The organism is Belliella alkalica, from assembly GCF_022549785.1.
GTDB classification, from domain to species: Bacteria; Bacteroidota; Bacteroidia; order Cytophagales; family Cyclobacteriaceae; genus Belliella; species Belliella alkalica.
Genome location: NZ_JAKZGO010000016.1, coordinates 1 through 57,671, shown reverse-complemented (window position 1 = coordinate 57,671; position 57,671 = coordinate 1). Strand labels below are relative to the sequence as shown.

51 protein-coding genes (1 of these 51 running past the window's edge) are annotated in these 57,671 nt (G+C 35.7%); 25 read left to right on the top strand and 26 right to left on the bottom strand.

Translation table 11 applies throughout. The features are described 5' to 3' along the window. Both MM213_RS16305 and MM213_RS16300 read left to right on the top strand, forming a co-directional pair. Positions 1-1,544, top strand: the 3' portion of a protein-coding gene (locus MM213_RS16305) for a RagB/SusD family nutrient uptake outer membrane protein (protein WP_241413957.1). It extends 31 nt beyond the left edge of the window; only the last 1,544 of its 1,575 coding nucleotides appear in the window; its start codon lies beyond the left edge, outside the window; the stop codon is at positions 1,542-1,544. Then, the gene (locus tag MM213_RS16300) at positions 1,534-2,496 is read left to right on the top strand and encodes a purple acid phosphatase family protein (protein WP_241413955.1); all 963 of its coding nucleotides are present in this window, start codon (positions 1,534-1,536) and stop codon (positions 2,494-2,496) included. Before MM213_RS16305 ends, MM213_RS16300 begins: the two co-directional genes overlap by 11 nt. Before the next feature lie 786 nt (positions 2,497-3,282). On the opposite strand, the gene MM213_RS16295 is transcribed toward MM213_RS16300, so the two are convergent. Then, positions 3,283-3,882 (bottom strand): TetR/AcrR family transcriptional regulator, encoded by a 600-nt coding sequence (locus MM213_RS16295; RefSeq protein WP_241413953.1) that lies wholly within the window; start codon positions 3,880-3,882, stop codon positions 3,283-3,285. A gap of 293 nt (positions 3,883-4,175) precedes the next feature. Between MM213_RS16295 and MM213_RS16290 the strand changes: the two genes are divergently transcribed. The 3 genes from MM213_RS16290 (at position 4,176) to MM213_RS16280 (ending at position 5,807) form a co-directional block, all read left to right on the top strand. Continuing rightward, positions 4,176-4,565, top strand: coding sequence for a hypothetical protein (locus MM213_RS16290; RefSeq protein WP_241413951.1), 390 nt, complete (start codon positions 4,176-4,178; stop codon positions 4,563-4,565). Positions 4,566-4,989: 424 nt separating this feature from the next. Then, complete coding sequence (locus MM213_RS16285) at positions 4,990-5,448, top strand: GyrI-like domain-containing protein (RefSeq protein WP_241413949.1); 459 nt, start codon at positions 4,990-4,992, stop codon at positions 5,446-5,448. Between the two features lie 5 nt (positions 5,449-5,453). Continuing rightward, entirely contained in the window at positions 5,454-5,807 is a 354-nt protein-coding gene (locus tag MM213_RS16280; RefSeq protein ID WP_241413947.1) for a DUF1801 domain-containing protein, read from the top strand. Positions 5,808-5,809: 2 nt separating this feature from the next. On the opposite strand, the gene MM213_RS16275 is transcribed toward MM213_RS16280, so the two are convergent. Continuing rightward, on the bottom strand, positions 5,810-6,682 hold the full coding sequence (locus MM213_RS16275; protein ID WP_241413945.1) for a helix-turn-helix transcriptional regulator: 873 nt from the start codon (positions 6,680-6,682) through the stop codon (positions 5,810-5,812). 109 nt (positions 6,683-6,791) lie between these two features. On the opposite strand from MM213_RS16275, the gene MM213_RS16270 reads away from it, so the two are divergent. Next, a complete protein-coding gene (locus tag MM213_RS16270) occupies positions 6,792-7,208 on the top strand; it encodes a DUF983 domain-containing protein (RefSeq protein ID WP_241413943.1) in 417 nt (138 codons plus the stop codon). A 59-nt stretch (positions 7,209-7,267) separates the two neighbouring features. Here MM213_RS16270 and MM213_RS16265 read toward each other — a convergent pair whose 3' ends face one another. Continuing rightward, positions 7,268-7,636: a winged helix-turn-helix transcriptional regulator gene (locus tag MM213_RS16265; protein WP_241413941.1), complete on the bottom strand. Its 369-nt coding sequence runs from the start codon at positions 7,634-7,636 to the stop codon at positions 7,268-7,270. A gap of 123 nt (positions 7,637-7,759) precedes the next feature. On the opposite strand from MM213_RS16265, the gene MM213_RS16260 reads away from it, so the two are divergent. Continuing rightward, positions 7,760-8,623 carry an SDR family oxidoreductase gene (locus MM213_RS16260; protein WP_241413939.1) on the top strand — a complete coding sequence of 288 codons (864 nt, stop codon included), beginning with the start codon at positions 7,760-7,762 and terminating at the stop codon, positions 8,621-8,623. 291 nt (positions 8,624-8,914) lie between these two features. Here the strand turns inward: MM213_RS16260 and MM213_RS16255 are convergent, their stop codons facing one another. The 3 genes from MM213_RS16255 to MM213_RS16245 all read right to left on the bottom strand — a co-directional run bounded on the left by MM213_RS16255 (position 8,915) and on the right by MM213_RS16245 (position 11,025). Then, complete coding sequence (locus MM213_RS16255) at positions 8,915-9,475, bottom strand: helix-turn-helix domain-containing protein (RefSeq protein ID WP_241413937.1); 561 nt, start codon at positions 9,473-9,475, stop codon at positions 8,915-8,917. A gap of 294 nt (positions 9,476-9,769) precedes the next feature. Continuing rightward, a complete protein-coding gene (locus MM213_RS16250) occupies positions 9,770-10,387 on the bottom strand; it encodes a DUF4142 domain-containing protein (RefSeq protein WP_241413935.1) in 618 nt (205 codons plus the stop codon). A 74-nt stretch (positions 10,388-10,461) separates the two neighbouring features. Continuing rightward, positions 10,462-11,025, bottom strand: coding sequence for a hypothetical protein (locus tag MM213_RS16245; RefSeq protein ID WP_241413933.1), 564 nt, complete (start codon positions 11,023-11,025; stop codon positions 10,462-10,464). A 495-nt stretch (positions 11,026-11,520) separates the two neighbouring features. On the opposite strand from MM213_RS16245, the gene MM213_RS16240 reads away from it, so the two are divergent. The 3 genes from MM213_RS16240 (at position 11,521) to MM213_RS16230 (ending at position 14,804) form a co-directional block, all read left to right on the top strand. Then, entirely contained in the window at positions 11,521-12,069 is a 549-nt protein-coding gene (locus tag MM213_RS16240; protein WP_241413932.1) for a DUF2975 domain-containing protein, read from the top strand. 3 nt (positions 12,070-12,072) lie between these two features. Next, positions 12,073-12,279: a helix-turn-helix domain-containing protein gene (locus MM213_RS16235; protein WP_241275888.1), complete on the top strand. Its 207-nt coding sequence runs from the start codon at positions 12,073-12,075 to the stop codon at positions 12,277-12,279. Between the two features lie 194 nt (positions 12,280-12,473). Next, positions 12,474-14,804 carry a TonB-dependent receptor gene (locus tag MM213_RS16230; RefSeq protein ID WP_241413930.1) on the top strand — a complete coding sequence of 777 codons (2,331 nt, stop codon included), beginning with the start codon at positions 12,474-12,476 and terminating at the stop codon, positions 14,802-14,804. 44 nt (positions 14,805-14,848) lie between these two features. On the opposite strand, the gene MM213_RS16225 is transcribed toward MM213_RS16230, so the two are convergent. Then, complete coding sequence (locus tag MM213_RS16225; RefSeq protein ID WP_241413929.1) at positions 14,849-15,514, bottom strand: FAD-binding oxidoreductase; 666 nt, start codon at positions 15,512-15,514, stop codon at positions 14,849-14,851. 154 nt (positions 15,515-15,668) lie between these two features. Between MM213_RS16225 and MM213_RS16220 the strand changes: the two genes are divergently transcribed. Further along, positions 15,669-16,274: a DUF2911 domain-containing protein gene (locus tag MM213_RS16220; protein WP_241413928.1), complete on the top strand. Its 606-nt coding sequence runs from the start codon at positions 15,669-15,671 to the stop codon at positions 16,272-16,274. A gap of 192 nt (positions 16,275-16,466) precedes the next feature. Here the strand turns inward: MM213_RS16220 and MM213_RS16215 are convergent, their stop codons facing one another. Continuing rightward, positions 16,467-17,519: a M42 family metallopeptidase gene (locus tag MM213_RS16215; protein WP_241413927.1), complete on the bottom strand. Its 1,053-nt coding sequence runs from the start codon at positions 17,517-17,519 to the stop codon at positions 16,467-16,469. A gap of 206 nt (positions 17,520-17,725) precedes the next feature. Between MM213_RS16215 and MM213_RS16210 the strand changes: the two genes are divergently transcribed. From MM213_RS16210 to MM213_RS16200, 3 genes are read left to right on the top strand one after another with little or no spacing between them, the layout of a single operon-like run. Beyond that, complete coding sequence (locus MM213_RS16210; RefSeq protein ID WP_241413926.1) at positions 17,726-18,481, top strand: sulfite exporter TauE/SafE family protein; 756 nt, start codon at positions 17,726-17,728, stop codon at positions 18,479-18,481. 27 nt (positions 18,482-18,508) lie between these two features. Next, positions 18,509-19,921, top strand: coding sequence for an ATP-grasp domain-containing protein (locus tag MM213_RS16205; protein WP_241413924.1), 1,413 nt, complete (start codon positions 18,509-18,511; stop codon positions 19,919-19,921). Next, the gene (locus MM213_RS16200; RefSeq protein WP_241413922.1) at positions 19,918-20,274 is read left to right on the top strand and encodes a response regulator; all 357 of its coding nucleotides are present in this window, start codon (positions 19,918-19,920) and stop codon (positions 20,272-20,274) included. The genes MM213_RS16205 and MM213_RS16200 overlap by 4 nt, the downstream gene beginning before the upstream one ends. A 77-nt stretch (positions 20,275-20,351) precedes the next feature. On the opposite strand, the gene MM213_RS16195 is transcribed toward MM213_RS16200, so the two are convergent. Continuing rightward, complete coding sequence (locus MM213_RS16195; RefSeq protein ID WP_241413920.1) at positions 20,352-22,235, bottom strand: amidophosphoribosyltransferase; 1,884 nt, start codon at positions 22,233-22,235, stop codon at positions 20,352-20,354. Positions 22,236-22,702: 467 nt separating this feature from the next. Here MM213_RS16195 and MM213_RS16190 point away from each other — a divergent pair, with 467 nt between their 5' ends. After that, positions 22,703-23,038, top strand: coding sequence for a hypothetical protein (locus MM213_RS16190; RefSeq protein ID WP_241413918.1), 336 nt, complete (start codon positions 22,703-22,705; stop codon positions 23,036-23,038). Between the two features lie 96 nt (positions 23,039-23,134). Next, positions 23,135-24,481, top strand: a complete 1,347-nt coding sequence (locus MM213_RS16185; protein ID WP_241413916.1) for a sigma-54-dependent transcriptional regulator — start codon at positions 23,135-23,137, stop codon at positions 24,479-24,481. 1 nt (position 24,482) lies between these two features. Here MM213_RS16185 and MM213_RS16180 read toward each other — a convergent pair whose 3' ends face one another. The 4 genes from MM213_RS16180 to tsaD all read right to left on the bottom strand — a co-directional run bounded on the left by MM213_RS16180 (position 24,483) and on the right by tsaD (position 29,543). Then, on the bottom strand, positions 24,483-26,975 hold the full coding sequence (locus MM213_RS16180; protein WP_241413915.1) for an ATP-binding protein: 2,493 nt from the start codon (positions 26,973-26,975) through the stop codon (positions 24,483-24,485). Positions 26,976-27,027: 52 nt separating this feature from the next. Further along, on the bottom strand, positions 27,028-27,534 hold the full coding sequence (locus MM213_RS16175) for an HNH endonuclease (protein WP_241413914.1): 507 nt from the start codon (positions 27,532-27,534) through the stop codon (positions 27,028-27,030). Positions 27,535-27,587: 53 nt separating this feature from the next. Beyond that, positions 27,588-28,052: an SsrA-binding protein gene (gene smpB / locus MM213_RS16170; protein WP_241275875.1), complete on the bottom strand. Its 465-nt coding sequence runs from the start codon at positions 28,050-28,052 to the stop codon at positions 27,588-27,590. Between the two features lie 486 nt (positions 28,053-28,538). Beyond that, the gene (tsaD, locus tag MM213_RS16165) at positions 28,539-29,543 is read right to left on the bottom strand and encodes a tRNA (adenosine(37)-N6)-threonylcarbamoyltransferase complex transferase subunit TsaD (protein ID WP_241413913.1); all 1,005 of its coding nucleotides are present in this window, start codon (positions 29,541-29,543) and stop codon (positions 28,539-28,541) included. Between the two features lie 60 nt (positions 29,544-29,603). Between tsaD and MM213_RS16160 the strand changes: the two genes are divergently transcribed. The 4 genes from MM213_RS16160 to MM213_RS16145 all read left to right on the top strand — a co-directional run bounded on the left by MM213_RS16160 (position 29,604) and on the right by MM213_RS16145 (position 37,483). Next, on the top strand, positions 29,604-34,142 hold the full coding sequence (locus MM213_RS16160; protein WP_241413911.1) for a translocation/assembly module TamB domain-containing protein: 4,539 nt from the start codon (positions 29,604-29,606) through the stop codon (positions 34,140-34,142). Between the two features lie 251 nt (positions 34,143-34,393). After that, complete coding sequence (locus tag MM213_RS16155) at positions 34,394-35,695, top strand: cryptochrome/photolyase family protein (RefSeq protein WP_241413909.1); 1,302 nt, start codon at positions 34,394-34,396, stop codon at positions 35,693-35,695. Next, entirely contained in the window at positions 35,692-36,645 is a 954-nt protein-coding gene (locus MM213_RS16150) for a Smr/MutS family protein (protein ID WP_241413908.1), read from the top strand. Before MM213_RS16155 ends, MM213_RS16150 begins: the two co-directional genes overlap by 4 nt. 4 nt (positions 36,646-36,649) lie before the next feature. After that, positions 36,650-37,483, top strand: coding sequence for a hypothetical protein (locus MM213_RS16145; protein ID WP_241413907.1), 834 nt, complete (start codon positions 36,650-36,652; stop codon positions 37,481-37,483). Positions 37,484-37,694: 211 nt separating this feature from the next. Here the strand turns inward: MM213_RS16145 and MM213_RS16140 are convergent, their stop codons facing one another. Then, positions 37,695-38,840, bottom strand: coding sequence for a cystathionine gamma-synthase (locus MM213_RS16140; RefSeq protein ID WP_241413906.1), 1,146 nt, complete (start codon positions 38,838-38,840; stop codon positions 37,695-37,697). A 142-nt stretch (positions 38,841-38,982) separates the two neighbouring features. On the opposite strand from MM213_RS16140, the gene MM213_RS16135 reads away from it, so the two are divergent. Continuing rightward, positions 38,983-39,705: a TVP38/TMEM64 family protein gene (locus MM213_RS16135; RefSeq protein ID WP_241413905.1), complete on the top strand. Its 723-nt coding sequence runs from the start codon at positions 38,983-38,985 to the stop codon at positions 39,703-39,705. 17 nt (positions 39,706-39,722) lie between these two features. Here MM213_RS16135 and MM213_RS16130 read toward each other — a convergent pair whose 3' ends face one another. The 3 genes from MM213_RS16130 to MM213_RS16120 form a co-directional block, all read right to left on the bottom strand. Then, complete coding sequence (locus MM213_RS16130; protein WP_241413904.1) at positions 39,723-40,037, bottom strand: helix-turn-helix domain-containing protein; 315 nt, start codon at positions 40,035-40,037, stop codon at positions 39,723-39,725. A gap of 79 nt (positions 40,038-40,116) precedes the next feature. Further along, positions 40,117-45,144 (bottom strand): putative type IX secretion system sortase PorU2, encoded by a 5,028-nt coding sequence (gene porU2, locus MM213_RS16125; protein ID WP_241413903.1) that lies wholly within the window; start codon positions 45,142-45,144, stop codon positions 40,117-40,119. A gap of 2 nt (positions 45,145-45,146) precedes the next feature. Continuing rightward, positions 45,147-46,241, bottom strand: a complete 1,095-nt coding sequence (locus tag MM213_RS16120) for a putative type IX sorting system protein PorV2 (RefSeq protein ID WP_241413901.1) — start codon at positions 46,239-46,241, stop codon at positions 45,147-45,149. Positions 46,242-46,664: 423 nt separating this feature from the next. On the opposite strand from MM213_RS16120, the gene MM213_RS16115 reads away from it, so the two are divergent. Both MM213_RS16115 and MM213_RS16110 read left to right on the top strand, forming a co-directional pair. Continuing rightward, positions 46,665-46,994 carry a PadR family transcriptional regulator gene (locus MM213_RS16115; RefSeq protein WP_241413899.1) on the top strand — a complete coding sequence of 110 codons (330 nt, stop codon included), beginning with the start codon at positions 46,665-46,667 and terminating at the stop codon, positions 46,992-46,994. A 3-nt stretch (positions 46,995-46,997) separates the two neighbouring features. Beyond that, positions 46,998-48,899 (top strand): PspC domain-containing protein, encoded by a 1,902-nt coding sequence (locus tag MM213_RS16110; RefSeq protein ID WP_241413897.1) that lies wholly within the window; start codon positions 46,998-47,000, stop codon positions 48,897-48,899. 77 nt (positions 48,900-48,976) lie between these two features. Here MM213_RS16110 and MM213_RS16105 read toward each other — a convergent pair whose 3' ends face one another. Genes MM213_RS16105 through MM213_RS16095 form a run of 3 tightly spaced genes read right to left on the bottom strand, consistent with a single transcriptional unit; the run spans position 48,977 to position 50,858 of the window. Further along, positions 48,977-49,387 (bottom strand): hypothetical protein, encoded by a 411-nt coding sequence (locus MM213_RS16105; protein WP_241413895.1) that lies wholly within the window; start codon positions 49,385-49,387, stop codon positions 48,977-48,979. Continuing rightward, complete coding sequence (locus MM213_RS16100) at positions 49,365-50,555, bottom strand: DUF4221 domain-containing protein (RefSeq protein ID WP_241413894.1); 1,191 nt, start codon at positions 50,553-50,555, stop codon at positions 49,365-49,367. Before MM213_RS16100 ends, MM213_RS16105 begins: the two co-directional genes overlap by 23 nt. A 60-nt stretch (positions 50,556-50,615) precedes the next feature. Continuing rightward, positions 50,616-50,858 carry a hypothetical protein gene (locus MM213_RS16095; protein WP_241413892.1) on the bottom strand — a complete coding sequence of 81 codons (243 nt, stop codon included), beginning with the start codon at positions 50,856-50,858 and terminating at the stop codon, positions 50,616-50,618. Between the two features lie 309 nt (positions 50,859-51,167). Between MM213_RS16095 and MM213_RS16090 the strand changes: the two genes are divergently transcribed. Then, positions 51,168-52,568 carry an MBL fold metallo-hydrolase RNA specificity domain-containing protein gene (locus MM213_RS16090; RefSeq protein WP_241413890.1) on the top strand — a complete coding sequence of 467 codons (1,401 nt, stop codon included), beginning with the start codon at positions 51,168-51,170 and terminating at the stop codon, positions 52,566-52,568. A 34-nt stretch (positions 52,569-52,602) separates the two neighbouring features. Then, positions 52,603-52,854, top strand: coding sequence for a VF530 family protein (locus MM213_RS16085; RefSeq protein WP_241413888.1), 252 nt, complete (start codon positions 52,603-52,605; stop codon positions 52,852-52,854). Positions 52,855-52,857: 3 nt separating this feature from the next. Here the strand turns inward: MM213_RS16085 and MM213_RS16080 are convergent, their stop codons facing one another. From MM213_RS16080 to MM213_RS16055, 6 genes are all read right to left on the bottom strand, one after another. Next, positions 52,858-53,943: a BamA/TamA family outer membrane protein gene (locus MM213_RS16080; protein ID WP_241413886.1), complete on the bottom strand. Its 1,086-nt coding sequence runs from the start codon at positions 53,941-53,943 to the stop codon at positions 52,858-52,860. Positions 53,944-54,009: 66 nt separating this feature from the next. Continuing rightward, on the bottom strand, positions 54,010-54,360 hold the full coding sequence (locus MM213_RS16075; RefSeq protein ID WP_241413884.1) for a hypothetical protein: 351 nt from the start codon (positions 54,358-54,360) through the stop codon (positions 54,010-54,012). Positions 54,361-54,693: 333 nt separating this feature from the next. Further along, positions 54,694-55,383: an aquaporin Z gene (aqpZ, locus tag MM213_RS16070; protein ID WP_241413883.1), complete on the bottom strand. Its 690-nt coding sequence runs from the start codon at positions 55,381-55,383 to the stop codon at positions 54,694-54,696. A 12-nt stretch (positions 55,384-55,395) separates the two neighbouring features. Beyond that, a complete protein-coding gene (locus MM213_RS16065; RefSeq protein ID WP_241413882.1) occupies positions 55,396-55,809 on the bottom strand; it encodes a helix-turn-helix transcriptional regulator in 414 nt (137 codons plus the stop codon). A gap of 886 nt (positions 55,810-56,695) precedes the next feature. Continuing rightward, positions 56,696-57,418: a helix-turn-helix transcriptional regulator gene (locus MM213_RS16060; RefSeq protein WP_241413880.1), complete on the bottom strand. Its 723-nt coding sequence runs from the start codon at positions 57,416-57,418 to the stop codon at positions 56,696-56,698. Positions 57,419-57,462: 44 nt separating this feature from the next. Next, the coding region (locus MM213_RS16055; RefSeq protein ID WP_241410203.1) for a transposase domain-containing protein at positions 57,463-57,671 on the bottom strand (209 nt) is incomplete at its 5' end.

Below are 57,671 nucleotides of genomic sequence, written 5' to 3'. Positions count from 1 at the left end.
TTCCTTTACTTCTGTTGGCTTTCAGTTGTACTGACCTTGATGTACCTATTGCTTCAAGCTATACTTCAGATGTATTTCCAAGAACAGAATTGGAGTTTGCTTCAGTGACTGGACCAGTTTACGTCCAACTGAGAAACACAATCGCACTTGACTATTTCTACACACAAGAACTTACAACCGATGAAGCTGTGCTCACAGCTCGGGGAGCTGACTACTATGATGGCGGTAGATATTTGGAACTTAATCTTCATACTTGGGATGAAACACATCCATTCTTAGGCAGTATCTGGTGGTGGAGTTTTAGAGGTGTAAGTCTATGCGGAGAGATTTTGGAAGCTTTGTCAAATGCTCCAGAAAGCCCTTTCAAAGACAAAACCATTGCAGAGATCAAAACAATGAGAGCACTATTCTACTTCTTTGCCATGGATAACTTTGGGGATATTCCCATCGCTCCAGAATATGGCGTAGTGGAGTTGCCAAGTCAAAGCCCAAGAGCTGATGTTTTCAGGTATATTGAAAACGAAATCTTGGAAGCAATACCAAATCTTAGCAAAGACAATACACAGAGCACTTATGGAAAACCAACATATTGGATGGCTCAAGCGCTATTGGCGAAGCTCTATATGAACGCCGAAGTATATACAGGCACACCAATGTATAACGAGGCGATTGTAGCGATCAACCAAATATTGAATGCGCAAGCAAATGGAGCTCCTTCAGCCTTTGATCTTGAACAAAACTTCATGAAAATCTTCGATGTGGACAACGGCCCACATATCAAAGAAATCATCTTTGCTGTTCCTTTTGACCAAAATTTCGGAGCAAATGGAATGAGATTGGGAAGGTTCCCACTACACCCTCTTTTGCGGGTGAATTATGGACTTCCTACTTCTATCAGTGTGGGAAATTGCCTAAGCACATGGGCTGACTTCTATTACCTTTATGAGGAGGAAAATGACACGAGGCAAGACACTTGGTTGTCTGGATTACAATATTATCTCGACGGTAGCCCGGTGATGGATGGTACTTACCATGTTAATCTTGATCCAGAAATCGCTTTTGTCAATATTGAAACTTTCGATAGAGGTAGAAGTCCTCAGCAAATCGCCCAGGGAGCACGTAACGTCAAATATACCCCAGATGCAACATGGACTTCCAGCAGGGATTCCAGAAACGATTTTGTCCTCTTCAGATATGCTGATTTTGTTTTGCTCAAAGCAGAAGCAATCCTCAGAGGTGGCACAGACCCAAGTGGTGAAAATGCATTAAGCTTGGTCAATCAGGTAAGAACTATCAGAAATACCGAGCCATTTACATCCATAGATATGGAAACACTATTTGAAGAAAGAAGTAGAGAAATGGCTTATGAAACTTGGAGAAGAAATGATTTGATTCGATTTGGAAAATGGGAGTCAACTTGGGGAAGAGATGCTGCTACTGGATTGCCAGTAAAGACAAACAACGAAGTCTATAGAAGGGTGTTCCCTATTCCTCAAAATGAATTGGCTTCCAACCCTAAATTGGTACAAAACGATGGTTATTGATATTAAAGGAATGAAAGCTCATAGCTGGATATTTTCAGTCTTTTCAATATTAACGCTATTTACTACCAATGCTTTGTGCCAGGAAATCAGTCCTGAATCAAAAGCAGTGAAGTTCATAGCAATCGGCGATTGGGGAAGAAATGGTGATGACCATCAACTAGATGTGGCAGACCAACTTTTGAACCAAATCAAAAAGCACAAACCATCATTCTTGATATCCACAGGTGATAACTTCTACCCAAATGGTGTGAGGAGCATTCACGACCCCCTTTGGAAACATACTTTGGAAGATGTGTACAAAAACTACCATTTCCAGTTGGATTGGTATGCGATTTTGGGAAACCATGATTATTTGGGTGACCCTGATGCCCAGGTTGCTTACTCATCTATTTCCAGAAGGTGGAATATGCCGGCAAGGTATTATTCAAAGAAAGTTCCCATTCGGAATTCCCAAGAACATGCGCTTCTGCTATTTATAGATACCAATAGCTTGATCCCGCAGTTTTATGCTAATCCGACCTATGGTCCCAATGTAGCCAAAACCGACTCTTTGGAACAGAAAAAATGGATGAAAGAACAAGTGAATACTTCTGGAAAAGATGCGAAATGGATCATTGTGGTTGGTCATCATCCGATGTATTCGGGAGGTAGAGTAGAAAATTATGATACTGTAGCCATCAGAAAATCACTGAAAGAATATATTAAAGAGCTAAATGTAGATTTGTTTTTGAGCGGTCATGACCATAGTTTGCAATACTTGGTAGAAGATGGGATCCACCAGGTTATTTCAGGATCAGGATCTGAAGTGACACCAAGTGCAAAGCTGCCATATACGAAATTCACAGCTTCCGAAGCAGGGTTTATGCTCTTTTCAATAGATTCGAATCAGATAAAATTTGATGCCATCAATAAGAATGGAGTTACTATTTTCTCTGGATTGTTGGAGAAATAAATTAGCTTACGACCTAGAGCCAAGCTTGAAACAAATAAAGTAAATTAAAGACCAATGGATGCACTTTTTTTGCATTCATTGGTCTTTTTTTTATTTGGAATTTGTTAAAAATGAGGGAAGTAATTATTCAAAAATTCTTTGATTTTTGCCTTTTTACCAAAAGAAAAATCAGCCTGCAAAAAAATTTCACAGACTGGGAAAAAATGGGTAAAACCATTTTCTATTAAATGAAAAAAGGAACCGCTGTATCTTATGTTTTTAGAGCTTTTGGCAAAGGAAAATTTAATTGTTGCGTTCTTCTAATCTAGAGACTTCTTAAAGCAAAAACTAAATATTTTCATTGAACAACCTAAATTGATTTTTTAAATATAATTATTTTTATTTTAATTTATTTTAATTTATGAAAAAAAATTGATTGAAAATCACACAATCAAATGGACTGTAGGAGTTTACATTTTTTTAAAAATTTCATGATTGAAGCTTTAACGATTTATCTACAGGATAACACCAGTAATTTAAGCAGACAGTTCTCTTTGATTCATTTCGATCCAACAGAGGCGCACAAGTTATTAATTGATAAATATTGATCTAAATTAAACATTAATACAAGAATTAAAATCTACTGGCAAAGTAGTGTATAATCATATAAGATTATATGTGCTTCCACTTTCTTGCATAAAACCAAACTATAGAATGTTGAATGAATGATTTCAAATTCGGAGGACTGTAAACTGTTGACAATCTACACAAATTGCAATATTGCGGATACTCTTATAAGATTATAACCTATTTCAAAAATACACCATTGATATAAGAAATTGCTTTCTTGATTTTGTCTTGATCTTCTTTATCATTCAGATTCAAACCACAAAAAGTACCATTATTAGTTGCGGCATGTAAAGATAGATAATAAACGGCAGCAACATTTATTGCAGAAACAGCCCTAAAATCGATGGGTATCTCTTTCAAAAATTTTCCAGACATTTCAAACAGATCTTCTCCTACTTTTTCCCTTTTTGATATAAATGATTTCATCAGATCATTCTCTTCGGAAATACTCCAAATCATCAGTTTTTGCAATTGTTCATCCGACAAAATAGAATCGAATTGCTTATGCAAATAAAAATCAATAATCTGTTTGAAAGTAAAAGGACTATCAGGAATGATGGCTTGACTCATTTGATCGACTTTGGTGGACCAAAAGTCCTTTTCTTTGAAATACTTCTCAAGTAAGCTCTCAAAAGAACCATATTTTCGATAAATGTAAGACTTATCTAAACCTGATTTTTTTGCTACTCTATTTATTCCAAGTGATACATGTCCATTTGTTAGAAATAGTTCTTCGATTGCCAAAAATAACTTCAATTCCTTTTCTCTATGATCCATAATTATAGCTTCGCTTTTTTTATTAATGAAATTCAAAATCTAATTCCCCATTTAAAACATCAAGTAACTGCCTTTAATTACTTTCTAATTACGATGACACCACATTTACCAACGTTAAGGGCTCCCTTTGTGTTTAGTAGAAAGTTGATTAATCAATATTTATTAAAAAAAACATATAGATTAAAATATATTAATTATATTTTTGCTGTGTGGTGGCAATTTTATTTAAGTAACTAAAAAGCCATTTTAAGGAATACTTATATTAATCTAATTGTCCAAAATATTCGTCAGTCATGGGAGAGGTATCAGAAGAGGAAATAGTAATGTTCCTTAAATCAAAAAGAGAAAGCTTGAAGCAAGAATTGGAAAAAGTTGAAGTAGCCTTAAATGCTATTACAGGTACTGATTTTTCTACAGCTAATTATAGCTTCACTCCAACTATAGATAAGGAAATACCAAATTCTTATTCGAGCAAACTGAAAATGGATAAGAAAATATTGTTTGCATTGAACGAAATCAAATCAGGTGACAAGCAAGATATTCTAAATCATTTGCAAGTGCTTGAACCAAAAATTGAATTGAAAAAAATCGAAAAATCAATTTCGGTTCGTCTTTCTCATTTGAAAAACAATAATGTCATCAAATCAGATAAAAATGGGAGAAGCTTGACTTATTTCTTATAGAGATTTTTTTTTGGCTTAAAGATCATTTGTGAATTTTTAAAAATGATTCTATTGATTCTTGAATATGATTATACGCTTCTTTGCCAGTAGCTTTAATTCCATAGTCGATTGCTTGCTTATGTTCAATATCTATGAGTATCTAATATCAATTTATATCAGATCTAAGCTAAATCAGGCTTGTCTTTAATTAGTGGCAAAGTTCCGTATATCTATATTCTTGAATTTCAACATCTTCGTGTCTGTCAAGCTTATAAATATTCCAAAAAATCCCTAAGGCAAAACAGATACATAGCGCTTCTGGAATTGAAAAACAAATGGAAAAATTTGCGTCATTAGTTTCCTGAAAAGTAAAAGTTTTAGAGACCCTTGACATAGGGCTGTCACAGAAGCTTCTTAGTTTTACCATCGAACAAAAAAAATAGAAATGGATAATATCACTTTAGAGCCTTTTATGGTAATCGGAATCTCTGTAAGAACCTCAAATGAAAATAGTCAAGCAGCTACAGATATGCCTGCGATTTGGGGTAAGTTTTTTGAGGAAAGCATCATGGCAAAAATCCCCAATAGAATCGATGATTCAGTTTATTGTATTTATACTGATTACGAAAAAGATCACACTCGTCCTTACACAGCCATTTTAGGCTGTAAAGTAAATTCCCTGGAAAGTATTCCTGAAGGAATGGTAGGAAAAATTGTTGAAAGTAAAACCTATAAGAAGTTCACTGCAAAAGGTAACTTAAAGGATAATATCGTATATGAGGAATGGTTGAAAATTTGGAATTCAGATTTACCAAGGCTCTATACAACTGACTTTGAAGTCTATGGAGAAAAATCCCAAAACCAAGAAGCAGCCGAAATTGACATATTTATAGCCGTAAAATAATCAAAATGGCTGAAGGAATTCTCAACTGCTATCTTAATAAATCAGAACCAAACAAGAGTTGTTTGCTTGCTTTGCGTAGCATTATCCTTGGACAAAACAAAGACATTTCCGAGACAATCAAGTACGGCATGCCTTGTTTTTATTTCAAGAAAAAAATCTTCTGTTATCTGTGGATCGACAAAAAAATTGATGAGCCATATATCTTGATGGCAGATGGAAATCTAATCAAGCATGAAGCTTTGGAAAAAGGAAGTAGAAAAAGAATGAAAATCTTTAGGGTAAATCCAAATTTGGATTTGCCCGTAAAGACCATCGAAGAAATCCTCAAAGAAGGTTTGAATCTCTACACTTCACTATAATTTCAATACCTCTTGCTAAATTCTGTGGGACTGATACCAAGCCTGTTTTTGAATAGTCGCGAAAAGTAAGATTGATCTTCATAACCAAGAAAACCCGATAATTCTGATACTGTCATCTTTGAAGCGGACAAAAGTCTTTGTGCCTCAAGCATCACCCTTTCTAAGATCAAATCTGTTGTAGTTTTCCCCAAAAGATTTTGAATAATTCTATTGAGATGCCTAGAGCTAATATTCATCCGTTCTGCGTAAAAAGCCGCTGATTTTTCAGACAAATAATATTGATCAATGAGGGATTCCAACTTTCTCAACTGCTCAAGTTGAATCCCTGAATGATGTCCAGAAACACTGATTTTTGACTGATACACTCTGCTCAATGCAATGTAGAGCAAGTCTGTCAGACTACCGATCTTCTGATGTTTGAAAATTTTATCAGAATCATATTCATGTTTTATTGCTCTAAAAATCTGTACGACTTCCTCCATATTTTCCAAGTCAAGATAAATACTTGGATCATTTTGGACGGAATAGAAAAACGGAAAATTATCAATTGATCTTTTGGAGTAATTCAGGTCAAAAAACAGCTTACTGTGCAAAATCACATAGCCAGAAATATCATCAGACAAGTCCCAGAAGTGGGTTTGGCCAGGCTTGAGCAAAAATACAGAACCCGCAGTTACTTTATATGAGTTGAAATCAATTTCATGAAAGCCACTCCCTTCGGTGAAAATGACTGTCAGGTAAAAATCATGCTTATGCGGTTTGCTGATATGATGATGATGCAGATCGATGTGACTTCGAATATCATTTGCATAAAATTCCCCATTTCGCTCCGCTGGAAACTGATCGATATTAAGGATTGGAAATACACTCTTCATATTTTAAAATTAACAGACATGTCTGAATCATCCTAATACTTGCTACTTTTCTTATAAGTATAAAAAAGATAATTATCGAAATTTGCAAGTAAAATAAGATTAAATAAAGATGGAAAGTAGGGATTATCAAAATTCAAATCATTCTGAAACCTTGTCAAAAAGCATTGATAAAGGAAATCTTTGGCAATCCATGGCTGCCTGTAAATGTCCAATTTGTACAAAAGGATATATGTTCAAATCAAAGGCTACAGATCTCTCAAGATTCAATGAACTTAAGGAAGCATGCCCCAATTGTGGATTCAAGTTTATGCCCGAACCAGGGTTTTACCAAATCTCAATGTTTCTCACTTATGCTTTTGGTGTAGCATTGTTTGTGGTTTTTGGTTTCCTCACCTATTTTATTTTCAGCAATCCTCCGCTTTGGGTTTATTACTTGATGATATTCGTTCCTGCAATAGTTACTGTACCATGGAGTTTGCGCTATTCCAAAGTGATCATGCTTTATATTTTTACTTGGAGAAAATGACATCCTCTTTAGGGGTATCATCTCAGTGATATTGAAAAAGATTTTGATTGAATTGTGGATCACTTTTGATTTTCTCCCATAATTGATTTTCTATGACTCAATCCCCAATCAACCATTTTATCCAAAACTTCCACGATATTTTTTCCCGATTCGGAAAGCTCATATTCTACTGATACCGGCGTGGTGTCATATACATTTCTGGTCACAATCCCATTCAATTCCAGTTCCTTCAACTCCTTACTTAGCATCCTAGGTGTGATCTTGGCAATGTTCCGCTGGATTTCGGTAAATCTCTTTTTACCAAACAAGATGGATCCTATGATGGGAAGTTTCCATTTTCCACTGATAACATTCAAAGTATCATTGATTGCCAAAACATACCTTATTGGGCAAGCTTTGATTTCCTGTATGCCTAATATTTCTTCCATTTTTTCAATTCTATTTTCACGAAACAAAATTACACACTATACTTTAGTATATCACTATACTTTAAGAAGTAAATATAAATTACTTTTGTGAGGAATCAATTTATCAATTTAAATAATATACACATGATCTTAATAACAGGTGCTACAGGCCAACTAGGCCAACTTACAATAGAAAACTTGCTTCGCAAAGGTGTTAATCCAAATGAAATAACTGCTCTTGTAAGAGACAAGTCAAAGGCTGAGGACTTAAAATCAAAAGGATTGAAAATAAAAGAAGGAAACTATGGTGATTATGAATCTCTGAAATCCGCATTCCAAGGTGTTGAAAAATTGCTATTGATATCGAGCTCGGACACCGTCAATAGATCAAAGCAGCACGAAAATGCAGTTAGCGCAGCCATTGAATCAGGTGTGAAGCAATTATTGTACACAAGCTTCTTCAGCAACAATCCTACTGATTCGTCTCCAATTAGCTTTGTTTCGGAATCTCACCTCCACACGGTGAAACTTATAAAAGAAAGTGGTACCCCTTACACAATCCTCGAAAACAACCTCTATTTAGAAATGTTACCAATATTTTTTGGAGAAAAAGTCTTGGAAAATGGTATTTACTTACCTGCAGGTGAAGGAAAGGGTGCTTTTGCTTCAAGAGCTGATATGGCAGAAGCTATTGGAAATGTACTGATTGAAGCTGGGCATGAAGGAAAATCATACAATTTCAGTAATGTAGAAAATGTATCAATTTCAGATATTGCAGATATTCTTAGCAAGATCACCAACAAAACTGTGGCCTATATTAACCCAAGCAAATCAGAATATGAAAGCACTTTAGAAAATGCAGGAGTTCCCTCAGAGTACATTGGTATGTTTGCAGGATTTTCCGAAGCGATCAGTAATGGTGAATTCGAAACAAATAAATCTGATTTGGAAAAACTTCTCAAAAGAAAACCACTCAGTGCAGAAGTATATTTGAAAAAGGTATATTAATCAGACATTTACCATTACATTGGGTTTCAACCCAATGTTAGTGTCAATTGCCTCCCGAAATTATCGGGACAGGCTTTTCAGTAGAAGTTTTTAATTTAATTCTTTTGTCATCAGGTCATGACCCGATATTCATATCAAATGCCTCCCGTGCCGATAACTTTCGGCACGGTACAGGCTTTACAGGGCATATTCTCATTTGATTGTCAAGTCAATAGTGTCTCAAATATCTCATCTCATCTCGCTTTTGATTCACTCCATTTGATATAAATAACCAAAAATCTTGCAGTGCAATTAAATATTCTGTATCGAAATCCTTCTTTTTTCTTTTAAGGCTTTGAAATGAGAAGGTGTTAGTCCTGTGACTTTCTTGAACTGTGCTGACAAATGTGCCACGCTGCTGTAATGTAACTTATCAGCAATTTCTGATAATGTGTCTTCGCCAAACATAATAAGCTCTTTAATCCTTTCTACTTTCAAGGCTATGATGTATTGCTCGATTGTGGTTGCTTCTATTTCTGAGAAAAAATTTGCCAAATATGGGTAACTGTTGTTGAGCTCTTCGCTTAGCAAGACAGAGAAATTTACATGTGGCTTATCTTCTGAATTGTACACATAATCAATTATTACTTTCCTGATTTTTTCAATCAAAATCCCCTGCCTTTTTTCGAGCAGTTCCAGTCCTACTTTCTTGATTTTGTCATTTAACTTCTTTTTATCTTCATCGGACACATCTTCTTTGGTATCGATTTCACCCAAGTCCACCTTCTCCACTTCGATATCCAATTCTTCTAAAGCTTCTTTCACTACAAGCTTGCAACTTTCACAAGCCATGTTTTTAACATAGATTTTCATAAGCCTGACAATTTTAAGGTGAGTAATATTTAATAAAACTAAAATCTGGCCAATTTTTAAAAGCAAAGCGGTGTTTGAATTGATTTAAATAAAAATCAGGACAAACAGGTAGCCACAATATCCATTTCAAATACCACAATAAATTGAAAAAAAAATACAGCAAACAAAGTCTGCTGCATTTGTGAAACTAAAAGTCTCAAAACTCATTTGATTCATGATCTCTTGCAGAGTCTACAATCTTTACAAAAACCATTGTTGAATCTATGATATTTCAATTATTCCGAAACCTAAATATTAAGATTTCATTTTTTCACATTTTTCTTTACAAGCTTCAGCGTGAGACAAATGTGCTCTCAAACTTGGCAGTTTCTCAGTTGCCCAAGCTCTGATTTCTGGATCTTCAGAATCTTTGGATGCTTTTTCAAATTTATCTATAGCATCTTCATGATGATCTACCATCATTTTGCTGTAAGACTTCCCAAATTCATTCCCTTTTTCATCAGCTAATTTATCATAAGCTTTTTGGGTATCTTCTGTAGCTGTAGTAGGGATAGAAACTGATTTGGAACGTGCAAGCGCCACCAATTCTGCATGTGCTTTGGAATGATCATTTTCCATCATCTTTCCTAATTCTTTTACATGTTCAGAATCTCCATTCTGCTGAGCGAGTTGTCCCAATTTGATTTCTTCCAATTGCATTTCTGCTGCATCCATCAAAAACTGAGTGTCACTATCATTATCGATAACTACAATTGTTCTGTCATCATTGGTCAACTTTGCCATGTTTTCTTCCTGTGCAATATCCTTTGAATCTGAAGTTTTATTTTCAGTACAAGAATAAGCCAAGAATATCGGTCCTGCCAGACACAAAGTATAGATCAGGATAGATTTTAAATTGGTTTTTCTTTTCATATAATAGTTGGTTTAGTTTTGATAAATATGCGAAAAGCTTGTCTCAAGCTCTTCGCATACTTGGCATTTAGATTCTACCAGTGAATTTCTTCACCTCGGTTTGTTTTCCAATTTTCTTCCAAAAACTTGGCATCCTCTTCATTTTTTGGAGTTACAGAGATGACTACATTGCCATCCTCAATTCCAGATTCATATAACTTTGCTCTTGCTTCTGGGATACCAGAACCAACCAAAGCTCCAATAACACCACCTGCAAGACCACCTGCACCTGCACCTGCCAATCCAGCAGCTATAGGTCCTGCTATCAATATCCCGAGCCCAGGAATTGCTACACTTGTACCGATTGCCGCAACCACTCCAGCGATTGCTCCCAATGTCCCACCTATTGCAGACCCTTTGCCAGCATGTTCTGCTGCTTTGGTACCTATTTCGGTTTCTTTGGATGCATCATCATTAAAGTGCTTTTCCCTAGTATCATTTGACATGATCAAGTTAATTTCCTCTTGTGAATATCCTCTTTCATGAAGTGTATTGTATGCTTTCTCTGTACTTTGTCTATCACTAAACATACCTGTAAGCACTCTTTTTTCAGAAGTCTTGTTAACTAATCCTTCATTGTGGTTCTTTGAATTTTCCATTTTAAAATAATTTTTTGTGAAACAAATGTTTTTTTAACATTGTCAATCAGCAATTTAGCTACACTGACCTAAAAGAAAGTAAATGATTAGAAAGACAACAATTGTCCCTAAACACCCACCACCAAATTTTTTAGCACCATAACCTGCTAATAGTACTTTGAATATTTTATTCATCTTAAATAAATAATTGTAGCTCCGATATGAACAAAGGTGGTGATGAACTACATCATTTTCGTTATGTAATTATCATAAAAAATTACAAAATTATTATATTAATTAAAAACTATAACAATAAGAATCAATTTAATATTGGACTGATAAAATCCAGTTTTATTTATTTACACGATCAAGGATGACTTGAAACTTGATTTGGATTAAGCGAAAAACCCTATCATGTCAATCACACTATCAAATAATTTTTAAATAAATAATAAATATTTATTGTTTATCAATAAATATTTATTAAACTTTGATGCATACAAAAATATCAAAACTATGGAATGGAAGAAAAAATGGGAAACCCAAACTGGACTAATGCTACTAACTATTGTGATTTGGTCTATTTTTATCGGACTTTGTATTAAAGTCGGAGCACTATTGTTTACCTCAATATTGAGTATCTTTAACCCTGTTGTAGCACAGAATCTTTATCAAGGATTAAATCTTTATGAATTGATGCAACAAAATCTATGGTATTACATCAGTGTCCTATCTTTGATCGTAGCAATCACGGCGTTGAAGGCCTATATTTTTTATATAATGATAAGAATTTTCTTGAAAATCGATTTGATGAACCCTTTCAGCAAGGAGATTTACAAATTAATTTCCAAAATCGGTGAAACAAGCATTCAGGTTGCCTTTTTGATCATTTTAACCACTGCCCATTTCAAATGGCTTTCTAAAAAAGGATTTGAGCTGAACGGATTGGGTGAGTTTTCTGGAGGATCTTTCGAATTCCTATTTATGGGGATCATCATATATGCGATTGCAAGGGTTTTCAAAAGAGGACTTGAAATCCAATCTGAAAACGAACTAACTATTTGACCTATGCCAATTATTGTAAACTTGGACGTGATGATGGCCAAAAGAAAAATGTCATTGAATGAACTTTCGGAAAAGGTAGAAATCACACTTTCCAATCTTTCAATTCTCAAAACCGGAAAAGCAAAAGCAATTCGCTTCAACACCTTGGAAGCGATTTGCAAGGCTTTGGAATGTCAGCCTGGAGACATTTTAGAATTTGTAGAGGAATAAATTTATCATGGATTTTCCTCCTTTCTCATTTAGGAGACAAGAAATTTTCGAAAACTAAAAAACAAAATAACCACTTATCACTTTTTCCACATTTTATTAAACTTAATCTGTGGAATTTGGCTTTCCATATTTGGAGTTCCAAAAATAAAATCAAGCTCCATAGCTCTACAATGAAAATCCTCAAATGTATATTTTTGATCAAAGTATTTTTGATTTTTTTTGGATCACAGTGTTCAATTTATGCCCAAAATCAGGCAAAAGAGTATAAAGTAACAGGCACTGTGATTGATTCTGAAACCAAAGAACCAGTTCCATTTGTACAAGTCGCAGTATTTTCGCTTAAAGCAGAAAGCCCGATTGCATATACAGATACAAATTTTGATGGGGCCTTTTCTTTAGATGTACAAGCAGGAACTTACAATCTTAGACTCTACCTGATTGGATACCAACAGTTTGAAAGAGAGAATTTAAATATTGACAGAAATTTAAATCTCGATAAAATTGAATTTGTGAACGAAGGCGAAAACTTGGAAGAAGTAACGGTACAGTCTAGCAAAATCCTAATGCGTACAAATGTAGAAGGCATCACAATCAACCCTGGACAAAATTTATCAAATATTGGAGGGACACTACTAGATATTCTCCGGAATACTCCTTCGGTAAGGGTTGGAGATGATGGTGGTATCTCGCTCAGAGGTAGCACTGGAACCAATGTCTTGATAAATGGAAGAAATTCTTCTTTGACACAAAATCTAGATCAGATTCCTGCAAGTGCTATCGAACAAATAAGGATCATCAACAACCCAAATGCTCGATATGATGCAGAAGCTGAAGGTGGCATCATTGATATTATATTAAAAAAAGGAGATGATTTGGGAACTAATGGTGGTGTAGAATTCACCTATGGTACAAGAGGGAGAATGAATACTGGAGCAAGATTCAATCATAGAACCGTCAATTACAACGTCTATGCCGGCTATAATTTGAGAAGATGGAGAGATGTTGGGACTCGAAGGATCGAAAGGGAGATTTTTGGTGATGGAGAGAGGCTTAATCAAGAAACAGGAAATCGAAATGAAAACACTGGACATACCTTCAATTATGGCGCTGATTATTACTTTGGCAAAAACACCATAAGCTATGAAGGTGTATTCAGCACGAGTCTAGACAAGCAAATAAATACCCTCTATTCAAGGTTGGCGACAATTGATTCAGATGATTTGGTACTTGAATATGTCAGAAGAAACAATGAAAACGAAACTGACGATGGACTTGAAAATTCATTGATCTATGAAAGGTCATTTGATGACAAAGAGAGGTCGTTTAAATTTATTGTGAGTAATTCCTATGTCAATCAATTCAAAACCCAAAACATAGAAATATTCAGAAATGCATCTAGTCCTAATCCAGAAAACCTCAATGGTCAAGAACGTGCATTTACAGATGAAAAAAGGTATAATACCATCATTCAGGCAGATTATATACATCCATTTTCCAACAAACTGAAGTTAGAGATAGGTGCAAAATCCAACTTGAGAAATTTTGACAATGATTATGATTACTCGAGGTTTGAAGAGGGATTTCAGGATTTTGTAAATGATCCAAACATCAGCAATAGGTTCGACTACAAAGACAGAATCCATGCAGGATACTTTGTGCTGAGCAAATCAAGCGACAAAATCGATATTACCGCAGGATTGAGAGGAGAATATACTACAGTTGATACTTACCTATATAATACTGATGAGCGAAATACCCAAGAATACTTCAATTTGTTCCCAAGTCTTCAGACATTGTACAAATTCAATGAAGCCCAACAAATAAAGTTTACTTACAGTAGACGAATCGATAGACCTACTGCTTGGAGACTAAACCCTTTCCCTGATATTACCGATTCCCTCAATGTAAGAAGAGGTAATCCATTTCTGCAGCCAGAAATGATTCATTCCTTGGAATTGGGTCATATTATGGAGTTGAAAAAAGCGAGTTTGACAACCAATTTCTTCTACAGACAGGTCAGTGGTTTATTGGATTTCATTACCGTAATTGAAGATGGAATATCCTTTTCTCAGCCGGAGAATTTGAATACAGGTGAATCTTATGGAGTGGAATTGATCGGTTTGGTCGAAATTGCTCCTTGGTGGAATGTCAGCGGCAGTTTGACTGGCTTCAATATAAGTGTAGATGGCTCAAATTTGGGTGAAGAATTTGTAAATAGTGGTTTTGCTTGGAATACAAAAATCAATTCTGATTTTAAATTACCACTTGATATTAGCTTGCAATTTGTTTTCAATTATGATTCTCCAGAAATAGAAGCACAGGGAAGAGATCTCTCCCAGTATTTCTTAGATGCCAATATTCAAAAAAGCTTTTTTGATAAAAAAGGGAGTCTTGCACTGAGCATTAGGGATATTTTTGATACAAGACGTTTCGCGGGAAATAGTTTGACCAATACTTTTTCGCAATCTTTTTATTCCAAAAGAGAAACCAGAATTGCTTTAATCAGTGCCAGATATAACTTTTAGGAAATGAAAAAAATCGAAGAGTGAGAATCAATCTCACTCTTCGATTACTCTTCAAAGGTAATTCCATCAGGGTCAGCACCGAGTTTTTCTAAAATTTCACTCACTCCTTCTACCATCTTTGGCGGTCCACAAACGTAGAATTTCTGGGAAAAATCATTCAGCTTTTCTTTGAGAAAATCCATGTTTACCCTTCCATACGCATGACCATCAAGCTTTTCTCCGTCCAGAATAGAGATAAAATTCTCTCCAAGTATTTCATGAAAATAGGACTCCATGATCACATCCTTACCGGTTTTATTGGCAAAAATCAATTTATTATCAGCAAGTTCTCCTGAAGCCTTTAGATTTTTAATTATACTGATAAAGGGAGTTATTCCGGCACCTCCTGCTATAAAAACACCTTTCCCTTTATACTCGATCGCACCCCAAGAATCATCTATTATCAATTCATCCCCTTTTACCAAATCCTCGATTTGCTTGGTGACTCCTTCATGATTTCTATAAGACTTGATGACAAATTCAAGATAATCATCATCAGGCAATGATGTAAATGTAAAAGGCCTTTTTTCATCTCTCCAGCCATCCTTGTTGATTGCTACTTCTGTAGCTTGTCCAGGTTTAAATTTGTATTCCTGTGGCTTTTCTGTTTTAAACTTTTTAACGTCATGCGTCAAAGAATATATTTCTGTGATTTTTACTGTATAGCTCATAAAATTAAATTTTTGATTTATGTACAATAATAAAAACCACAAAAACTATTCATTTTTACAAATTTCGGGATGAAACTCATCAAATTGTAAACAAGACTTTAATTTTGAAGTTATATTTTCGTTTTACTTAAAATCAAAAAACAATCAACCTATTATGAAAAAAATTGGACTATTATTTACCACACTTACTTTAGTGTTCTTTTTCGTTGGAAATGAAAAAGCATTTGCACAAATGCAAGCTCCTGCACCTAGCCCAGCAGCATTTGTATCACAAAATGTAGGCTTCACCAAAATCAGCATAGACTACTCCTCTCCTGCCGTGAAGGGAAGAAAGATATTTGGTGAAATCGAAAAATTTGGGACAACTTGGAGGGCTGGTGCAAATGCAACTACAATGATAGAATTCAGTACTGCTGTAAGCGTGGGAGGAAAAAATCTAAGACCTGGTAAATATGCCATTTATATGACTCCTGCTGAATCTGGTGACTGGACTGTTCATATCAACAGCAAAGGAAATTCTGTATTTGCCTACATGAAAGATGGGAAAATTGATGAAGAAACACTCGCTAAAGATGATTTGGTTTCTTTCAAAGCCTCAACTACCAAAGTGGATTCTCCTCAGGAAAGACTGATGTACACCATCTCAGCTGAAAACAACAAAATCGCAAAAATCACCATGTCATGGGAAAACTATCAAGTTTCTTTCATGGTGGACACACAAGTAGATCAGAAAATGGAAGGCTTCAAAGGAGCTTTCTAAAGAATTGGAACATAATAAAAAGCCTGCCCATATTTTGATCTGGGCAGGCTTTTTTGTGATTAGGAAACAGAATTCAGATTCCTATACCTTTTGAATCACTAATTAATATTCAACAAATAATAACCATCTACTAAAACCAATAATTTGATTAAGATTCTGGAAATATTTCAGATAAGAAAAAAAACTAATCAATTAATGCTTCCAGTCATATTGATCAATTGATTCTAGACAAGCATTTAGCAATAGAACACTGTTTGCGATATCTTCTTTATGGGCCATTTCTATCACTTGATGCAAATGTCTTGTTGGAATAGAAATCGCACCTGCAATAGCTCCTTGTTTCCCCATTCTTTGAACACCTGCTGTATCTGTTCCACCAGCAGTCAGAATTTCTGGTTGCCATTTGATCTGATGCTTTTCAGCTGTTTTTTTCATGAAATCAACCATTCTATAATCGCAGATGGTCATTGCATCCATGATTTTGATGGCTGTACCTTTTCCTAATTCTGTAACTTTTTCGTGAGCTTGAGCTCCCGGAACGTCAAATGCAATCGTGGTATCCAATGCAATCCCAAAATCAGGATTAATCCTATGTGCTGCTACATTTGCTCCACGAAGTCCTACTTCCTCTTGCACAGTGAATGTCGCATAAAGATCATAAGCAGGATCTTCTAGTGTTTTTAGCGTTTCGATCAATATATAAACGGCAACACGGTTGTCTATAGATTTACAATTGACACAATCTCCCATTTCGATCAATTCACGGTCTCTGGTGATTGGATCACCTATCGACACAAATTTCTTAACCTCTTCTTTACTCATTCCCAAATCAATGAAGAAATCAGTAGTCTTAGGAAGCTTTGTTTTTTCTTCGGGAGACATTACGTGGATTGGCTTCGAGCCCATTACGCCAACCAAATCTTTGCTGCCATGAATAATCACTCGCTGCGCTGTAAGTGTCTTGGGATCGAATCCTCCAAGTGTATGGAATCTAACAAATCCATTGTCATCAATATGAGTTACTATAAATCCAATCTCATCCATGTGTGCAGCAACCATGATTTTTTTCGAGTCAGGATTTTTTTTAGATTTTTTAACAGCGATAATATTCCCCATATTGTCCAATATCACCTCATCCACTATCGGAGTGACAATTTCAACAATCAAATCCCTCACTCTTTTCTCAAAGCCAGGAGCTCCAGCTATTTCACAGATTTGTTTCAATAAGGACACATCAACATTCATAATCTTTATATTTTAATTTTTACACTTAATTCTACAAAATGGGGTAAAATTCTACAATTAATCAAACAAATTATCTAAATAAAAAGTAAAATTTTACATAAAACTGGTACGAAATTTTCTTTTGTTGTGGCAAATGGTAAAACAGTGAGGTCAATTAGACACTTCAATTGACATTCAACTGTAAAAAGACAACAAAAGATTTATTTATGCAATTGATTCTTGTGCTTATCGGCGCTTTCGTAGTTTTTATTTTGAGTACCCTAACAGGCGGCGGAGCAAGTTTGTTATTAATGCCTTTAGTAGCTGTAGTGGTTGGAGTGAAGGCAGTTGCCCCAGTGATGGCTATTAGTATTGGATTGAGTAGTACTTCTAAGGTAGCACTCTTTTGGAAAGATATAGATTGGAAGCTATTCACTTGGCTTTTCCCATCCACCATAGTCGGTTCAATTCTTGGAGCAATGTTATTTGCAAGCATGTCAAGCGACTACCTTCAGATTTTGATTGGATTGCTTTTGGTTTCTACAGTCTTCCAATTTAAGAAAAAGAAGGAAAGCAAATTCAAAATAAAAGCTTGGCATTTTGCACCTATGGGGCTTGTAGTAGCTTTTCTTTCAGGACTTATTGGCGGTGTGGGACCTTTGATGAACTCTGCTTACCTCAATTATGGGATCAGTAAAGAATCACTTTTGGGAACAAGGGCTGCCAATGCAATCTTACTACACACTACCAAAATCATCAGTTATGCATACTATGGGTATGTAACGGGAGAAGTACTCAAATTCGGAGTACTTATCGGAGTTACCTCAATGGTAGCTGTCTATTTTGGAAAATTGATCTTGGCCAAAATTTCAGAAAATTTCTTCAGACAAATCGTAGTGGCCAGTATGGTACTTAGTGGCATACTGATGCTATGGAAAAACTGGGATATTGTAGAGGGAATATTCCAAAATTATCAATCTTAAGTATTAAAATTCATTAAAATAAATTATATGAAATTATCAATTTCGAAAAACGTCCACTTAGTAGAACCAGGGGATTTTGAACCTACGGATCATTGGTATCCTAGAGTTTTGAATTCAAACATACATCCATTGGTTTCCTACTTTTTGAATCTTACGCACGAGCAGATGGTGGAGCGCTATCACAGACTTCATCCGCAAAGTGATCCTGATACAATCAAAAAAATCATGAGCTATCAGCCTCAATATTTCAGATGGGCAGGAACAGACTTGATGCATGTCACTAACCACGAAGGGAACAGAAAATTAACAGTAATTGAAACTAATAGCTGTCCATCTGGTCAAAAATCCATGCCACTACTTGATCTAAACGTAGAGCAAGGTGGATATAAGCGACTGATAGAAAAGACCTTTAAACCAATGGTAGATGCCTATCCTGAAAAAGGTTCACTTGCGGTAATCTATGATAAAAACCCGATGGAAAATATCGGTTATGCTGCCACTGTAGCAGATGTTTTTGGAGAGGATGTTTTCTTGGCAAAGTTTGACAAAGACGATCAAGATCCACCAGTCAAATTTGACGAAGGGAAAATGTATGTCCGAAATGAAGAGGAAAAATGGGTAGAAATAAGAGCGGCCTTCAGGTATGTAACCCAGGAACCATGGACAAGAATACCTGAAAATCCGAAAACCCTTCTTTTGAATCCAATTGAAGCATGTTTGGCTGGTGGCAGAAACAAGGAAGTCGCGAGTGCCGCCTATGATCGATTCAATGAAGAATTTAATGATAAAGGTATTAGTATATTTACCCCAGATACCTATAGAAAAGTGAAATATTCTGAATTGGATCATCACTTCGACCTTTTGGGGGGGAGTATGGTAATCAAAGTTCCCGATTCCAATGCAGGCCAAGGCGTATATACAATCGTCAGTAAAAAAGAACTGGAACATGCGAAATCTGAAATTGATCCAAATGATGAATATTTAGTGCAGCAATTGATTCATAGTAACTATAGCAAAGGTCTTGATCCAAACAAATCTTGGTATCATGTTGGTACCATTCCAGACAGCAAAGGAAGAAGCTTTGCATTTGACTTACGTCTGATGATGCATGCTACTGAAGAAGGAATGCGACCACTGGCTGTGTATTCAAGAAAGTCGAGATTCCCATTGAATAAGGAGTTACCTGAGGATATGAATTCATGGGAAGTATATGGTACAAACCTTTCTGTCAAGGGAGAAGATGGCTGGTCTTATGCCGATGAGAGACTGATGTTGTTTGATGTCAGGAATTTCGGTCAGCTCGGACTTGGCGTCGATGAACTGATCAAAGGATTTGTGCAAAGTACCATGGCCGTATATGCCATTGATCAAAATGCAATACAAACATTTGGTCAAAGAGAATCTATAAGTAATTTTACAACCTCAATCCAAAAATCATGAGTAATAAAATATTAATAGTCGAAGATGATGTTGTCTTTTGTAAACTCCTCACCAGATTCTTATCCAAAAACAATTTCCAAGTCATGGATGCTCAAAATGGTCGTGACGCATTAGAATTGATGGAATTGAATGATTTTGGATTTGCCATTCTCGATTACAGGCTACCTGATATGAACGGAATAGATATTTTGGAAAAATTAAAATCCATAAACCAAGGATCCAAAGTAGTGTTGATCACCAGGTATGGAGATCAAGATATCGCAACAGAGGCGATAGAAAAAGGAGCTGATGCATTTGTCTCCAAGCCTATCAATCCAGATGACCTCCTTAATGTCATCAATGGACTGAGGTAGAAAGAGATAGCTTAGACAACTTTAATAAACTAAGATAAAAAAAGAGAAGCTGATTTGGCTTCTCTTTTTTTATCTTATCAATAAGCCCTTTCGACTTTTCCTTCTATATAATTCACTAGTGCTCTATTCACTACACGCATTCCTCCAGGTGTAGGAAAATCCCCTGTGAAATACCAATCTCCCAGATGTTCAGGACAAGCTTTGTGCAAATTTTCTACTGTTTGATAGATGACTTTTACTTCTGCTTTGATATTATCAGAGGTAATGATTTCAGCTACTTTATCAGAAATTTGTTGGTCAGTAAATGGTTCGTACAATCCTTTTGCATAATTGACTTCCAAAACATTACCAGATTTTGCATCTTCATAAATTTGATCTATCAAATTTGACATGCCCTTGTCTTTAAGCAATTCCATTGTAGCTCTGAAGGCTATGAATTCTTTCATTTTTGACATGTCAATTCCATAGCAATCAGGAAATCTGATTTGTGGTGCTGATGAAACGATAACAATTCTTTTTGGATTCAATTTATCCAATGTGGTCAAGATACTTTTCTCAAGTGTAGTCCCTCTCACGATACTGTCATCAATGACTACCAAAGTGTCTATTCCCGATCTGACCACTTCATACGTCGTGTCATAAACATTGGCCACCATCGCATCCCTATCAGAGTCGTTGGTGATAAAAGTCCTCAGCTTAACATCCTTGCTAACCAGCTTTTCTACTCTTGGCCTAAAGTGCAAAAGCTCTTCCAAGTCCTCTAAATGCGGTTTGCCTTCCAACAAAACCTCTTTCCTTTTTGCACTCAAATAGTCCTCAATACCTTCAATCATTCCTAAAAAGGCTGTTTCTGCTGTATTTGGAATGTAAGAGAAAACTGTGTTTTTGAGATCAAAATCGATTGCTTTGAGAATCTGAGGTATCAACGCTTTTCCAAGCTGTTTCCTTTCTCTATAAATATCCGGGTCAGTACCTCTAGAAAAATAAATCCTTTCAAATGAACATGATTTTTTCTCCCTTGCAGGCATTATTTCATGTTCTCCAAAGCTACCATCTTTATTGATCACCAAAGCACAGCCGGGCTGAATCTCTTTGATTTCCTTGTAATCAATATCAAATGCTGATTTGATCGCGGGCTTTTCTGAAGCAACTACAACGATTTCATCATCTGCATAGTAATAAGCTGGTCTAATGCCAGTTGGGTCTCTAACTACGAAACTAGAGCCGTTACCTATTAGTCCTGCCATAGCATAGCCCCCATCAAAATCCCTACATGATCTTCTCAATATCCTAGCAACATCCAATTCATCTTCAATCACAGCTGTGATTTGTTCGTTGGTATACTCTTGCTTGTACTTATCAAAAATCCGTTGGTTTTCCTCATCAAGAAAATGACCGATTTTTTCCATCACTGTGACGGTATCAGTCTTCTCTTTAGGGTGCTGACCTAGCTCAACTAATCGACTGAACAACTCCTCCACATTGGTCATATTGAAATTTCCAGCCATGACAAGGTTTCTACTCCTCCAATTATTCTGCTTCAAAAATGGATGGCAAGTTTCAATACTATTCTCACCGTGTGTACCATATCTAAGGTGTCCTAGCCAAACTTCACCTGTGAATGCAACATTGTCTTTGAGCCAATTCGCATCATACAATGCTTGGTCACCACCAAGTTTCCTAGCCTTTTTGTATTTCTTTTGAATTTTATCAAAGATAAAATTCACAGCTTGCGGCTCAATAGATCTATATCTACTGATGTATCTAGTACCTGGTTTGGTGTCTATTTTTATATTGGCAATACCTGCCCCATCTTGTCCCCTATTGATTTGCTTTTGCATCAATACATAGAGACGATTGGTCACATAAGCAGGAGAACCATACTTATCAATATAATACTGAAGGGGTTTTCGGAGCCTGATTAAGGCTATCCCACATTCGTGTTTGATTTGATCACTCATTGGGTAGGGCGAAAGTTATATTTGAGCTCGCAAAGTTAGCTCTTTTTTGGAAGAATAAAGAAGCAAATTCATCTAGTAATCTAATCAATGATTTTTTCTTGCTCAAAGTTCACCGCTCAGGTAAAATAATCATACCCAATTTGTGAAAAATCAAGGACACAAATTGGGGAATTTTTCTACACTTCAGATTTGAATAGTGATATAAAATAACATTTAAAGCCTTTTTTGTCTTTGGCATTGTCTTTTCATATTGTATTATCAAATGAAAAGGATAATAACCATATCAGCTTTGTTCTTTCAATTTCTCTTAATTGCTGTTGCTTGTATCAATAGCTTCCAAAAAAAGAAATTTGATGACATTAGTTATTCGATAGAAACTTTCTATTCAAATGAACTGGAAAGCAGATTTTATAATCCTTGATCATTAATTATTGCTAATGTATAATTTTAACTAAACCAACAAAACAATGAAAACTCAATTTATTATTCCCGCATTATTATTCTTAGGAATGGCATCAGCACCAGTATTTGCTAACACAAATATTGCTGAGAAGGAAGCAATTCAAATCACTGCCCAAGAGCAAGAAAAAGTGAAAGTTGACCCTGAGAATCTGCCTGTTCTTGTAAAAGAGACAATTGCACAAGATACTGAGACAGCCAACCTTACCATCACTGAAGCATGGAAAAACACCAATGAAGAAGGAGCCATCTACTTCAAAGTGAAATTTGACAAAGCCGGTGAGGAGTGGGTAAAAAAATATGACGCCGACGGTAAAGAAATCAAAGAAACCACCAGCAAATAATATCAATTTTTTTAATTGGTATTGAATATAAGGTATTGGATTTTTTCCAATACCTTTATTTTTTTGTTAGCTTGTATGATAATTTAGCGCTTTTAAATGAAAAACATATTACTTGTCGAAGACGACCTGACTTATTCCAGAATTATTCAAAACTTTTTGGAGAAGAATGATTTTAAGGTTTTCTCTTGTACAAAACTGATTGATGTTGATTATAATTTAAGAACCAATGACATCCATCTTGTCATCACTGATTTTAGATTGCCTGACGGAACGGGTCTTCAGGTTCTTAAGAAAGTGAAAGAGCAGGTCAAAGGTTCGGAAGTAATCTTAATCACAAACTATTCTGATATAAGAATCGCTGTGAAAGCCATGAAAATGGGAGCTTTCGAATATATAACCAAACCAATAAATCCAGATGAGTTGCTTGTTACAGTCAGAGAAGCTTTGAGCGGTGAGGAAAAAGAATCACCTAAAGACAAGACAAAAAAGACAATAATCATCGACGATTATATTATTGGGAATAGCCTTGAAGCAAAAAAAATTGAGCAACATATCAATCTGGTAGCACCTACAGAACTGAGTGTGATCGTACTTGGAGAAACGGGCACAGGGAAGGAATATATTTCCAAAAGAATCCATCAAAAATCGAATAGAAGCGAACATCCATTTATTGCCATTGATTGCGGAGCTTTGTCAAAAGAGTTGGCTGGAAGTGAATTGTTTGGACATGTGAAAGGAGCATTTACTGGAGCCTCTGACAGTAGAGTTGGACATTTTGAAACTGCTAAAGGAGGTACTATTTTTTTGGACGAAATCGGAAATTTGGAATATGACATCCAAATCAAATTATTGCGGGCAATCCAAGAGCGGAAAATAAGGAGAATTGGGGGAACTCAAGAGATAGAAATAGATGTACGGATCATTGCTGCTACGAATGAGACATTAATAGAACAGTCAAGTGACGGTAAATTCAGGGAAGACTTATACCACAGATTAAATGAATTTTCTTTGACAGCACTTCCGCTTAGAGATAGAAAAGAAGATTTGATGGTTTTTGCAAATCAATTTTTACATGGAAGCAATCTTAGATTAAACAAAAGTATTCAAGGGTTCTCAGATGAGGTCATCGCTATTTTCAACCAATACTCCTGGCCTGGGAATTTGAGGGAGATGAAGAATATTATCCGAAGGGCTGTTCTTTTGAGCCAAACTGACTCAATTCAATCTGATGTAATTCCCGACGAATTGAAAAACTTTGAGAAAATTGAGAAAGTCGAAGAAGAAATTGAAATTGATAACAAAGGAGATATAGCCTCTCAAGAAAGGGATTTGATAGAAAAGACTTTGATAGAAGTCAAATACAATAAATCTAAAGCTGCTAAGATCCTTGGGATTGACAGAAAAACTCTCTACAACAAGATAAACAAATACGGATTGGAATAAATCAACTTGAAGTTTCCAATGATTCTTCCAGTTTTGCCAAAACCTTTTGAATCTGTGGTATTAGTTCCTCTACCTTCTCAATAACATTTTCCACATTTCCATCTTTGATGGCTACTTCTATGTCCTTTGCACGTCCAGAGGCATCTGCTTTAATCTGACCTAGCCTGCTCGATAGTTGGTGGGTAATTTCCCTGATTTGTGCGTAATCCTCGCTCTGACAGGCTGATTTTAGATTTGTGATATCTTTTGCAGTACTTTCCAAATAATCAGAAATCACCTCTGAGAGCAATTCTTCATCACCCATACAAAATCTCTTCAAATCAGTCAAATCGATTGTCACAGTTGATTCAGTTTTACTATTTTGTTGTGTGTTCTTCTTTAAAACCTTCTTCAATTTCAAAATCTCACCTACTCGATCAATGATTTTATCCTCATCAAATGGCTTGAGCAATATGGCATCAAACCCAGAATTGATTATTTCTTTTTGCTCATTGGCAAAGACATTTGCAGTCATTGCAAGTATTTTGGAGTCATTAATTTTGAATCTATTTTTGATCAAATCCAAGACTTGTACCCCACTTACTTCAGGCATCTGAATATCAATAAATGCCAAATCAAAAGGCCAAGACTTATAATTATCTCTAAATTCAACTCCTCCATTGTACACCAAAACTTCAGCACCATTCCCTTCCAATATCAATTTGATAAGCTTGAGACCGATTTTATCATCATCTACCACCAAGATTTTAATCCCTTCCAGGGAATATTTATGTGTGGATTCTTCCAACATCTCTATTTCAGATGCTTCTTCAAATTGAACAGGCAACAGAATTTCAATTCTTGTACCTTTTTGAAGTTCGCTTTCTACCTTTATTTCCCCTGATTGAAGATCTACTAACTTTTTGACTATGGAAAGACCCAACCCAGTACCTCCAAATCTTCTTGTAATCGAAGAGTCACCTTGATTGAATTCATTGAATACATTTTCTATCTGATCCTCTCCCATTCCTATCCCTGTATCTTCTACCAGAATAGAAAGCTTTTCATCGTGAATACTAAGATTAACATTTACAGATCCTTCGGATGTGAATTTAATGGCGTTTGAAATTAAATTATTCAAAATCTGATTGATCCTAAGCTCATCCCCAACTATCCACTTATCCTTTGGTAAATCTATATTCCAATTGAAATCTATATTTTTTTCCTCAGCCTTGAAACTAAAAAAACTTTTGATCGCCAAAAACAATTTCCTTCCATCAAAGGCTTTGCTCTCAATTTCAATTTTTCCTGCTTCCAATTTGGAGAAGTCCAAAATATCATTGACTACCCCCATAAGTGTCTTGGAAGCAAAGCCAATCATCTTTATAAAATCCTGCTGATCTGTGTTTAAATTAGATTTTTCCAATTCTTTTTGGAAACCTTGGATAGCATGAAGCGGATTTCTTATTTCATGACTCATATTAGCCAAAAAATCCTGTTTGGCCTTGGCTAGATTTTCAGAGTACTTTTTGGCTTCCTCTAATTTCTCGTTGTAGGTTTTTGCTTTTTTTACTTCTTTCAGTATACTAAAAACAAATCCAAGTGAACCTATCACGCCCAAAAACACCAAACCTCCCAAAACTATAGAAACAGTATAGGTTAAACTATAGGCAGATTCATTTTGGGACCTTGATTCTACAAGCAGGTTCATTTGTATATTGCTGATAAGATTCTGGATTTCTGAAAAAACCTCGGCATTTTTTAATTGCAAATTCGCTTCTAAGTTGACAAAATTATCCCTGAGCTGTTGTTCATCTTTATATAGATCGGTCATTAGCTTTTTCATTGCTACTAGAATTGAGTCTGATTCCGATTTTTTTGAGTTTTTATCTCCACTTTTTGATTGAATGGAAGCTTCGATCTCTTCTACTAACTGCGACCATTCTTCACTAGTATCAAAATCTGTGTTGACATCTCTCACCTTCTTTAGACTATCCAAGTTACCAAAAAGATCTCTTCTCTTGATCTTATCCAAAAAGTCCATTTTTGAAGACTGCTCTTGTCTTTGAAGTTTTATTTCTATGCTTTTGAGTGCTTGCTCGCTAAAATTCCTATTGGTAAGTCTATACCTCACTTCCTCCAGCCCGGCATAGGAAACCAGCAATTCTTGAATATTGATGTTGATCTTCTCGAAACTTTCTATCTCAGAATCATGATCAGCGGACTCTTTTAGCGATGCCAATCGCTTGACCAACCTGTCGTAAGCCTCATTGAAAACTGAGTCTTTGTCGGAAGTTCTATTGGCTTTGGACATGTCCAACAAATAGACATCGGCCATGAGACCATTAAGTTGTCTTAACTTCTCATTCGGTTCGGAAAGATTCTCTACTGTTTCCAGTAGATTCTTGATACTGATGTAAGTGACTACACTTACAGTAAGTACCAAAAGTGAAGCCAGAATAAAACCTAGGACTACTTTTGAACTTAATTGAAATATATCTGAATTTTTGAACAAGGCTTTGATTTTTTTCTTGCTTTGAAGTCAATAACCATTCCAAACAGGTCTATCAAAACGCTTTTACTCCTAAAAAAGGAAGCCATTCCTCTGCTTTTCTTTCAGCATACTCTGCCAAGAAAAAAGATAGGCTTGGTTTGAAGGGTTGGGTTCTCAATACTAAGCCGGTTTGTTCGGGAGTTTTGTCTCCTTTGATCACATTACATCTATGGCAGGCTGTGATAAGATTATACCAATTGGTTTTTCCTCCTTTGGATCGAGGCACTACGTGGTCTATGGTTAAGTTCTTCTTCGATCCGCAGTATTGGCATTCTCCCCCATCACGTTTGAAAAGATTATTTCTATTCAACAAGACGCCTTTGAATGGGATATTTTTGTATTCATTGAGTCTAATGACGGCAGGATAGCGAAAAATACGATCTACAGTCCGAATGGAAAAGGAATCATAAAAAGACAAACAACTAACTTTTTCCAAAAAAATAAGGGTCATGGCTTTTTGAGCCGTGACTACCGCTACTGGAGAATGGTCTAAATTCAATACCAACACACGCTTTTCCATAATCAGTCAATTATTCTAAACTGACTAAAAAACATGCTGTCGAATTGAAATGTTTAATAAGCCAGTTTACTAAGTTCTCTTTTAAGATCTTTTTCTTTGATATCTTGCCTTTTGTCATGAAGTTTTTTACCTCTACCCAAAGCAATTTCCATTTTTGCTAAACCCTTGTCGTTGATAAATATACGAACAGGAATTATAGAAAGTCCTTTCTCCGCAAATTTGGTTTCTAATTTATCAAGTTCTTTTTTGCTAAGCAAAAGTTTACGCTCTCTTACTGCGTCATGATTATAGCTAGCAGCCATGATATATGGTGCTATATGCATTTGTCTGATGAAAAGTTCGCCACTTCTAAAAAAACAATAAGCCTCCGTCAGAGACACCTTACCTTCTCTGATTGACTTGATTTCAGTACCTCGTAAGACCAATCCAGCAACAAATTTCTCTACAAACTCAAATTCATGGCTTGCTTTCTTATTTTTGATGTTGATGATTTTATCAAACTTTAATTTTTTGTTCATATTTGGTTTAGTATTTTATTTAGAAGAATTCAAAACAATTAAATTTTGGTCTTTCTTCTGATAATCTCAATGTGCATGAATTAGGCCAAATCCCTTCCTTTAATTGAGCTAGAATTGAAAGTTTTTTTATTAACCTTCCAATTTATTCAATTCTTGCTCTTATTCTTCGGCAAATCCCATTAAAAGCAATCAATTCAGCATTTACTTAAACTGCAGCCTTTAGTTGCGATATTTTAACTTTATTTTTCAAGGTACTTAACTACGATTTATACTCGTTGGTTAATTCCATTTTTTATACATTTTATATGATACAAGCTTCTTTGCTAGCAGCTTCAATCTATGGTTTGATTGCTCGCTTTAGTTCAATAACTAGGAGAATCAAATATCGATTATTATCGGATTTAAGCTAAATCAGGCCTTTCTTTAGTTAGAAGCAAAGTTCCGTATATCTTTGATTTCTTATATAAAACATCCTCAAACAAACCCCTATATCTTCATCCTAGCCTCTGGGCTGACATCAAATCCACAGAATTCACTTTTTTGATATTTGTAATGTGCAGCCATTGCGATCATTGCGGCATTGTCGGTGCAATATTCGAATTTTGGAATATAGACTTGCCATCCATATTGATTGGATAGGTTTTCCAATTCTTTTCTCAAACCTGAATTTGCAGAAACTCCTCCAGCAATAGCGATTTCTTTTATTTTATACTGTTTGGCAGCTTTTTTTAGCTTTTGCATCAGTGTTTTGATCAAAGTATGTTGAATCGAAGCACAAATATCAGCCAAATTTTCTTCCACAAATTTTGGGTTTTCTTTCAAATTATCTCTCAAGAAATAAAGAACAGCTGTTTTTATTCCACTAAAAGAAAAGGTAAGTCCTGGCATGTCTGATATTGGAAATTGAAATGCAGTTGGATTACCTTCTTTGGCATATTTATCCAAAATCGGCCCTCCAGGATAAGGCAAGCCCATCAGTTTGGCAGTTTTGTCAAAAGCCTCTCCTACTGCATCATCCATAGTTTCCCCAACTACTTCCATATCTAGGTGATCACGCACCAGTACAAGTTGTGTATGCCCCCCACTCACAGTCAAGCAAATGAAGGGAAAATTTGGTTTTGGCTCATCAATAAAATGTGCCAAGATATGCGCTTCCATGTGATTGATCGCAATCAAGGGAATACCCAAAGCATATGCAAATGACTTGGCGAAAGACACACCTACCATCAAAGAGCCCATCAAACCTGGCCCTTTTGTAAATGCAATAGCAGATAATTCATTTTTATTGATACCAGAACTCGAAATTGCTTCGTTTACTACAGGAATTAAATGCTGCTGATGTGCTCTGGAGGCCAATTCAGGAACTACTCCACCATATTTTTCGTGAACCGATTGCGTGGCGACAATATTATTAAGTATTTTGCCATTTGATATTATAGAAGCCGATGTTTCATCACATGATGATTCTATGGCTAGAATATTTACATTCATTGTACAACCCCTTTGGAAAAGAAGTCGAAAGTTACGGAAAAAATACTGAAAGCCTTAAAAATGCTCCTCAGGATAGTACTTTTCCTAATTTTGGGATTGTTACTTTTTGTACTTGCTTTACAAATCCCTTCTGTACAAACACGGGTCACAAGATTACTTACCAATTATATTACTGAAAATACTGGGTTTGATACATCAATAGAGCAGGTAAAAATCCGGTGGTGGGATGCTGTCAGCCTCAAAGATGTCACTATCTACGATCAGCAGGATAGTTTAATGATCAATTTAGAGGAAGTCTATATCGACTTCTCAGTAAAAGGACTTTTGGATAGAGAAAACCCAAGTCTTGACCAAATCAAACTAATCAATGGCAACGTTCGAATAATTGGTCATGAAGGAGCTGAAAACCTGAATATTTCAGAGTTCTTCAATCAAGTCAACGGCTTGATTCCCAAATCAGGCTCAGAAACAACTAAAGCAAATGTGAAATTCAGTATTGGCAATATCTTTTTGGAAGAAACCTCACTTGATATCATCAACTATGCTGCAATTCCCGTGACGGGCGGTTTTGATTACAACAAACTTAGATTTAGGGACTTATTGGCAGATGCTGATGACTTTTATACTTTCGAAGGAGAAATCGGCTTTCAGACAAATTTCCTAAAAGGCATAGAAATCACTTCGGGCATTGTAATACAACAGTTGCAAACAAAATTCACCTATGCTCCCACTTTTATGGAGTTTGATGATTTGTTTTTGAGATCAAATGAAACTGAAATCAAAGATTACTTAAAATTCAGCTTTGAGTCAGTAAGAGCCTTGTCAAACTTCAATGAGGAAGTTCAAATCGAAGCAAGACTGAATGAATCTAGATTGAATATTAAAGATTTACAGTATTTCTCTGATCAAATCCCCAATTTTGAAGATAGGATCACGCTGAGTGGTGATATTGTTGGTCAAGTCAATGATTTGGCTTCTGATCAACTTTTGATAAGGTTTGGACAGCGAAGTGCACTTTTTGGGAAGTTTGATATCCAAGGACTTCCTGATGTCAATAACACATTTTTCAAAATGTCTTTGCTTAACTCTATCTTGAGCAGTGAAGATTTGTCCCCCTATATAAGTCAAGAGGCACGAAGCGAGGTCGATAAATTTCGAGATATTCGATTTGACACTGACTTTTCTGGTTACCTAACCAACTTTACTGCAAATGGAAACTTCAGAACTGGAATAGGCCAAATAATCGGAAGGTTGAATTACAAACTTTCTAACAGACAACCTACATACAATGGTAGGGTAGAATTGCGAGATTTGGATTTAGGAATTCTTTTGGAGGACAGGGAAAATTTTCAAAAAGTTAGCCTAACCGGTCAAATTAGAGGGACAGGACTGACGTTGGAAAGTGCACTTTTACAAGTCGATGCAAATATCAAAAGAGTGGGAATTAATAATTACAATTATTCCAATATCATAAGCAATGCAACTTATGGTAAAGATCTTTTTAGCGGAAAATTAAATGTAAATGACCCGAATCTCAAGGCAAAATTTGATGGGGTTTTGGACTTGAGAGACAACAAAGATTCAATTAGACTTAATGTACAAGTTGACACGGCTTACCTTAAAGAATTGAATATACTTGACAAAGAAATATTTGTGAGTGGAAAGGTAAATATGGATACTAAAGGCGTGACTTTGGATGACATCGAGGGAATCGCAAGGTTCAGTGATATCAATCTGAGTTATGAAGGCCGAAATGTGTATGTTGATAATTTCTTTTTCCAATCCCTATTTACAGATGATTCAAGGTTGGTTTCTCTAAATTCTGACTATTTGGTAGCAGGAATTTCAGGAAAATTCAAAGTCAAAGAGTTGATCCAAGATGTAGAAACACTGAGTAAGCAATATTGGGCTATACTTACCAACTCCAAACAACCACAGTTTACAAAACACCAACTTGAATTTGAACCTTACAATATTGATATCAATCTTAACTTTATTGACATCAACCCAATAATAAATTTGGTAGAGCCCAAAGCATCTATTTCAAAAAACACAATCATTGAAGGGGCTTTTTATCAAACACCTACAAATACCATTTTTAATTTTTATTCCAGTATAGACTCCATTTATTATAATGGGAATTTCCTTTTTGACACAAATCTCGATTTCAACACCTCCAAATTAACAAACAGCCAAGAGGTATTGGCTTCATTTTATATTCTATCGAAACAGCAGGTTTTAGGGAATGGGTTGACATTCAACAATCTTGGAATAGAAGCTATTTGGGATAAATCAAAAATCGATTTGACTTACAACCAAGACCAATTGAGCACAGAGAGTTATTTTAATCTAAGTTCAGAAATCAAAATTTTCCCTGATCACACATCTGTAGTCTTAGCGCCTTCGAGGCTTAAGATTTTGGATAAAATATGGAGTTTTGATCCTGAAAATCAAATAAATATTGCCAATAACAAGGTTGAGTTTGACAATATCAAATTGATCAATGAAAACCAATTTATTTCCCTGAATGGAAATATATCACCTGATCCAGAACAGATTTTGGCACTTCAAATCAAAGATGTCAATATGGATTTCTTCAATACATTGAGCATCAAAGAATTTGAAGGAACAGCAAATGGATTGTTTGCTTTCAGCGATCTTTTTGGAGTTTTTGGAGTCAATGGAAATTTGAATATCAATGATTTCGAGATCAATAATTTCCTTGTTGGGGATATAGATGCTGCTACCTACCTCTCAGACAATAAGATCAACCTTGAGCTAAATAATTTCAAAGAAGGAAAAAAAGTCATCAGCCTCAATGGGTTTCTCAATAACCAAAATGAAGAATTGTCTCTCAAAGCCGAAATGCGAGAGACAAACCTATCAATCCTGGAGCCATTTCTCTCTGATTACCTCACCCAGATGGGAGGAACTATAAGCGGTGACCTCGATATAGGCGGCAGTATCACAAAACCTATAGTGATAGGTAGCGGAAGAATCAATGGAGGCACCTTGAAAATCAACTACCTCAACACCTTTTATACTATAGATGGCAACATCGTTTTTGGAGCTAATGAGATTAGTTTCAGAGAACTTCTTCTTAAGGATATCAATAGCAACATTGCCAGAATGCGTGGTGGAATCTCACATGATAATTTCAATGACTTTATCTTGGACATTTCTTCAAACTTGGAAAACTTCCAAGTATTGAATACTTCTGCTAGAGATAATGATCTATTCTATGGTTCTGCTTACGTCACAGGCACACTGAACATTTTTGGGGCTGCCAATAACCTTGACATCAACGCCCGTGCGACATCCCAACCAAATACGCGGATTTTTATCCCCTTTGGCTCTAGCAACATTCAGGCACAAGAAGATTTTATCAATATTATCAATATCAGAGACACTACCAGAACTCAGTCTTTTGAAGAATCCGTAGAAAAGCTAGCGATCAACAATGTGAGAATGAACTTTGTATTGGATGTCACGCCTGATGCTTATACAGAAATCCAGATAGATCCGAGAACAGGTGAGAATATCCAAGGAAGAGGTCGTGGTGTATTGACATTGAATATTGATACGCAGGGAAATTTCTCCATGTCCGGCAATTACGAGATTACAGAAGCTAAATATAATTTTTCTCTATACAATATTATCAAAAGGGAATTTGTAGTGCAGCCAGGTGGAAGGATATCTTGGTTTGGAGATCCTTATGAAGGAGTGATGGATCTGCGTGCAACGTATCAAGAAAGTGTCTCACTTCAAAATCTTCAGACCGGAAACACAACAGGTTCGGAACTTGAGGATCCACAGCTAAGGAGAAGATGGCCTCTGAAAGTAATCATGGATTTGAAAGGAAATATTTTGAGTCCTGATATTGGGTTCGATTTTGATTTCACTGAATTTCCCGAAGGAAATATCCAAACCTATATATCCGCCTTCAAAAACAGAATTGCCAATGACGAACAAGAAAAGAATAGACAAGTCTTTTCAGTAATAATGATGAGGTCATTTTCTCCAGAAGGACAATTTAGCGGGGTAAGTAATATAGCAAGTTCCAACCTTAGCCAATTGCTTTCCTCACAATTAAACAGCTTCATTTCACAAGTGGATCAAAACCTCGAAGTTGACATTGACTTGGCAACGTTGGATCAAAGTGCCCTCGAAACATTCCAATTGAGAGTAGCTTACACCTTTTTGGATGGCAGGTTGAGAGTGACAAGAGATGGAGGTTTTACAGATTTGCAGGGAAATGCAGATATTAATAGCATTGCCGGAGATTGGCAGGCAGAGTATTTGCTCACCCAAGATGGAAGGTATCGCTTGAGGATCTACAATAGGAATAATTTCAACACATTTACTTCCCTATCCTTGTCAAGAAATGTGGCAACCTACGGCATTTCTGTATCACAGAATTTAGCTTTCAATACCTTTACGGAATTATTTCAAAGAATCACCAAGAAGAAAAATGAAAAATTGAGGATCAATGATACCGATGATTTCTTGCGGTATCAGTTTGAAAATGAACAAAATTGGAAAAACATTCCTTTGGAAAACCTTGAAGAGAAAATAAAAGAGAAATTAGATAATAAATAACCTCTTTCTATAATATCTAAAATGTATATACGGAATGACACCAGTGATTTAAGAAGAGAATTCTCTTTTATTCATTTCAATCCACAAGAGGCGGACAAGTTATTAATTGATTTTAGATATTGATAGATATTGATCTAAAGCAAACATTAATACTAGAATTATAATCTACTGGTAAAGTAGAGTATAATGATAATATCCAATAAACATTTTTTGCGAAGAAGCTATTAATGGAATAGACAAAAAGTAAAACTATGAAAAAGATTAGCATATTTTGGTTTAGAAGAGACCTTAGGCTTGAAGACAATACAGGTTTGTATTATGCTTTGGAGCAAGAGAAAAATGTATTGCCCCTATTTATTTTTGACAAAAATATTCTTGATAAGCTAGAGGACAAAGAAGATGCAAGGTTATCTTTTATCCACAGTGAAGTATCCAAATTATCAAAACAACTACAAAAATCAGGTTCTGATATCTTAGCCAAATATGGAACTCCGGAAGAAGTATATGAGGAGTTGATGGAAACTTACGATATTCAAAATATATATACCAACAGGGATTATGAACCTTATGCAAAAGAAAGGGATAATAAAATAAAATCCCTCGTTAAAAGCAAGAAAATCCAGTTTTTGGACTTCAAAGACCAGGTTATTTTCGAAAAGGAAGAAATCTTGAATGGCAGCGGAGAATATTACAAAGTGTTCACCCCATACAGTAAGATATGGTTGGACAAATTCAAAAAGTCTAAACCTCAACTCCTTTCTATTGAAGATTTCAAGGATAATTTATTCAAGACAAAGCCATTTTCTATCCCAACTTTGAAAGAAATGGGATTTGAGGAAAGTGATATAAAAATTCCAGCATTGGAAATTGACAAGCCTTTGATCCAGAAGTACGATCAAACAAGAAATTTTCCTGCGATCAATGGCACAAGCAGATTGGGGATTCATTTGAGATTTGGTACTATAAGCGTACGAAAATTGGCTTTGGAAGCAGCAGAACTCAATGACACTTATCTGAATGAATTGATATGGAGAGAATTTTACATGATGATACTTTATCACAATCCTCAAGTCGTAGATAAAGCCTTCAAACCACAATACGACCATATTCCATGGAGAAATTCCGAAGAAGATTTTCAAAAATGGTGTGATGGTAAAACCGGCTACCCGATTGTGGATGCAGGAATGCGGGAATTAAACACCACCGGATATATGCATAATAGGGTGAGAATGATTGTCGCCAGTTTCTTGACAAAACACCTTTTGATAGATTGGAGATGGGGTGAAGCATATTTTGCAAAGAAGTTGTTGGATTTTGAGCTATCTTCGAACAATGGTGGCTGGCAGTGGGCTGCAGGAACAGGTACAGATGCCCAGCCATATTTCAGGGTTTTCAATCCTGAATCACAAACAGGAAAGTTTGATAAAGAACTGAAATACATCAAAAAATGGGTTCCTGAATATGGAACAAATGACTATCCCAAACCGATGGTTGACCATAAATTTGCTCGGGAAAGAGCAATAGAAACATACAAAAAAGCATTGAATTCATGAATATAGGAGACAGAGTGAGATTGCTTCACGGCAATGAAGAAGGGGTAATTACCAAAATTTCAACTGCGGGAAGAATTGAAATCGAAATTGAAGACGGATTTAGAATTCCCGCAATGAAAAATGAAGTAGTTGTGATTTCTGCTTCAGAAAGACAATATTTTGGTGATGGCATCAAAGAGGAAAAACCGACCAGTTTTTCTTCCAAGTCCAATGATCTAGACCAAAATGACGGAGTGTATCTGGCATACCTTCCCATCAATGACAAAGACCATAGCATCTACTTGGTCAATCCAAGCTCTAGAAATTATCTGATGATGGTATCAGAAGTGTTTGGAGACAATAGCAGAACATTAGTTTCGGGAGAACTCAGTGCTAAGGGGAGTAAGAAGATCGGTGAAAAATCCATTTCAGATTTTGAAGATTGGCCTACTTTACTTTGTCAATTTTTCCCAATTCATCAAAAAATAGAAAGAACACAACCTTCATTTGAAAGAAGAATAAAGTTCAAAGCAACTTCATTCTTCAAAAGTAAAGGCAAAGCTCCTGTTTTGGATAAAAATGGCTACATTTTTAAACTTTCCGAAAACACAAAGGATATCGATGTCAAGCAGCTCAATGAAGAGTTAAAAAAAGACACTGCTGTCGAAATCACCACAAAATTCCCCAAACCTGAGAAAAGCATTGACTTACATATAGAAAAGCTCACCAAGGACTTTCAATTTCTTAGTAACAATGAAATGCTGAAACTCCAAATGGATACTTTTGAGCGAAATCTTAATTATGCCATTGCACATGGAATGGACGAAATCACATTTATCCATGGAATAGGAAATGGAGTTCTTAAAAAAGAAATCCACAAATATCTAAGCCAATTAGGAAATATTAAGTACTTTCAAGATACCCAAAAGAACCGATTCGGATACGGTGCTACTTTAGTTAGAATTTCATAAATCAATGGAAGGCAAGATTTCTCCAATTTTCAGGTTATTTGATTCGCATTTTGAAGATGCAAAGACAGCTTTTTTAGCTTTGGGAAAGCAGTATAAAGGCAAGAAAGCTATTGAGTTAGAGCAGAAGTTGATCTTCATGGAAATTTATATTGAATTGGTTTCCAAGATCCATTTCGAGGAAAAGAAGCTTAAATTTGAGATTTTTGAACCTTTCAAGGAAATATTCAAGGGGCTAAAAAAAACCAAACATCTCAAATTTGTCCTTCAAGAATTGGATCAAATCAAAAACAAAAAAAATCTTACTTTCAACACCTACGAGAAATTCTTGTTGGAAGAAAAAAAAGAACATTACAACAAGATGTATGACTTGATAGTCTCTACTCCTTTGAAAAAATGGGAAAAGCTCTATTCAGATGTTCATAGACATAGCTTAGGACTCAAGCCTCTGATGGTAAATACAGCTACTACCCAGATTATCAACGAGGAATTGGAATTCTTCAACTTGGACAATCAATTAAAACCAGACAACAAAGCACTCAAGGATATTTATGAAGGACTACGAGTAGTCACTGCTTTGGAAAACATTAGGATTGATTCTGGTTTCAACCCAATTTTCATCAGAGAAGTCCATGTAAAAATGAATACCCTTCAACAAACCTTGTTGTCATGGTACCAAAATCAGCTTTTGACACAGCATTTGATATATTTCTTTGGAGATAAAGAAGAAATTTCTAAAAAGTACAAAGACCTTTTGGCTGACTTGAAACAAAACAAAAAGAAGTTAACTGCTACTGTTCAAAGCCAATGCAAATATCTGTTTGATAGAATATTAAATTAAAGGTATTTCAAAGCAAAAGCCTGTCAAATTTATACTTGACAGGCTTTTTTTGTTTTTATTAATCAACCGCAAACTTCAGATCACTCCTTGGTCTGTGTCCCACAGATCAATCCTTAAAACCAAGCCTTAAGGAATAGAAAATACGGCTTGCGCTCAGTCGGTAATTGATGAATCGGTAGATTTGAAATTTTCGATTCCTATATCGGGATAATTAAATCATTTCCAAAGCCTTCTTCAGATCTTCTTTAAGATCTTCAGCATCTTCAATCCCTACACTTAGTCGGATCAAAGAATCTACCAAACCAACCTTTTCTCGCTCTTCTTTTGGGATACTTGCATGAGTCATTGAGGCAGGATGCCCGCAAAGAGACTCTACACCCCCAAGAGATTCTGCCAGCGCAAAGTAATGTAAGTTTTCAAGGACTTTTCTGGCATCTTCAATTTTGTTGCCCTTCAAAGTAAAGGAGATCATTCCACCAAAATCCCTCATCTGCTTTTTAGCTATGTGATAGTTTGGATGATTCTCAAATCCTGGCCAGTATACCTTATCAACTTTAGGATGATTTTTCAAAAAGGCAGCAATAGTTTTTCCATTTTGGCAATGTCTCTCCATTCTGATATGGAGCGTCTTGATCCCTCTAAGTACCAAGAAGCAATCCTGTGGACCTGGAGTCGCGCCACATGCATTTTGGATAAATGCCAACTTATCAGCAAGCTCATCATCATTAACTATAATCGCTCCCATCACCACGTCAGAGTGTCCACCCAAATATTTTGTAACAGAATGCATGACTATATCTGCTCCCAAGTCCAATGGATTTTGTAGGAATGGTGTAGCAAAAGTATTGTCAACAGCAAAAAGGATTTGATGCTTCTTGGCTACCTCAGCTATAGCCTCAATGTCAATGATATTCATCATTGGATTGGTGGGAGTTTCTGCCCAGATGAGTTTTGTATTTTCATTGATGTAATTGCTGATCGAAGCAGGATCATCCATGTTTACAAAGTGGAATTTGATTCCATATCTTTCAAAAACTTTGGTAAATATTCTGTACGAACCTCCATAAAGGTCATTTGTACTGATCACTTCATCACCTGGATTGAGCATTTTGATTATAGCATCTATCGCCCCTAGGCCAGAAGAAAAACACAAACCATGTTTGCCATTTTCCAAAGCTGCAAGGTTGTTTTGCAAGGCAGTTCTGGTAGGATTATGGGTTCTTGAGTATTCATATCCCTTATGATCGCCAGGAGAGCGTTGCACATAAGTTGAAGTCTGATAAATCGGAGTCATTATGGCTCCTGTAGATGGATCCGGCTCTACGCCAGCATGTATTGCTTTGGTACCAAATTTCATAGTTAATTCTATTTTTAATTTCTTTATCAAGTTAATACTTCAACAAGATTCTTGCATAAGAATTCCAAAACATGCTACATAATTTGCTTTTCAGAAAAAAGCCACCTGTAAAAGCTATATTTTGGATTAACTTTGCCCAAAGATGGAAAAAAAGGCAGGCTTTTTCAAGGATATAAGATTAATCGGAAAGAATAATCCAGCAGTGGCTATAGCGCTCTTGTGGGTAAGTATTATCCCATCAGTTTGTAGCTTGGTTTTAGTACCTCTTGCAGTCCAAAACAGTCAATTTCTTGAGCAAATTGATTTTTCGAATGTACTTGATATCTTGATGTATGTTTTTGGAGGAATGCTTTTGATGGGGTTGGCATTGATGCCCACTACCCTTTTTGCAGGATTATCTGGATTTCTATTTGGGTGGCAAGCATTTATTTGGGTGATTGTAGGATATTCTTTGGCCACATTGCTTGGATATTTATGGGGAAAAAGACTTGGAAAAGACAGTTTGGATTTGATCTTGGACAAATACCCCAAAGCCAGAGATCTGATTCGACAAAAGGAAAAAAAAGTAGGAGAACTTATATTCTTCGTGCGATTGAGTCCAGTTATTCCATTTGCCTTATCCAATTTATTGTTTGCTCTGCTCAAAAGTGGGTGGAAAAAACTGATAATTTTTGGGCTTTTTGGAATGCTTCCTAGAACAATGCTGGTATTCTTCACTGGAACTATTGCCTCTGATATTTACAGTGCCATTCAGCAAGATGGAATTAGTGGAAAAGGTTGGATTTTTATCGCTTTACTGGTTTTAAGTGGCTGGGGGATTTGGAGGTTTTTTCAAAGAAATGGAAAAGATAAATTTGAGCTTTAAATTAATCTCTTTAATCATCACCATGCAATTTTCACATTACTATTTAACAGTTCAACATTGAAGTTAACTTTAGCTTTTGATGCACTGAAAACTCTCAAAATAGTATCTACAGTCACATTGGTCGTGTTATTTTCCAATTTTGAAATTTGAGCTCTCTGTACTCCTATTAGTTTTCCAAGCTCTTCCTGAGTCATATTTCTTTCAAGACGAACTTTTTTAATTAAGCCACCTAAAATCTCCATTTGAAGCTCTTGGTCATAGAGTGTTCTTTGTAATGTCCCTACTTGAACAATAAACTCATCTTTGATTTGGTCTAATGAGTATTTTTCCAATTCTTTTTATTTTTCATTTCTGTATTTTTTAGCTCAAAGTATTTTAATCTAATTCTTTCTGCCTTTTTCTATTTCTCAATCACCTCAAAAGATACATTTTCCCATACCCTTGCTTAAACCCTTTATCTCCTGCTGTGGCCCTAGGTTCTACAAATTGCCCCTCTTTCCTTACAAGAACTCTGTAGATATATACTCCATTTGCCAATTGATCACCAAACTCATCCCTTCCATCCCAGGCAAAATCAGTAATATTATTTCCGATCCTGATCGGTCCCAATTCATCTTGCAATATTTCCCTTACCACTCTTCCAGTGACAGTCATGATCTGGATTTTGATCTGATCAGGCACTTCCGAACCCGTCACTGTAAATACAAATCGCGTACTTGTACTGAATGGATTTGGATATGGGTAGAAGTTGGTAATCGTCGATTCATTGACTACCTCAAAACTCACTTCATAAGGCTTATCAACTCCCAACTCATCTGTAGTCACCCTGAAAGTATAAATTCCGTCCTCCAGTGGCCCAGGTTGCAACTCAATTCTGAAACTGCTATTCTCAGTAGCCGGTGACCATGAGATTTTTGGGCTGGAGAAATTCTTTCTTTCAAATTGACATCCTTCACATTGCTTCTTGAGAAACAGTTCCAACCCCAAAGTGTCTTTCTTGAGCAGAAGTGTCTTTTCATTTTTCAACAAAGTATTTATCAGAACTGTTGGTGAGACAATATCCCCATCCATGATGTAGGTGCCATCAAAACTCACATCCAATATAGCATTGGTATTGTCAGGGATCACATTGATGTGGTCTATCAAGTCAACCACATTGTTCCTAAATGTCTGCTCCATGATGATTCTTGGGTTGGCAAACACCTCCACATTGACATTCCCTCCACGGCCGATGGATTCGAAATCAAGATCAAATTCAAAACTCTCTCCAGCCTTGATTGCCGGGATTTTCATTTCAAATTTCTCGATTTTTCTTTGGGAAGTATTGTTGAAAGTCCATTGAACTGTGATAGAATCCAGGTAATCATATTTTGAAACATTCAAAAACTCAAATTTCAAATTGGTGTCTTCACCTTCCTGAAGCGTAATCTTACTTTCTCGACCCTTGTAAACCAAAACCCCTTCTGGCACTCCAGTATAGTTCACTTGCCACTTATTGAGTTGTGCCGGAGCTGTCGACTCTGCATCATCCATTGCAAACCTCAAGCGCAAATATGGAAATTGGACTGGATTGATGCTATTCAAATCAATCTCTCCTTCCCTGACATTGGAAAAAAGAACACTTTCCCCACCATTTTCCATTATCCCAATGATGTCGAAATTTGTCAATTCATCATTGATCCAATCTCTTGATTTGACATCATTGAAATATCTTTTCCACTCAGAAGAAGGACCAATCCTTGGTGTAATTATACTTCCTGATGTAAAATATCCCGTGACTTCTGATTCAAATTCGATGATTTGCTGATTAGGCTCCACTTCCAAATCCTTGGAACCCACTATTTCTATTGCTTCACCTGGACGCATTCCTTTTCTACCATGCAAGATATAAGGCTCTCCATTCTTGAGATTTCTCAAAGTGGCTTCATTTGCACCGACTTCCCTCAGCTTGGCGAAAATCACATCTCTCCACTGCTCATAGTTCACACTTCCAACGGAGAAAATGGTAACGTAGTCACCTTCTGGAAGTCCATCGATATAATCTATCAAAATATTCTGATTAGGGTCAGAAAGCCAAGAGTTTCTGATACTTTGGATCACTTGAGGCACTCTTCCGCAACTCCTCCCATCCAGAATATCAAAACCTGGGATCGGAATCACCAGATAAGGCGTCAAAGATCTTTGTTCGAAGGCCACTAATCCAAGAGATCCGTTAGGACAAAGCCGTGTATTTGCATTGTTGACATTATCTATAATTTGGGGAATTCCTCCCAAATAGAACTGGGTATTTCTGAAAGTCAAACTATCTGCGTCAACCCCAAATGTAAAGACTCCAAAATCCAATTTTGTATCTTCATATTTCCATTCTCTTTTGGTTGGATCTATTTCTAGATTCTCCATACTGTTTTTCTCCAACTGAGGCAATACACGCTGAGTCCATCCATCTGGACCATTTTGAATATACGAGAAACTAGAACTTACCCAATCATCGCTTTCCCCGACCCTCGGATTGAGGTATTTTGATCTCCAGTAGAAAGTTATCGAATCTGTACTGGCAATATTTTCAAAAAGATCCAATTCCCAATTAAACAAATTGGATGTAGTCACCCTCCGTTCTCTCCTCCGTGCAGAAGTGAAATCGGCAGCCGTGTCTATTTGTATTATCAATGTTCTGTCTTCTACCGAACTTCCGGGAATTTGCGTGATTAACGATACATTTCTGTTATTCACAATACCAAAATCAAATGGAAGTATATTCAAAGTCCCACTCAATGGGATAAACTGTGTTGTTGTAATGGAGTTATTGGCATAAGTCAATTCTTCTGCTGTTCTTGATCTATTTACTTCAATAGTGAAAAGATTATCCCCAAATGCCTGAACAGCTGAATTTGGAATGGTAAAATAGATTGTATCTCTTCGATCAATAGGCGCAAGCATCAGCGGTTCATATTGGATGTTTGTACCATCAGGAAGTCTTCTGGAAACCCTAAAATCGATAGAATCAAAATCAACTCTGCCCAAATTCCTGAGAACCACAGAAAGCTGCAATGAATCTGAAAGTGCATTGAATGGCTCTCCATCAAAGCTCCCAAGCGTAACTTCTTCAGAATTCAAAGCATAATCTGGTCTATTTGCCGGAAACATTCGAATAGCTGGGTCTCCCAGCATAATCAGCTGCTCCGCATGTGCTCTATTGACTTCTGAGGTTCCAAATCTTTCATAAAACAATTTTTCAACTTCTCTCCTGACAATTCCGATAGGCTGGTGAATCATCGAAGAATCAGAAAATGCCTTTGCATAAAATGATTCACTGTATCTTCTCAAATATATATCGACTCCAATATTGGCATGCGCCATAAAGTTTGTACTTCCCTTTCTAGGAGTAAGCACCCAATCTTCTCCAAATGTGAATGCATTGCCAAAAGCATTGCCTGCATCACAACCATTCAGTAATAACATTGGGTATTTACCTTGATTATTGTAAGCCATGGTAGGGTCAGAAGCAAATCCTATTTCAATGTCCAAAACTGTAGGCGCTCCATGCCCAAAGAAAGTAATCAGACTTGCTCCCTTATTTACATCACCAGAAATGTCTATCAATTCCACCGTAGAATTCGACCTTTTTCTATAGGTTTTTACATTTCCACCAAGGAAAGGACCCTCGGCAATGTTTTTGAATCCATTCAAAAAATTAAAATAACGTTCCAACTCAAAAGCTGAAACTCCACCACTAAGATGGATGATTTCCTTCTGCCAAGGTTCCGATACGCCCAAGGCATCCTTTTCTTTGGCTTTTTCAAGATAATCAGCAACCTGTTGGGGAGTCCTTGCAGGAATTCTACCAACTGCAACAGCAGAAACAAATGGATTTGCAGGATCCAACCCAATAGCGTAATTACTGTCAGCATAAGGATACCCTGCCGGAGGAACCATGTCTTGAAACTGGAAAATAGATGGTCTGTTACGATAAAAATAACTCACTGAATTTTCCCTTGCAGTGCTAAAAATCCCTGTAGATCTTCCAACCAAAAACAGAAAATCAGGTTTGTGCAAAGGGTAATAAGCCCTTAAAAATTCATGTATGGCTAGTGGTGTTTTTTCTCCAAAAGAAAATTGATCATACAATTCATCTACATTGACCACCAAAGTATCATATGAACCTCCTGAAGGTGATGCCCTATGTGCTGCATAAGCAGTGACTGGATCACCGTAACTAGCAGTAGGTCTTCTCAAAGCACGATTTGTGACGATAATAAAATCAGCAGCTTGATCGAGTAAATTCCTAAATCTAACTGGACGCATCACATTGACCTCTACGATATTCAACTGATTCTCAAGCAAGATTTTGCTTGCTTGCTCAGCAATTCCTGCCTGCAATCTGATTTGATTTCCTGTTTTACTTATTGGAATTCTTATAGGATTCACAGGATCTGAAATTTCATGGGCAATATATTCAGAAACCACACTACTGATTTCCAATTCACTTTCTCCTGATGGAACAATCACTAATTCCTTTGAAAGGTCCCTATTGGCTACATTTTTTGAATAAACCAACCTTACATAAGCCAAAGAAACATTGTCTGGATTTGTAGGCGCATTGGATTGAAATTGTACTGTGATGCTTCCATCTGAATTAAAGTCAGTTCCCAACACAGGCACTTCCACATGAATTGCTTCATAATTTTTGTATTGAAAACTCCCAGCATTTCTTAGACTAGCTGCATTTACCCCTACCCTCACTACTGTCAAATGCGGAGATTCAGACCTTCCTGTGAGTCCGATTTCCAATTTGGCACTTAGTCCAGCACTTACCTGACCGAGGCCATTGAAGGTGATATTTCTGGGAGTTTCTTTTACAATAGGTGTTGACATCCATCCTTGCCCTTCTTCAAACTCCGAAAGTCTAGAACTTGGGAAGTATGTCGGGCCCAAATTATATTGATCAGAAAAAATCTCAATAACTTCTGTTTCATAATTGGAAATCTTCTGAAGAGATCCATCTGAAGTTTGCCTAGAGTTCATCCTCTTTCCTCTCACTCCTGGTGTGACAGTAAAGAAAAAAGCTGTGGAATCATTGTGGGTATTGAACATCGTATTCCCCACATGAGATGGATCTTTATAGAATTTGGCATCCAATGTCCCATCATTTCTTTTTCCATAAAACTCTACAAAATCATTTTGGTCAAACCTCCCATTGTTCTCGCCTTGCACATGAATCGCAACTTCCTCTCCCCTATGATACATCCTGATATCTCTAGGATCGAGACCATTGACATTGATACCAGAAGCAGAAAGCGTCGTAAAGGTAATTCGGTGAATACCTTCCTGCGCAGTGTAAATCCTATGATAGGTATTGTTATAATTGATCCAATTGTTCTGAGCGTAAGCTCCAGAAAGACAAGAAAACAAAAGAACGATATATGCAATTTTGATCTTCATTTTCATCTATTATCCCAGCCTTTATTAAGTCGAAATTTTGCGTCAAGTTCATTCAAACTCACTTTTACACTGAATACATGGGAATATGGCGTCTGCGAAACACCTCCTATATCTGACAATGCATAGTCAATCTGGAATTTTTCATTCAGATAAACACCAAGACCAAAACTTGGCTTCCACGCAAAGAAAGTTGAATTGTCAAAATCTTTGATTCTTTGGACACTACTCCCTCCTGCTCTCAAAAATACCAAATTCCTGTAAGCAGCCTCCAAACCCAATCGCGGATCAACACTCACCAAATTGGTTGCGAAAATAGTATTCCTTCTTCCATCAAAGGTGAAATCCAAATCAAAAACTCCTTGAAATCGAATATCATCATTCATTTCAAAATCTCTTGAAACACTAAAAATTGCCCTTGGCAAAGTCAATTCAATAGAATTTACAGGGACTTCATTGTCTGTTTGCGCATAGATATCCCGCACCATTTCAGCATTGTGGGACCAGGCATTGAAAGTAGAAGTTACGTCTCTTAGCATGACACCGACCCTCCATTGATCCAATAAAACTATTCCTCCCAAATCCAAACCAAAACCCCAAGCGTGAGCAAATTTCCCTACATTTCTATGGATTATTTTGGTATTGACGCCTAGTTTAAAAACATCACTCACATCTCTGGCAAAAGACAATAACAACGCATAATCGGCAGCATTGAAAAATTGGATATTGTTATAGTTCAAAGCGCCGTTTGCATCATATAAAAATCTAGTATCCGGAATATCATCCACTCCAAATCGAATCAAGGAAATGGCAATCTGATTGTCTTCTTCAATGTTTGTGGTAAATCCAGCATAATCAAATTTGGCGATACCGGCGAAGTATTCGGCATGCATCAGTGAGAATTCATACTCGTGCTTCACTCCAATCAAGCCTGCTGGATTCCAATAAGCTGCTGTCACATCCCTAACGGAAGAAACCTGGGCTCCCCCCATAGACAATGCCCTGGCACCAATACCAATATTCATAAATTCGTTGGAGTACTTGGGGACAATGGACTGCGCGTTGACTTTAGCGAGGCTAAAGACAATTAATAAGACCATTATGCATTTGAAACCCCTCATAAACCTATTAAAATCTTCGACGCAAAGTAAAAATAAAAACAACAGTTTTTGCGTAATTCGAATAAAATTAAAATAGATTTTTAAGTAGAAACCTGTACGATTCCGTACGGAAAAATGTACGATTCGAAAGCATTTGGATTTTCTATAATTGAACTTGCAACTTACCTTCAAAAAAAAACACTTGACCACTACTTTTTCAAAAAGTGCTTTAGAATTAAAATAGCGAATATTTTTTTTCTTTTTTTCAAAAATCCAGTTCAGAGACTACCAAGAAACTGGTATAACAAGGTAGCTTATTTAACTTTGGTATAATTTTTCTTTAATTCTTGGCATGGGTGAATGAATGGAGGTATCAATTCCGTTGAATTTCACGCTCAAAAGAAAATCTAAATTAGAAAATTTATGAATGCTTCAAATACCCAAATCCAAATGCGAAAAGGCCTTTTGGAGTTTTGCATTTTGCATATTATCTCACGCGGTGAGGTTTATGCTTCGGACATGATTGATGAACTGACTGAAGCCAAAATGATCGTGGTCGAAGGGACACTATATCCGCTCCTAAATAGACTAAAAACTGCTTCCCTAGTATCCTATAAATGGGTAGAATCTGAGTCTGGCCCTCCCAGAAAGTATTATTCCATCACTAATGAAGGAAAAGAATTTCTGTTAACCCTCGATCAAACTTGGGAATCATTGGTAAAATCGACTCAGTTAATAACCTCAAAGCGCTAAAAAATGAAAAAGACAATAAGTATCAATATAAGCGGTATCCTTTTTCATATTGAAGAGGATGGATTTGCTACCTTAAAAAAATATCTAGATGCTATCAACAAGCATTTTTCCCATTATGAAGACAATCAGGAAATCATATCTGATATTGAAAATCGGATAGCTGAGATTTTCCTGAGCAATCTCAAAAACAACAAACAGGTAATCACTGCCAAAGATGTTGAAAATTTGATAGAGAAAATGGGGACTATTGCTGACTTTAAAGCTTTGGAGGAAGTTGAGGAAAAGCCAGTCGAAAAAGAAGAAAAGGCAGAACCTGAAAATGACTTTTATAAGTACATAACTCCTGGTGAGAATGCCAGCAAAGGTTACAAAAAGATCACAAGGATGGAAAAAAGCAAAATCCTTGGGGGCGTTTGTGCTGGTTTTGCAAACTATTTCTCTATTGATCCGCTTTGGACAAGGTTGATTGCGATTTTACTCCTCTTTAGTGGAAATCTGAAGCTTGGAAGTTTCAATTGGATGCCTTGGAATGCTAATTTCAGTTTCTCAATAGGTCTCTTTGCATTAGTGGCGTACATAGTCTTATGGATAATTTTGCCAGTATCTTTTGACGATCCCGAAGATAAGAATGTAAAAAAACTCTATAGAAATCCTGATGACAGAACACTCGGAGGTGTAGCAAGTGGATTGGCAGCATACTTTGGTATTGAAGTATTATGGGCAAGGCTTATTTTCATAGCTTTGATTTTTGCAGGTGGATCAGGGTTGGTCATATATCTTATTCTATGGATCATCACACCTGCCGCAAAATCCATCACAGAAAGAATTCAGATGAAAGGTGGTGCCATCACCCTTGATAATATTGAATTGACTATCAAGGAAAACATGAGTCCAAACCTCAACAAAGAAGAAAGTGCTGCAAAGAAAATCTTGATGGCACCATTTAGGGTTCTGGGGATGATTATCAACGGTATTGGCTCGGCATTGGGTCCACTAGGTGTGGTACTATTGACAATCATTCGGGTATTCTTTGGCTTAATTATCTTTATCATAGGATTAGCCATTACGATTACACCAATTACTGCATTGGCTGCATATTTCAATTTGATTCCTTTTGCTGATTTATATTACTTCGAACGCCAACAAATCCCTACTGATTGGCTTACCGAAATTGTACCTGTGTGGCTTGCAATAGCTTCATCGGTAGCAATTCTAATTCCAGGACTGGTTTTGATCATACTTGCGATAAGTGTGTGGGTAAGAAGGAATATCCTTGAAGCAAGGACTGGATTGATTACTTTCGGTATCTGGCTACTGAGCATTGGGATCTGTATATTCCAGATCCCCAAAGTAGCTTCGCAATTCAAGGTTAATGCTACTCATACGCAAGTAAATGAGCTCAACTTGGACAATCGTGTTTTAGTAATAAATGCTTCTAACAGCAATCTAAGTTCCTCTTTCAGACAGCAAGTAACTTTACAAATCAATGGAAAGGATGTTGGAAATCCAGAATTGATCCAGAAGTTCCAAGCAAGAGGAAGAACAAAAGAAGACGCATTGAAAAATGCCAAATCGATACCTTACACATTCACTTTGCAAGACAGTATTTTGACAATCAATAGGTCTATTGAGATGAATACTTTGGAAAAATTCAGGGTGCAAGAATTGGATTTAATCCTTGAGATTCCTTACGACCAAGTTTTGGTCATGGATAAATCTACCTTGCCGATAATCCGAAACACTTTGACAAAAAACGGTTATAAAATCAGAGATGTAAATAGCAAAAATCATTGGGTTTTTAACTCAGATGGTCTTTTGTGTCTCACATGCCGATCTGAGCATAAGAAAAGTGAAGCTGATTCTATATCAAGGGCAAAGTTTAATGAAGCCTATTTTATGAAGTAATAAAAACAAAGCTTCCACTATAATTTTTTCAAACATAGTGGAAGCTTTGTTGTTTTTTTAAAAAGATCTTTAAAACATCACTTACAATCTGATAACATTATTTCGAGCTCATCATATTTTTTAAGTTTTGCATTATCTAATTCAATGATTTCATTTCCATAAAAGAATTTAGGAAACTCTTCGATATAATTGTCAAATGTGCCTAAAGTATCTAAATAAACATTTGGAAAATTTATATTATCATAGCCAAATTTGATTTTTAAATTTCTTAAATTTGAAATTTTAGTAAATACAATTGCAAGACAATTTGTATCAATTTGCTTTTGAGCAAATTCTAACCCTATATCGATACATACAGGACAGCCGGTTTGAGGAATAATAAGAATATATTCTTCAGATAGACTTTCAAACTTACTATCTCCTTTTGAGCAAGAAGATAACATACAAATAATTGAAAAAGTGATACTAATTAAACTTCGGATAGGCATATTTATCAAGTATTAGTTTGTCTTCCCCTTTTTGGCTATCAAAACAAAAAACATAAAAATAATCTTCATCGAATAGAATGCTTGTATCGTCGATATTTTGAAGGTAGATCGTCTTCAGTTGTCGATGTTCTTTTCTATCTATAAATGTAATTCCATAGTTTAACTTCTTGTAATGCCCCTCAGAATGGAGGTCTATATTGAAATCTTTAATCCCAAGATAAGCTACTCTAATAATGACATTTTTCTCTTCATTTACAGCTACAGTACTATACCTACCTTGTTTTGCATTATACTCTCTTTGCAATAAAGGAGTTGATAAGACTTGTTGAAATTCATTAACGGATTCAATTTCCATAAATGATTCCATATGATTGATTTTCGCAAATATAGGTTTCAATTTCCCTGTTGATATGTCTTTTATATAAAGTGAATCAGCATGGACAAAACTATAATAGATTGATTTTTCAGGTTTAGAGTAAAATCTTGAAGGTTGCTTTCTTTTTGGAACATAAAAGTTCCCTACGATGTAGTTTCCTTTTGGGAACTTAGTATCTAAATAACTAGACAAACTATTCTTTTTATTAGAATCATTCCTTAGTATTAAATTAAAGTCTGTATGAAGTCCTTCTTCGTAAACCCCCAAACCTTTTTCATTTACTCCTCCTAAGGATAATATAGAATCATTGTAAAAAATAGGTTTGGAATTTGGAATTGCAAATGGCCAAACGCCTGGCTGATTTTCATATTTTTTTGGAATATTAAATATTTCATGTAAATCCCCATTTTCGTTTCCTATAAAAATCTGACGAAATAAAGAAACTATAAAAATAGAATCTTGAGAATGATAGTGAAAACCGTTTTCAAATTTCCCAATATTTACAGGCTGTTTTTCTGTTGATTTATAGGTGAAGGACTTCACAAAGTCTCCAGAATTCAAATCATACACTAAGAAACGATTCTTAATTGGTGACAATGCATAGAGAAGTTTTCGACCTTCTTCATCTATTATTTGAAAATGATGAATATAACTAGGCGTAAGTGAATCTAATTCTAATATCACCTCTCCCACTTTACCATCATAAATAACTATTTCATCTTCTACTTTGCTTTGATTACAAGAAATCAAAAAGACTATAGAAAAAACAAAATTGACTAGTTTTATTTTCATGTAAATAAGGTTTAAAATGTCTCCTTGCTTTATAATCAAAACAAGAAGACATTTAAATTATCAATCGACACCAACAGGAATTGTACAATTAACAGTCATTTCTTCTATTACCTCACATGACTTGTCTGGATCACCTATTGGATTCCCTGGTGGAATTTCTAACTGAAAGACAATACAAGAACCTAATATTACAGGCCCTCCCGGAGTTAATGGAGGACATCCATCATCAATTGAATCTTGTGCTGTAATGAAAGTAAAACTTATCATAACAATTGCAAAACATAATGAAATTATCTTTTTCATAATAAATAAATTTAAATAATTAGTATTAATTAAAAACTTAAAAGTGGCCACTAAATAAGTATTTCACAAATAAGAAAGAAAGAAAGAAGCAAGTATTTAGTTAAATATTTTTTTTAATAGTTTAAAAACATAACTAATTGATATTAAGATCTCTCAACAAACATTTAAAAACTCTGATCTTAAAAACTGATTTAATTTAGCTCTATTGCTAATTACTAATCATTAAATTATTTAAGCCTCATGAACAAAAAAATCATACATTCCGCTTAATTTAATTTAACTTTAGGTAATCAGATAAACCCAAACAAAATGAAGGTCAAGGTAAAATTTCTAGGTGGTGCCGGTACAGTAACTGGCTCAAGATATCTTTTGGAGATAGATAATTATAAGGTTCTGATTGATTGCGGTATGTTTCAGGGGCTCAAAGAGTACAGACTCAGAAACTGGGAACAGTTCCCTATTTCACCATCAGAAATTGATTTGGTTTTGTTGACCCATGCACACATCGACCATACTGGATATTTGCCAAAGCTTGTCAAGTCAGGATTCAAAGGTCCTATTTTCTGTACAAATCCTACTTTGGATTTAGTAAAAATACTCCTTTTGGATTCTGGGAAGCTGCAAGAAGAAGAGGCAGCTTTTGCACAAAAAAAAGGTTATTCCAAACATGAAAAGCCAGAGCCACTCTACACTGTAGAGGATTCCGAAAAAGTTTTTCCCTTGCTAAATGGTGTTGACTTTGAAGAAGTACAATCTATTATTCCAAGTTTTGATTTCACGTTTTATAATGCAGGCCATATACTTGGTGCAGCCATTTTAAAGATTAAAGTCAAAGGAGAAAATCAAGTGAAAAAAATTGTTTTCTCAGGTGATCTTGGCAGATATCATGACCCTATTCTCAATCCTCCCGCAAGATTACCGTTTGCCGATATTTTGTTTCTAGAATCTACTTACGGAGACAGGATATCAAAATCCAAAAAACCTGAAGATGAGTTGGGTTTTGCAATAAGGGAGGCATATCGAAAAGGCGGAGTTGCAGTGATCCCTGCATTTGCAGTAGGAAGAACGCAGCTGATCTTGAACTACCTCCACAGCCTACAACAGAAAGGAAAAATACCAAATATCCCTATCTATGTAGATAGTCCGATGGCGATAGATGTTACCAACCTATACAAAACTTATGGCAGCTATCACAGATTAAAGCCTCTGCTTGAGGAAGAAGGCTGCAACCCATTTACAAATAAAAATCTACACTATTACCAATCTCAAGAAGCATCAATGTCCCTAAATGCACTCAGAGGAGATGCAATAATAATATCTGCAAGTGGAATGGCTACAGGAGGAAGGGTTATGCATCACTTATATAACCGATTGCCAAACGAACAGGATTCAATTATTTTCGTAGGCTATCAGGCAAAAGGAACCCGAGGAAGAAGACTGCTAAATGGTGAAGACCATGTGAGAATGTATGGATTAAATATTCCTGTAAAAGCGTCCATTTCTTATGTTGAAGGACTATCAGCACATGCGGATCAGGAGGAATTGATTGATTGGGCACAAGGTTTCGTTTCAAAACCGAAAATGACTTTTTTGATTCATGGAGAGGATGAAGCGAGAAAAGCCTTGAGCCAAAAATTGAATGAAGAACTGGGTTGGAATTCAATCATTCCGGAATATTTAGAGAGTTTTGAGCTTTTCGAAGGAATTTAAGGGCTGGAGAAAAAATTAGCCTTAAATTTGGCGAATGGAACAGAATAACAAAGAAGAGTCAAAACAAGTAAACAATCCGCTCCATGGTGTGAGGCTTATCGACATGCTTGAGTACTTGGTAAAGGAATATGGCTGGAATAGTCTTGGTGCCAAGATCAATATTCGGAGTTTCAATAATAATCCATCCATGAATTCCAGCTTGAAATTTTTGAGAAAAACAGACTGGGCAAGAAAGAAGGTAGAGGACCTATACATTAGGACGAAAGAGCGAGAAGAATTCAAATAAATATCAAAAAGCCTCTCCAAAAGTCAAATAAATCCTAAGGTCTTCATTTGGAGACTTTGCGAAATCAAGCCTTAAATTCAATTTCTCTTTTTTGCTCAACTGAAATCGACCTCCCAGCCCATATGTAAATTTGGTTTGGTTAAAATGAAAACTATTTTCTTGCGAAAATATATTTCCTAGCCCAGCAAATCCTACTGCTCCCCATCTCGGCAGAAACTTCCATCTATATTCTGCCTGGGCCAAAACCAGATTTTTATCCCTAAATTTCCCTTCAAACAAACCTCTCAGTAATCTATTCCCCCCAACCAAGGGAAGTCCGAAAAATGGTGTATCACCAAACATCAATTCTGAATAAGCGTTCCAAACCAACACTGACTTTTCATTTATGCTATGCACACTTCTAAAATCGACTAACATCCTACTATAATTGTATTGACTTCCAATAGATTTATGGAAAGTCTGGAAACTTGACTCCGCAAAAACTCCCCTTGTAGGAAAGATCTGACTATCTCTTGAATCAAAATAAACAATCGGCCCTACCCCACTCAACCTTCCACCTACGGACCCCAATATGCCACCACTATCCAAAAGGCCATTTATCTCTACCGAAGTAATATCAAAATCATCATAATGATACCGAAAACCTAAGTAAAGATTTGATTTAACCTTACGAAGGTAATCAAACCTTAACCTGGGGAAAGTAGCATCAAACTGCTCTCTATCAGACTCATTTACGTGAGGTCCAATTCCATAAAAAAAATAGACATATCGATACCAACCTATTTCGCCTGCGAATAGATTCTTGTTTTCCTCTGTGAATATTCTCCAACTTCCATATGCCAAAAACTGATTTAGTAGCGTGTATGCACCACCCAAGGCAATTTGGCTTTTATAAGTTTTTTGATTTTGGTAGCCCAATTTGAAATTCGCGACAGCCCCTGCCCCAAAAGACCAAGAAGTCTCTGGTGTGTAATACACGAGGGGTAAAACTGAAATCACGGGCTTAGTAATTGCTGCTGAATCCTGAAATCCAGCAGCTATATTACTGTATGCAAAAAAGAAAGTTAAAATATAAATCAGAACACGCATTTTTAAAGATACGTATTCGGAATGTTATCCGATTTATTATTTGTTAAAAATGCGCTATAAACTCAATTAAATGATCAGAAAACTTCCCAATCTTTCTCTCAGGTCAAAAGAAGAATTAAGCATATCAAACTTATCTTTACTGTAGACCCTAAGCAGTCTAGAACCACTATATTGGATAGAAATATTATTGATTAATTCCAAAGGCCTATTGACATCTCCAATAAAAATAATGTCAGGTATCTCAATTAATTCGCTGAGCTTATTTTCAATTTTTTTTGAAGATGTAGATACGCCCAAACATTTGTAATGGCTAGTTGACAGTGCTTTTGTTATTTTCTCAATAAGCACTGTATCTTTTTCAACTATATAATAACTTATTACTGATAAATCTAATTTGTGATCATTATTTCTCTTCATTTCAATTGTCTATTCTTATCCGGTTCCTTTTAAATCTAGTATTTACATTTATTATATACGATATGGATATCAGCATTCTTACCTCAAGCAAATCAATTTAAAGCGTTTTAAGTCAATTGATCCTCCAACAACTAGCAATCTTTGAGCTCCGTGACGTAAACAACGAATATTAGTATGGTTATATTAACAAATTCAACAAATAGTGTCTTTGCAGATATCCATATTTAATAATTGTTTGAGTATATTTTATTATTCTAAAAGTACCCTTGAAGACTTTAAAATATTCGTTTGAGACACAGACATTATTGAATTCAGAAACCAAATGGCTTAAGATTATTTATTTTTTTCAAATAAATACTTGTATGAAAAACCTGCCAAGATTGCCCCAAGAACAGGTGCTACAAGAAATAACCAAACTTGACTTAAAGCCGCCGTTTCTGCAAAAATTGCTTGACTAATACTTCTTGCAGGATTTACAGAAGTATTAGAAATTGGGATGCTCACCAAATGAATCAAAGTTAAAGTCAATCCTATTGCAAGTCCAGCAAAGCCTTGGGGTGCACCTTTATCAGTCGCACCGAGGATTACTAAAAGAAAGAAATAAGTAAGCACAGCTTCTGCCAGAAAAACAGAGGTTAGATTGTATCCTCCTGGGGACAATTCTCCATACCCGTTGGAAGCAAAACCTCCAACACTAAATGAATCTGATCCATTGAGAATAATAAATAGTAAGGATGCGCTAACAACTGCACCAAAAACTTGGGAAAATATATAGGGAAGAATTTCTTTTTTTGAATGTCTTCCTGAAATGCTTAACCCAATTGTCACTGCTGGATTGAGATGGGCTCCAGATATATGTCCTATACCATAAGCCATGGCTACTACTGTAAGACCAAAAGCAATTGAAACTCCAACAAAACCTATACCCAGTTCTGGAAATGCAGCTGCAAACAAAGCACTACCACAACCACCAAACACCAACCAAAAAGTGCCTAAAAATTCGGCAAATAATTTCTTTCTCATTTTGTGGATTATTTAAATTGAAAATGATTTTAGATTACTCTCACATACTAATTGAACCATATAAAGTGTTAGATCTACTTGCGATGATAGATTCAATTTTTTCCTAATTCTATACTTTCTAGATTCTACCGACCTTACACTACTATTTGTTAATACTGCAATTTCTTTAGTATAAAAGTCTAGCCTTAAAAGTGCACATACTTTAAAATCCATAGAATTTAAATCTGGCATTCTATTCTCTAATTCATTAACAAAATCAGGATAACGTTTTGTGAATTCTGAAATAAACAAACCTCCATTTCCATCTTGAAGGAGAGATTTAACCCATTCTTTATTCTCAAAAGATTGAAGCATAACTACTGTGTTGAACTTAGAAATTTGAGCATCACTGTGAACTCCGCTTGACAAATAATGATTACTGAACATATTCAAAAGGTTTTAAATGAATAGAAGCATTTGTTGATATTTTGATTTCAAGCAAATGATAAACATATGCTTTGCCGCTAAGAGAAATTCAAAAACATGAAGTATGAAAAACAAATCATTAAAACACGTATGAAGAACGTTCTCTACTGCTACAAAGAATTACACAAAAGAGCTCTGTTATTTGAAAAAACCAAAAAAACAACATCCTACAAAAATACTACACAGATCTACGCAGTATCAAAAACCGCGTAAAACGAGTTTAAACAGTTATTTTTTAAAGAAAAACTTTTTTATTTACAGAGTCGGCTAAAAATGTTTTTATTCGGTTATAATCCAGTTTTAAAATTTCTTGTAATCTAATAATGTTTAATATTATACTATTTAAATCTTCAAAAATATTAAAACAATATTTTATACCATTTAAATATTTTATCAACTCTAAAAGTATAATTATAATTTAAAAAAATAAAATAATTGTATTTTACATACATAAAAAATAACTTTACAAATCAAAACCAGTAAGCGAATCTCCAAATAATAATGGGTATATTCTATAATTTGCAATCTTCGATATTAAATGATAAGTATATCCATTTTCATACCAGTAGAATCTAAATAATTGAATTAACCTGTGATTTCGAACCAATATCAATAAATATCCAATATCTATTAGTATCAGTTTGCCAAAAAACAATCGTTTAATTGATTAGTGGCATGATTGCGGATAATCATATTAAATGATATTGGTTATGCTGCAGCTGATATATCATTCATAGAAACTGACTACAAACCAGCAATCAACCATGGAATTGCAACTACTAGTAAATAAACGTATAACAATAATACTTAAACTACAAATTAAAAAATCTTAAATAACAACGGTAGTCTAAAGATTTCGTACCCATTCTGATAAGTCAACTGAAGAATCAATATTCAACTTTTTTCTAAGACGATACTTTTTCATTTGAATAGTTTTAGTTTGAACAAAAGTAAAGTTTGCTATATCCTTTGTTGAAAAATTAAAATATAACATAGCGCAAAGTTTCAACTCTTCAGTAGTCAAAGAAGGTGTTAACTTCTCTAATTTACTAAATATAGGCTTGAAAACTTCTTGAAATCTAGCTAAAAATGCCGAATCATTTGCTTTTGCCATTGCAATAACTTCATCATAAGTATTGTCTACTTTTTTCTTTAACTCATTACTTTCTAATTGCATTAAACGAACATCCTCTTCTACTATAAACATCTCATGTTTTTTTCTTTCATTTAACCAATAGAAATAAAAAACCAAAACTACAAAACCGAATAAATAGCTTATTAACAGATAATTATTCCTTTTACTAATAGTCTTAATCTTATCATCATTTAACCTAATCAGTGTATCCACAGTAAGGCCTACACCTAGTTCTTTCTTATTGTTCAACAAATCATTGAATTCTTTTCCTTTAGCTTTATAACGCAAGTACTGCAATTCATCATCAATCAGAAAATAGTATTGAGCCATCGAAGCGTATGCATCTACAAGAAATACATATCTACCAATTTGTTCAGCTAATTGAACTTGTTCTTTTATATAATCAAAAGCTGTTTCAGGATCCTTTTTCCGCAAATAAACGTATCCGTCCGAGGAACCCCATCTTGTATGGGATGATTTTATTTAGGTTGGTATTCTTCCCAGTTTGATGGGAGAAGTTGATAAAGGTCTTTTTGCTTGTGGGATTGGATTCTTTCGAACACGTCCTTGAGCCAATCGAACTCGTTGATTTTATTCTTTTTGCAACTTGCCATGAAGGAGTACATAGCCGCTGCCATTTCGGCTGCCTGATGGGATCCGGCAAAAAGATAAGCTTTTCTACCTACCG

Excerpts from the sequence above, each read along its gene's own strand:
- MM213_RS16300 (WP_241413955.1), top strand. The coding sequence starts at position 1,534 with ATGGTTATTGATATTAAAGGAATGAAAGCTCATAGCTGGATATTTTCA.
- MM213_RS16295 (WP_241413953.1), bottom strand. The coding sequence starts at position 3,882 with ATGGATCATAGAGAAAAGGAATTGAAGTTATTTTTGGCAATCGAAGAA.
- MM213_RS16290 (WP_241413951.1), top strand. The coding sequence starts at position 4,176 with ATGGGAGAGGTATCAGAAGAGGAAATAGTAATGTTCCTTAAATCAAAA.
- MM213_RS16285 (WP_241413949.1), top strand. The coding sequence starts at position 4,990 with ATGGATAATATCACTTTAGAGCCTTTTATGGTAATCGGAATCTCTGTA.
- MM213_RS16280 (WP_241413947.1), top strand. The coding sequence starts at position 5,454 with ATGGCTGAAGGAATTCTCAACTGCTATCTTAATAAATCAGAACCAAAC.
- MM213_RS16275 (WP_241413945.1), bottom strand. The coding sequence starts at position 6,682 with ATGAAGAGTGTATTTCCAATCCTTAATATCGATCAGTTTCCAGCGGAG.
- MM213_RS16270 (WP_241413943.1), top strand. The coding sequence starts at position 6,792 with ATGGAAAGTAGGGATTATCAAAATTCAAATCATTCTGAAACCTTGTCA.
- MM213_RS16265 (WP_241413941.1), bottom strand. The coding sequence starts at position 7,636 with ATGGAAGAAATATTAGGCATACAGGAAATCAAAGCTTGCCCAATAAGG.
- MM213_RS16260 (WP_241413939.1), top strand. The coding sequence starts at position 7,760 with ATGATCTTAATAACAGGTGCTACAGGCCAACTAGGCCAACTTACAATA.
- MM213_RS16255 (WP_241413937.1), bottom strand. The coding sequence starts at position 9,475 with ATGAAAATCTATGTTAAAAACATGGCTTGTGAAAGTTGCAAGCTTGTA.
- MM213_RS16250 (WP_241413935.1), bottom strand. The coding sequence starts at position 10,387 with ATGAAAAGAAAAACCAATTTAAAATCTATCCTGATCTATACTTTGTGT.
- MM213_RS16245 (WP_241413933.1), bottom strand. The coding sequence starts at position 11,025 with ATGGAAAATTCAAAGAACCACAATGAAGGATTAGTTAACAAGACTTCT.
- MM213_RS16240 (WP_241413932.1), top strand. The coding sequence starts at position 11,521 with ATGGAATGGAAGAAAAAATGGGAAACCCAAACTGGACTAATGCTACTA.
- MM213_RS16235 (WP_241275888.1), top strand. The coding sequence starts at position 12,073 with ATGCCAATTATTGTAAACTTGGACGTGATGATGGCCAAAAGAAAAATG.
- MM213_RS16225 (WP_241413929.1), bottom strand. The coding sequence starts at position 15,514 with ATGAGCTATACAGTAAAAATCACAGAAATATATTCTTTGACGCATGAC.
- MM213_RS16220 (WP_241413928.1), top strand. The coding sequence starts at position 15,669 with ATGAAAAAAATTGGACTATTATTTACCACACTTACTTTAGTGTTCTTT.
- MM213_RS16215 (WP_241413927.1), bottom strand. The coding sequence starts at position 17,519 with ATGAATGTTGATGTGTCCTTATTGAAACAAATCTGTGAAATAGCTGGA.
- MM213_RS16210 (WP_241413926.1), top strand. The coding sequence starts at position 17,726 with ATGCAATTGATTCTTGTGCTTATCGGCGCTTTCGTAGTTTTTATTTTG.
- MM213_RS16205 (WP_241413924.1), top strand. The coding sequence starts at position 18,509 with ATGAAATTATCAATTTCGAAAAACGTCCACTTAGTAGAACCAGGGGAT.
- MM213_RS16200 (WP_241413922.1), top strand. The coding sequence starts at position 19,918 with ATGAGTAATAAAATATTAATAGTCGAAGATGATGTTGTCTTTTGTAAA.
- MM213_RS16195 (WP_241413920.1), bottom strand. The coding sequence starts at position 22,235 with ATGAGTGATCAAATCAAACACGAATGTGGGATAGCCTTAATCAGGCTC.
- MM213_RS16190 (WP_241413918.1), top strand. The coding sequence starts at position 22,703 with ATGAAAACTCAATTTATTATTCCCGCATTATTATTCTTAGGAATGGCA.
- MM213_RS16185 (WP_241413916.1), top strand. The coding sequence starts at position 23,135 with ATGAAAAACATATTACTTGTCGAAGACGACCTGACTTATTCCAGAATT.
- MM213_RS16175 (WP_241413914.1), bottom strand. The coding sequence starts at position 27,534 with ATGGAAAAGCGTGTGTTGGTATTGAATTTAGACCATTCTCCAGTAGCG.
- smpB (WP_241275875.1), bottom strand. The coding sequence starts at position 28,052 with ATGAACAAAAAATTAAAGTTTGATAAAATCATCAACATCAAAAATAAG.
- tsaD (WP_241413913.1), bottom strand. The coding sequence starts at position 29,543 with ATGAATGTAAATATTCTAGCCATAGAATCATCATGTGATGAAACATCG.
- MM213_RS16160 (WP_241413911.1), top strand. The coding sequence starts at position 29,604 with ATGCTCCTCAGGATAGTACTTTTCCTAATTTTGGGATTGTTACTTTTT.
- MM213_RS16155 (WP_241413909.1), top strand. The coding sequence starts at position 34,394 with ATGAAAAAGATTAGCATATTTTGGTTTAGAAGAGACCTTAGGCTTGAA.
- MM213_RS16150 (WP_241413908.1), top strand. The coding sequence starts at position 35,692 with ATGAATATAGGAGACAGAGTGAGATTGCTTCACGGCAATGAAGAAGGG.
- MM213_RS16145 (WP_241413907.1), top strand. The coding sequence starts at position 36,650 with ATGGAAGGCAAGATTTCTCCAATTTTCAGGTTATTTGATTCGCATTTT.
- MM213_RS16140 (WP_241413906.1), bottom strand. The coding sequence starts at position 38,840 with ATGAAATTTGGTACCAAAGCAATACATGCTGGCGTAGAGCCGGATCCA.
- MM213_RS16135 (WP_241413905.1), top strand. The coding sequence starts at position 38,983 with ATGGAAAAAAAGGCAGGCTTTTTCAAGGATATAAGATTAATCGGAAAG.
- porU2 (WP_241413903.1), bottom strand. The coding sequence starts at position 45,144 with ATGAAGATCAAAATTGCATATATCGTTCTTTTGTTTTCTTGTCTTTCT.
- MM213_RS16120 (WP_241413901.1), bottom strand. The coding sequence starts at position 46,241 with ATGGTCTTATTAATTGTCTTTAGCCTCGCTAAAGTCAACGCGCAGTCC.
- MM213_RS16115 (WP_241413899.1), top strand. The coding sequence starts at position 46,665 with ATGAATGCTTCAAATACCCAAATCCAAATGCGAAAAGGCCTTTTGGAG.
- MM213_RS16110 (WP_241413897.1), top strand. The coding sequence starts at position 46,998 with ATGAAAAAGACAATAAGTATCAATATAAGCGGTATCCTTTTTCATATT.
- MM213_RS16105 (WP_241413895.1), bottom strand. The coding sequence starts at position 49,387 with ATGCCTATCCGAAGTTTAATTAGTATCACTTTTTCAATTATTTGTATG.
- MM213_RS16100 (WP_241413894.1), bottom strand. The coding sequence starts at position 50,555 with ATGAAAATAAAACTAGTCAATTTTGTTTTTTCTATAGTCTTTTTGATT.
- MM213_RS16095 (WP_241413892.1), bottom strand. The coding sequence starts at position 50,858 with ATGAAAAAGATAATTTCATTATGTTTTGCAATTGTTATGATAAGTTTT.
- MM213_RS16090 (WP_241413890.1), top strand. The coding sequence starts at position 51,168 with ATGAAGGTCAAGGTAAAATTTCTAGGTGGTGCCGGTACAGTAACTGGC.
- MM213_RS16085 (WP_241413888.1), top strand. The coding sequence starts at position 52,603 with ATGGAACAGAATAACAAAGAAGAGTCAAAACAAGTAAACAATCCGCTC.
- MM213_RS16080 (WP_241413886.1), bottom strand. The coding sequence starts at position 53,943 with ATGCGTGTTCTGATTTATATTTTAACTTTCTTTTTTGCATACAGTAAT.
- MM213_RS16075 (WP_241413884.1), bottom strand. The coding sequence starts at position 54,360 with ATGAAGAGAAATAATGATCACAAATTAGATTTATCAGTAATAAGTTAT.
- aqpZ (WP_241413883.1), bottom strand. The coding sequence starts at position 55,383 with ATGAGAAAGAAATTATTTGCCGAATTTTTAGGCACTTTTTGGTTGGTG.
- MM213_RS16065 (WP_241413882.1), bottom strand. The coding sequence starts at position 55,809 with ATGTTCAGTAATCATTATTTGTCAAGCGGAGTTCACAGTGATGCTCAA.